The 57,671-nt window shown below is 72.2% G+C and carries 41 protein-coding genes and 1 tRNA gene (2 of these 42 only partly in view); 25 read left to right on the forward strand and 17 right to left on the reverse strand.

Features of this window, described 5'->3' with window-relative positions; genetic code table 11:
- A protein-coding gene (locus ACF09E_RS31155) for a Uma2 family endonuclease (protein WP_392208984.1) crosses the window boundary here: on the reverse strand, positions 1-243 show its 5' portion. 384 nt of this gene lie to the left of the window's left edge; the window shows 243 of its 627 coding nt (coding positions 1-243); the start codon lies at positions 241-243; its stop codon lies beyond the left edge, outside the window.
- Between the two features lie 125 nt (positions 244-368).
- Between ACF09E_RS31155 and ACF09E_RS31160 the strand changes: the two genes are divergently transcribed.
- From ACF09E_RS31160 to ACF09E_RS31195, 8 genes are all read left to right on the forward strand, one after another.
- Positions 369-2,174, forward strand: coding sequence for an ABC-F family ATP-binding cassette domain-containing protein (locus ACF09E_RS31160; RefSeq protein WP_392208986.1), 1,806 nt, complete (start codon positions 369-371; stop codon positions 2,172-2,174).
- A gap of 112 nt (positions 2,175-2,286) precedes the next feature.
- Positions 2,287-4,137 carry a PQQ-binding-like beta-propeller repeat protein gene (locus ACF09E_RS31165; protein WP_392208988.1) on the forward strand — a complete coding sequence of 617 codons (1,851 nt, stop codon included), beginning with the start codon at positions 2,287-2,289 and terminating at the stop codon, positions 4,135-4,137.
- Between the two features lie 13 nt (positions 4,138-4,150).
- Positions 4,151-6,010 (forward strand): PQQ-binding-like beta-propeller repeat protein, encoded by a 1,860-nt coding sequence (locus tag ACF09E_RS31170; protein WP_392208990.1) that lies wholly within the window; start codon positions 4,151-4,153, stop codon positions 6,008-6,010.
- A gap of 159 nt (positions 6,011-6,169) precedes the next feature.
- The gene (locus ACF09E_RS31175; protein ID WP_361846601.1) at positions 6,170-6,856 is read left to right on the forward strand and encodes a response regulator transcription factor; all 687 of its coding nucleotides are present in this window, start codon (positions 6,170-6,172) and stop codon (positions 6,854-6,856) included.
- 160 nt (positions 6,857-7,016) lie between these two features.
- Complete coding sequence (galT, locus tag ACF09E_RS31180) at positions 7,017-8,060, forward strand: galactose-1-phosphate uridylyltransferase (protein ID WP_392208991.1); 1,044 nt, start codon at positions 7,017-7,019, stop codon at positions 8,058-8,060.
- Positions 8,057-9,043: a UDP-glucose 4-epimerase GalE gene (gene galE / locus ACF09E_RS31185; RefSeq protein WP_392208993.1), complete on the forward strand. Its 987-nt coding sequence runs from the start codon at positions 8,057-8,059 to the stop codon at positions 9,041-9,043. The genes galT and galE overlap by 4 nt, the downstream gene beginning before the upstream one ends.
- Positions 9,040-10,179 (forward strand): galactokinase, encoded by a 1,140-nt coding sequence (gene galK, locus ACF09E_RS31190; RefSeq protein WP_392208995.1) that lies wholly within the window; start codon positions 9,040-9,042, stop codon positions 10,177-10,179. Before galE ends, galK begins: the two co-directional genes overlap by 4 nt.
- Before the next feature lie 301 nt (positions 10,180-10,480).
- The gene (locus ACF09E_RS31195) at positions 10,481-11,266 is read left to right on the forward strand and encodes a LuxR C-terminal-related transcriptional regulator (RefSeq protein ID WP_392208997.1); all 786 of its coding nucleotides are present in this window, start codon (positions 10,481-10,483) and stop codon (positions 11,264-11,266) included.
- Here ACF09E_RS31195 and ACF09E_RS31200 read toward each other — a convergent pair.
- Complete coding sequence (locus ACF09E_RS31200) at positions 11,225-11,722, reverse strand: MarR family winged helix-turn-helix transcriptional regulator (protein WP_392209000.1); 498 nt, start codon at positions 11,720-11,722, stop codon at positions 11,225-11,227. The two genes, ACF09E_RS31195 and ACF09E_RS31200, sit on opposite strands and share 42 nt — an antisense overlap.
- Positions 11,723-11,885: 163 nt before the next feature.
- Here ACF09E_RS31200 and ACF09E_RS31205 point away from each other — a divergent pair, with 163 nt between their 5' ends.
- Positions 11,886-12,728: a trans-aconitate 2-methyltransferase gene (locus ACF09E_RS31205; RefSeq protein WP_392209001.1), complete on the forward strand. Its 843-nt coding sequence runs from the start codon at positions 11,886-11,888 to the stop codon at positions 12,726-12,728.
- Between the two features lie 130 nt (positions 12,729-12,858).
- Here ACF09E_RS31205 and ACF09E_RS31210 read toward each other — a convergent pair whose 3' ends face one another.
- The 3 genes from ACF09E_RS31210 to ACF09E_RS31220 form a co-directional block, all read right to left on the reverse strand.
- Complete coding sequence (locus ACF09E_RS31210) at positions 12,859-14,589, reverse strand: FG-GAP repeat domain-containing protein (RefSeq protein WP_392209003.1); 1,731 nt, start codon at positions 14,587-14,589, stop codon at positions 12,859-12,861.
- 295 nt (positions 14,590-14,884) lie between these two features.
- On the reverse strand, positions 14,885-15,568 hold the full coding sequence (locus tag ACF09E_RS31215; RefSeq protein ID WP_148005190.1) for a TetR/AcrR family transcriptional regulator: 684 nt from the start codon (positions 15,566-15,568) through the stop codon (positions 14,885-14,887).
- On the reverse strand, positions 15,568-16,539 hold the full coding sequence (locus tag ACF09E_RS31220) for an acyl-CoA desaturase (RefSeq protein WP_392209159.1): 972 nt from the start codon (positions 16,537-16,539) through the stop codon (positions 15,568-15,570). The genes ACF09E_RS31215 and ACF09E_RS31220 overlap by 1 nt, the downstream gene beginning before the upstream one ends.
- Before the next feature lie 249 nt (positions 16,540-16,788).
- Here ACF09E_RS31220 and ppc point away from each other — a divergent pair, with 249 nt between their 5' ends.
- Positions 16,789-19,518 carry a phosphoenolpyruvate carboxylase gene (gene ppc, locus ACF09E_RS31225; protein ID WP_392209005.1) on the forward strand — a complete coding sequence of 910 codons (2,730 nt, stop codon included), beginning with the start codon at positions 16,789-16,791 and terminating at the stop codon, positions 19,516-19,518.
- An 88-nt stretch (positions 19,519-19,606) separates the two neighbouring features.
- Here ppc and ACF09E_RS31230 read toward each other — a convergent pair whose 3' ends face one another.
- The 7 genes from ACF09E_RS31230 to ACF09E_RS31260 form a co-directional block, all read right to left on the reverse strand.
- Positions 19,607-20,050, reverse strand: a complete 444-nt coding sequence (locus ACF09E_RS31230; RefSeq protein WP_361856657.1) for a hypothetical protein — start codon at positions 20,048-20,050, stop codon at positions 19,607-19,609.
- 42 nt (positions 20,051-20,092) lie between these two features.
- On the reverse strand, positions 20,093-20,689 hold the full coding sequence (gene pth, locus ACF09E_RS31235) for an aminoacyl-tRNA hydrolase (RefSeq protein WP_361856659.1): 597 nt from the start codon (positions 20,687-20,689) through the stop codon (positions 20,093-20,095).
- Positions 20,690-20,797: 108 nt separating this feature from the next.
- Positions 20,798-21,391 carry a 50S ribosomal protein L25/general stress protein Ctc gene (locus ACF09E_RS31240; RefSeq protein ID WP_361856661.1) on the reverse strand — a complete coding sequence of 198 codons (594 nt, stop codon included), beginning with the start codon at positions 21,389-21,391 and terminating at the stop codon, positions 20,798-20,800.
- Positions 21,392-21,644: 253 nt separating this feature from the next.
- Positions 21,645-22,619: a ribose-phosphate diphosphokinase gene (locus tag ACF09E_RS31245; protein ID WP_361856662.1), complete on the reverse strand. Its 975-nt coding sequence runs from the start codon at positions 22,617-22,619 to the stop codon at positions 21,645-21,647.
- Between the two features lie 120 nt (positions 22,620-22,739).
- Positions 22,740-24,188: a bifunctional UDP-N-acetylglucosamine diphosphorylase/glucosamine-1-phosphate N-acetyltransferase GlmU gene (glmU, locus tag ACF09E_RS31250; protein WP_392209007.1), complete on the reverse strand. Its 1,449-nt coding sequence runs from the start codon at positions 24,186-24,188 to the stop codon at positions 22,740-22,742.
- Positions 24,189-24,295: 107 nt separating this feature from the next.
- A tRNA-Gln gene (locus ACF09E_RS31255) sits at positions 24,296-24,366 on the reverse strand.
- Between the two features lie 11 nt (positions 24,367-24,377).
- Positions 24,378-25,250: a hypothetical protein gene (locus ACF09E_RS31260; RefSeq protein ID WP_392209009.1), complete on the reverse strand. Its 873-nt coding sequence runs from the start codon at positions 25,248-25,250 to the stop codon at positions 24,378-24,380.
- Positions 25,251-25,365: 115 nt separating this feature from the next.
- Between ACF09E_RS31260 and ACF09E_RS31265 the strand changes: the two genes are divergently transcribed.
- Positions 25,366-26,712, forward strand: coding sequence for a sensor histidine kinase (locus ACF09E_RS31265; protein ID WP_392209011.1), 1,347 nt, complete (start codon positions 25,366-25,368; stop codon positions 26,710-26,712).
- Here ACF09E_RS31265 and ACF09E_RS31270 read toward each other — a convergent pair.
- Both ACF09E_RS31270 and ACF09E_RS31275 read right to left on the reverse strand, forming a co-directional pair.
- Positions 26,675-27,166, reverse strand: a complete 492-nt coding sequence (locus ACF09E_RS31270) for an SUKH-3 domain-containing protein (protein ID WP_392209013.1) — start codon at positions 27,164-27,166, stop codon at positions 26,675-26,677. The two genes, ACF09E_RS31265 and ACF09E_RS31270, sit on opposite strands and share 38 nt — an antisense overlap.
- Positions 27,167-27,176: 10 nt before the next feature.
- The gene (locus ACF09E_RS31275; RefSeq protein WP_361856675.1) at positions 27,177-27,692 is read right to left on the reverse strand and encodes a YwqJ-related putative deaminase; all 516 of its coding nucleotides are present in this window, start codon (positions 27,690-27,692) and stop codon (positions 27,177-27,179) included.
- Positions 27,693-27,959: 267 nt separating this feature from the next.
- Here ACF09E_RS31275 and ACF09E_RS31280 point away from each other — a divergent pair, with 267 nt between their 5' ends.
- From ACF09E_RS31280 to ACF09E_RS31295, 4 genes are all read left to right on the forward strand, one after another.
- The gene (locus tag ACF09E_RS31280) at positions 27,960-28,958 is read left to right on the forward strand and encodes an SMI1/KNR4 family protein (RefSeq protein WP_361856678.1); all 999 of its coding nucleotides are present in this window, start codon (positions 27,960-27,962) and stop codon (positions 28,956-28,958) included.
- A 7-nt stretch (positions 28,959-28,965) separates the two neighbouring features.
- Positions 28,966-31,584 (forward strand): SUKH-4 family immunity protein, encoded by a 2,619-nt coding sequence (locus ACF09E_RS31285; RefSeq protein ID WP_392209015.1) that lies wholly within the window; start codon positions 28,966-28,968, stop codon positions 31,582-31,584.
- 158 nt (positions 31,585-31,742) lie between these two features.
- Positions 31,743-32,633: a cellulose-binding protein gene (locus tag ACF09E_RS31290; protein ID WP_392209017.1), complete on the forward strand. Its 891-nt coding sequence runs from the start codon at positions 31,743-31,745 to the stop codon at positions 32,631-32,633.
- Positions 32,634-32,717: 84 nt separating this feature from the next.
- On the forward strand, positions 32,718-35,003 hold the full coding sequence (locus ACF09E_RS31295; protein ID WP_392209019.1) for an FG-GAP repeat domain-containing protein: 2,286 nt from the start codon (positions 32,718-32,720) through the stop codon (positions 35,001-35,003).
- Positions 35,004-35,012: 9 nt separating this feature from the next.
- Here ACF09E_RS31295 and ACF09E_RS31300 read toward each other — a convergent pair whose 3' ends face one another.
- Positions 35,013-35,495, reverse strand: a complete 483-nt coding sequence (locus tag ACF09E_RS31300) for an ATP-binding protein (protein WP_392209020.1) — start codon at positions 35,493-35,495, stop codon at positions 35,013-35,015.
- A 102-nt stretch (positions 35,496-35,597) separates the two neighbouring features.
- On the opposite strand from ACF09E_RS31300, the gene ACF09E_RS31305 reads away from it, so the two are divergent.
- Positions 35,598-36,434 (forward strand): helix-turn-helix domain-containing protein, encoded by an 837-nt coding sequence (locus tag ACF09E_RS31305; protein ID WP_392209022.1) that lies wholly within the window; start codon positions 35,598-35,600, stop codon positions 36,432-36,434.
- Positions 36,431-36,709, forward strand: coding sequence for a DUF397 domain-containing protein (locus tag ACF09E_RS31310; RefSeq protein ID WP_392209024.1), 279 nt, complete (start codon positions 36,431-36,433; stop codon positions 36,707-36,709). Before ACF09E_RS31305 ends, ACF09E_RS31310 begins: the two co-directional genes overlap by 4 nt.
- On the opposite strand, the gene ACF09E_RS31315 is transcribed toward ACF09E_RS31310, so the two are convergent.
- Positions 36,592-38,157: an MFS transporter gene (locus ACF09E_RS31315; protein ID WP_392209025.1), complete on the reverse strand. Its 1,566-nt coding sequence runs from the start codon at positions 38,155-38,157 to the stop codon at positions 36,592-36,594. The genes ACF09E_RS31310 and ACF09E_RS31315 overlap by 118 nt on opposite strands.
- A gap of 425 nt (positions 38,158-38,582) precedes the next feature.
- Here ACF09E_RS31315 and ACF09E_RS31320 point away from each other — a divergent pair, with 425 nt between their 5' ends.
- The 3 genes from ACF09E_RS31320 (at position 38,583) to mfd (ending at position 45,864) form a co-directional block, all read left to right on the forward strand.
- The gene (locus ACF09E_RS31320) at positions 38,583-39,422 is read left to right on the forward strand and encodes an ABC transporter ATP-binding protein (protein WP_392209027.1); all 840 of its coding nucleotides are present in this window, start codon (positions 38,583-38,585) and stop codon (positions 39,420-39,422) included.
- Positions 39,419-41,989 (forward strand): ABC transporter permease, encoded by a 2,571-nt coding sequence (locus ACF09E_RS31325; RefSeq protein ID WP_392209029.1) that lies wholly within the window; start codon positions 39,419-39,421, stop codon positions 41,987-41,989. Before ACF09E_RS31320 ends, ACF09E_RS31325 begins: the two co-directional genes overlap by 4 nt.
- A gap of 338 nt (positions 41,990-42,327) precedes the next feature.
- On the forward strand, positions 42,328-45,864 hold the full coding sequence (gene mfd, locus ACF09E_RS31330; protein ID WP_392209031.1) for a transcription-repair coupling factor: 3,537 nt from the start codon (positions 42,328-42,330) through the stop codon (positions 45,862-45,864).
- A 190-nt stretch (positions 45,865-46,054) separates the two neighbouring features.
- On the opposite strand, the gene ACF09E_RS31335 is transcribed toward mfd, so the two are convergent.
- Positions 46,055-47,932 carry an endonuclease/exonuclease/phosphatase family protein gene (locus ACF09E_RS31335; RefSeq protein WP_392209033.1) on the reverse strand — a complete coding sequence of 626 codons (1,878 nt, stop codon included), beginning with the start codon at positions 47,930-47,932 and terminating at the stop codon, positions 46,055-46,057.
- Positions 47,933-48,051: 119 nt separating this feature from the next.
- On the opposite strand from ACF09E_RS31335, the gene ACF09E_RS31340 reads away from it, so the two are divergent.
- The 5 genes from ACF09E_RS31340 to ACF09E_RS31360 form a co-directional block, all read left to right on the forward strand.
- Positions 48,052-48,756 (forward strand): HNH endonuclease family protein, encoded by a 705-nt coding sequence (locus ACF09E_RS31340; RefSeq protein WP_392209035.1) that lies wholly within the window; start codon positions 48,052-48,054, stop codon positions 48,754-48,756.
- A 60-nt stretch (positions 48,757-48,816) separates the two neighbouring features.
- On the forward strand, positions 48,817-49,563 hold the full coding sequence (locus tag ACF09E_RS31345; protein WP_392209037.1) for an N-acetyltransferase: 747 nt from the start codon (positions 48,817-48,819) through the stop codon (positions 49,561-49,563).
- 137 nt (positions 49,564-49,700) lie between these two features.
- Positions 49,701-49,853 (forward strand): hypothetical protein, encoded by a 153-nt coding sequence (locus tag ACF09E_RS31350; RefSeq protein ID WP_392209039.1) that lies wholly within the window; start codon positions 49,701-49,703, stop codon positions 49,851-49,853.
- The gene (locus tag ACF09E_RS31355; protein ID WP_392209041.1) at positions 49,850-50,473 is read left to right on the forward strand and encodes a BMP family ABC transporter substrate-binding protein; all 624 of its coding nucleotides are present in this window, start codon (positions 49,850-49,852) and stop codon (positions 50,471-50,473) included. Before ACF09E_RS31350 ends, ACF09E_RS31355 begins: the two co-directional genes overlap by 4 nt.
- 271 nt (positions 50,474-50,744) lie before the next feature.
- Positions 50,745-57,671, forward strand: the 5' portion of a protein-coding gene (locus tag ACF09E_RS31360; protein ID WP_392209043.1) for a LamG-like jellyroll fold domain-containing protein. The gene runs 3,693 nt beyond the window's last position; the window shows 6,927 of its 10,620 coding nt (coding positions 1-6,927); its start codon is at positions 50,745-50,747; the stop codon falls past the right edge of the window.

Consider the following 57,671-nt stretch of genomic DNA (forward strand, 5'->3'; position numbering starts at 1 on the left):
CTCCGGTGGGGCGCTGGTGCGCAGCCCCGTCCGAAGCAGAAAGATCATCGCGCTGTGGAAACGACGCTGCGGACTCACGAAGACCAGGCTCCCGTCGATCAACTCGGTGTGCGGCGGGAGGCCGGGCAGCGTGTGCAGGTCATCCACCGTCCAGCCCTCGCTCGGTGGCACCGGCCATGCGGGAGCCGCCGACTGCTCGGCAGTCGGCCTGGTCGTCGGCTCGGCGGTCATGGTTCCTCCCATGGGCGGGATTCTTCGGCCTGACGTCCACGGTAGCCCTCGCATCCCGATCACGTCATCACAAAGAGTGACCGGTCGCCCCACGGTCTACTCTGGACATCGATCGATCACCCCGTACAGGAGTCAACGTGGCCGTCAACCTGGTCAATGTCGAGAACGTCAGCAAGGTGTACGGCACCCGTGCCCTGCTCGACGGCGTCTCGCTCGGCGTCTCCGAGGGGGACCGGATCGGGGTCGTGGGCCGCAACGGCGACGGCAAGACCACCCTCATCCGGATGCTGGCCAAGCTGGAGGAGGCCGACACCGGCCGCGTCACCCACAGCGGCGGGCTGCGCCTCGGCGTGCTCACCCAGCACGACTCCCTCGACCCGGAGGCCACCATCCGGCACGAGGTCATCGGCGTCATGGCCGACCACGAGTGGGCCGGCAGCGCCAAGATCCGCGACGTGCTCACCGGCCTCTTCGGCGGGCTCGACCTGCCCGGCTTCGAGAACGGCCTGGACACCGTCATCGGCCCGCTCTCCGGCGGCGAGCGCCGCCGCATCGCGCTCGCCAAGCTCCTCATCGAGGACCAGGACCTGATCGTCCTCGACGAGCCCACCAACCACCTCGACGTCGAGGGCATCTCCTGGCTCGCCCAGCACCTCCAGGCGCGCCGCTCCGCCCTCGTCTGCGTCACCCACGACCGCTGGTTCCTGGACCAGGTCTGCACCCGCATGTGGGACGTCCAGCGCGGCGCCGTCCACGAGTACGAGGGCGGCTACTCCGACTACGTCTTCGCCCGCGCCGAGCGCGAGCGCATCGCCGCCACCGAGGAGACCAAGCGGCAGAACCTGATGCGCAAGGAGCTGGCCTGGCTGCGGCGCGGCGCCCCCGCCCGCACCTCCAAGCCCCGCTACCGCATCGAGGCGGCCAACGAGCTGATCGCCGACGTGCCGCCGCCCCGCGACACCTCCGAGCTGATGAAGTTCGCCAACGCGCGACTCGGCAAGACCGTGTTCGACCTGGAGGACGTGACCGTCACCGCCGGTCCCAAGACCCTCCTGGAGCACCTCACCTGGCAGCTGGGCCCCGGCGACCGCATCGGCCTCGTCGGCGTCAACGGCGCGGGCAAGACCTCCCTCCTGCGGGCGCTCGCCGACGCCGCCGTCAGCCAGGGCGAGATCCAGCCCGCCGCGGGCTCCGTCACCGTCGGCAAGACCGTCCGGCTCGCCTACCTCTCCCAGGACGTCACCGAGCTCCCCGGCACCCTCCGCGTCCTGGAGGCCGTCCAGCAGGTCCGCGACCGGGTCGACCTCGGCAAGGGCCGCGAGATGACCGTGGGCCAGCTCTGCGAGCAGTTCGGCTTCTCCAAGGAGAAGCAGTGGACGCCCGTCGGCGACCTCTCCGGCGGCGAGCGCCGCCGCCTCCAGCTGCTGCGCCTCCTCATGGACGAGCCGAACGTCCTCTTCCTCGACGAGCCCACCAACGACCTCGACATCGAGACCCTCACCCAGCTGGAGGACCTCCTCGACGGCTGGCCGGGCTCCATGGTCGTGATCTCCCACGACCGCTTCTTCATCGAGCGCACCACCGACCGGACCCTCGCGCTGCTCGGCGACCGCACCCTGCGGATGCTGCCCCGCGGCATCGACGAGTACCTGGAGCGGCGCCGGAAGATGATCGAGTCGGCCGCCCCGGCGCCCGCCGCCGCGCCCGCCCCGAGCAAGCCGGGCCTCTCCGCCGCCGACGCGCGCGCCGCCAAGAAGGAGCTGCAGAAGGTCGAGCGGCAGCTCGACAAGCTCTCCGAGAAGGAGGGCAGGCTGCACGGGCGGATCGCCGACAACGCGACCGATTTCGAGCTCGTGGCGAAGCTCGACGCCGAGCTCCGGGAACTCGCGGGGGAGCGGGACGAATTGGAGATGCGCTGGCTCGAGCTGGCCGAGGACGCATAACGAGGGCATCACAGGCCGGTCCTCCCTTGGGTACAAGGGGCGGACCGGTCGCTTTTGCGCCGGCGCGTGGGTGGTAGAAAGAAAACCCGCTCACGTCAAGGGGGAACCGCTGATGACCCAGCCGCCCAGCAACCAGCCGCCGGGGGGCTTCGGAGCTCCCCAGGATCCGAACCAGGGCCCGCCGCACCAGGGGACGCCGCCGGTGCCGCCCGTCCCGCCGCAGGCGCCGCAGACCCCGCCGCCGCCCGCCGGCCCGCCGCCGGCCGCGCCGGGGCCGTACGGTCAGCCGACGCAGCCCGGTTACGGATACCCGCAGCAGGGCCAGGCCGGTCAGCCGGGCCCGTACGGCCAGCCGCCCCAGCAGCCCTACGGCTACCCGCAGCAGGGCCAGGCCGGTCAGCCGGGCCCGTACGGCCAGCCGCAGCAGGCCGGCCCGTACGGTCAGCAGCAGAACCCCTACGGCGGCTACCCGACCCAGCCGGGGTACCCGGGCGCCCCCACCCCGCCGCCCTCCGGCGGCGGTCTCAAGGGCCGAACCGGCCTCGTCGCCGCCGTGGCCGCAGGCGCCGTCCTGGTGGCCGCCGTCGCCACCTGGGCCGTCGTCGGCGGCGGTGACGACAAGGACCCGGTCGCCGGACCGTCGACCAGCGCGAGCGCCTCCACGGGCGCGCCCTCGCCGAGCGAGTCCGTCGACAAGGGCGACGGCTCGGGCGACGGTTCCAACGGCGACGACGACCTGAACGCCGGCCGCCAGGCGGGCGAGGCCAAGGTCAACTGGCTGCTCCAGAACAACGTCGACCTGCCCCGCAACGGCGCCGACGTCCTCGGCCCGTGGATCGTCGGCGACACCGTCGTCAAGGCGATGTACAAGGGCATCTCGGGCTACAACCTGAGCGACGGCGCCGAGAAGTGGCACGTCGACGTCCCGTTCGAGCTGTGCGCCGCGCCCGCGGAGCCCTCGGCGAACGGCGTCATGGTCTTCGCCTACGCCGAGAGCGCCAAGGACGGCGCCAAGTGCACCTCGCTCCAGCAGGTCGACCTGAAGACGGGCAAGGCGGGCTGGAAGAAGGCCGTGCCGAAGCCCAAGGGCCTCTTCGCCTTCTCGGACAACACCCTGTCCATCAGCGGCAACACCGTCACCGTCTCCGGCACCAGCAGCTCCTACGGCTTCTCGCTGGCCGACGGCCGGCAGCTCTTCACCGGTGCCACGAGCGGCTGCAAGCCCTTCGCGTACGCCGGCGGAACCAAGCTGATCGCCGCCATGGACTGCCCCTCGGGCAGCACCACGAAGAAGCTCCAGGGCGTCAGCGAGGTCGACCCGAATACGGGCAGGCCCAAGTGGACGTTCAAGCTGGAGAGCGACTGGGAGGTGGACCGGGTCTACTCGGTCGACCCGCTGGTCGTCTCCGCCACCCAGCGCGAGCAGAAGAAGTGGACCATCTTCTCGCTCAACGCCAACGGTTCGCTCCGCTCGCAGATCCAGGGCGGCAAGGACAAGTTCGCCCCCTCGTGCGGTGGCGGCTTCGTCATCTTCGGCAAGAACCTCCAGGGCTGCACGGGGGTCGCGGCCGACGCGAACACCTTCTACATGGCCACCGAGACCCAGTACGGCAACCCGAACGAGGTCGTCGCCTTCGACCTGAAGAACGGCAAGGAGAAGTGGCGCTCCAAGGCGCCCGGTGAGCAGACCATGACGCCGCTCCGCATGGAGGGCGGCCAGGTCCTGGCGTACGTGGAACCGGCGTACGACAAGGGCGGCGCGGTCGCGACGATCGCCCCCACCGGCGGCGCGCCGAAGATCCTGCTCCAGCACCCCGCGTCGACGGCCGAGATCGAGGACAACTTCTACGACGGCGGCTACGCGTACGGCGCCGGCACCTTCGTCGTGGCGAGCGGGCGTGTCTCCGCCTCGAACGACAAGGAAGAAAAGCTGGTCAAGACGATGATGGCGTTCAGCAAGTGAGGTACACGGACCGATGACGCAGCCACCCCCGCCCCCGCCGAACCAACCCCCGGACCCGCAGGGCGGCTTCGGCGCCCCGACGCCCCCGCAGCAGCAGCCGGAGCCCGGTTACGGCTACCCGCAGCAGGCGCCGCAGCCGGACCCGGGGTACGGCTACCCGCAGCAGGCACCGGACCAGGGCTACGGCTACCCGCAGGGCCCCGGGGGACAGCCCCCGGCGACGCCGCCGCAGCAGCCGTACGGCTACCCGGCGCAGCCGCCCACGCAGCCCCAGCAGGGCTACGGCGGCTACCAGCAGCCGGTGCAGCCCCCGTACGGCTACCCGCCCCAGCCGCAGCAGGGCTACGGCGGTTACCAGCAGCCGCCCACGGCCGCGGTCCCGGCCGCGGCCCCGGGCGGCCGCGGGAAGCTGTCGGCCCAGGTCCAGATCATCATCGCGGCGGTCGTCGCCGTCGTCCTGATCGTCGGCGCCGGCATCTGGTACGCCAACTCCGGTGACGGCGGCAAGGGCGACGAGTCGAAGGGCACCGGCGGCACCGCACAGGGCACCGACGGCGGCTCCGGCGACACCAAGGGGATCGGCGGCGGCGGCAAGGAGAAGCCGCCGGCGGACACCCAGGCGAAGATGACGTTCAAGGTGGAGCAGCCGGCCGTGCCGGACGTCACCGACGTCTCGGGCTCGTGGATCACCGACAAGGCGTACGTGAAGACGGGCATCGACTCGATCGTGGCGTACGACCGCGACAAGGGCACGGTCCTGTGGAAGCTGCCCCTGACCGGTCAGGTCTGCGGCAGCTCGCGCCATGTGACGGCCGACAACAAGGTGCCGGTCCTCTTCGAGGCCGAGAAGCGGGTCGCGCCGCGCTACTACCAGCAGTGCACCGAGGTCGGCCTGGTCGACCTGAACGCGGGCAAGCTGCTGTGGTCCACCTCGGTCACCGGCGGCACCGCCGGGGACCAGAAGGTCCGCTTCAGCGAGATCACGCTCAGCGGGAAGACGGTCGCGGCCGGCGGCACCGACGGCGGCGCCGCCTTCGACCTGGCCAACGGCAACCCGCGGTGGAAGCCGCAGGCCAACGACCAGAACTGCTTCGACCAGGGGTACGGCGGCGGCGAGGGCCTCGTCGCGGTCCGCAAGTGCGGTCCGTACGACGCCCAGTACGTGATGATCCAGAACCTGGACCCGGTCTCGGGCGCCCCGGTCGCGCAGTACAAGATGCCGACCGGCGTCAAGTACGCGTCCGTGGTCTCCACGAAGCCGCTGGTCGTGGCGGCCGACGTCGGCGACAGCGCCGGCGACGGCAGCGGCATCTCGGACTTCTTCTCCATCGACGAGAAGACCGGGAAGCTGAAGGCGAAGATCACCGCGGACGCCGACCAGTACGCGGGCCGCTGCCGCTCGACCCGGGTCGAGGCCTGCACGCAGGTCGTCGTCGGCAACGGCCGGCTGTACGTGCCGACCGAGCAGCACGAGGGCTCCACCGGGGAGTTCGGCGACGAGACGAACGAGCTCATCGCCTTCGACCTGGCCACCGGCCGGACGGCGCCGGAGAAGGCGGACGCGGGGGACAAGTACACCCTGGTCCCGCTCCGCATGGACGGCGGCAACATCATCGCCTACAAGGAGCCGCCGTATGACAAGGGCGGCCGGATCGTCTCCATCGACGGCGCCACGATGAAGGAGACCCTGCTCCTGGAGAACCCGGCGGACAAGACCATCCACGACGTGGAGAACAGCTTCTCCCCGGACTACGCGGAGATCCTGTACCGCGACGGCCGGGTGTTCATGTCCGACATGATGCTCTCCAAGCCGCGGGCGTCGGCCTCGCCGGGTGACAAGGAGTACCTGGCGGTGTCGTTCAGCACCCACTGAGCGCGTCGGCATCGGACGGATGCCGTGAGGTTCGCGCGGCCCGGCGCGTCGGTTCACCCCGACGCGCCGGGCCGTTTGCGCGGGGTGCCGGTGGGTGAGGAATTCGGGGTCGAGCGGGTGGCCGGCGGACGGCGGCCCGGAGGATGGGGGATGACCGGGATGGGCGTACGGCTCGTGGTGGTGGACGACCACCGCCTGCTCGCGGAGGCGCTCGCCTCGGCGCTGAAGCTGCGCGGGCACCGGGTGCTCGCGGCGGCCGCGCCGGTGGCGGGGGCGGCCGAGCTGGTGGTGGGCCGGGCGCCGGAGGTCTGCCTCCTGGGCACGGCGGCCCCGGCCGAGCCGGGCGCCTTCGACGTGGTCGTACGGATCAAGCGCGAGCGGCCGCAGGTGGCCGTGGTGGTGCTGGGCCCGGTGCCCTCGCCGCGGGGGATCGCGGCGGCGTTCGCCGCGGGGGCCTCGGGGTACGTCCGGCACGACGAGCGCATCGAGGGCGTCGAGCGGGCCCTGGTGAAGGCGAGGGCGGGGGAGGCCGCGGTGGCGCCGCAGCTGCTGCAGTCGGCCTTCGCCGAGCTGCTGCACCCCTCGGCGCAGCCCGACGACGAGGGGCAGCGGCTGCTGCGGCTGCTGACGCAGCGGGAGGTGGAGGTCCTCGTCCGGGTCGCGGAGGGGGAGGACACCCGGCTGATCGCGGAGGGCATGGGGATCGCGCCGAGCACCGCCCGTACGCACGTGCAGCGGGTGCTGATGAAGCTGGGGGTGGGGTCGCGTCTGGAGGCGGCGGCCCTGGCGGCCCGTACGGGGCTGCTCGACCGCGCGGTGCCGGTGCAGCGGGGCCCGTCCCTCTGAGGTCCGGCCCTCGGGGTCCCGGCGCGGTGGCCGTCGGCCTTCCTGCTTTCAGGTGAAGCCCGGTCCCCCCGTTCGCGGGCGGGGCCGGGCTTCACCGTTGACGGTGATGTTGGAATGTGGTTCCTTGTGCGTGGTTATGTTGGAACCGCCGGAGGGTCCCGTGAAGAAGACCGCCACCACGCTCGCCGACGGGCGCGAGCTGATCTACTACGACACCCGCGACGACGCCGTCCGCACCGCCGTCGACACCCGGCCGCTCGACCCGGTCGCCTCGGCCACCGAGCTCCGCCGCGACGCGCTCCTCGGGGACCTGGTGGCCGTCGCCTCGCACCGGCAGGGCCGCACCTACCACCCGCCCGCCGGCGAGTGCCCCCTCTGCCCCTCCGGCGACGGACGGCAGAGCGAGATCCCGGCCCCCGACTACGAGGTCGTCGTCTTCGAGAACCGCTTCCCCACCCTCGCCGGCGCCTCGGGCCGCTGCGAGGTCGTCTGCTTCACCGCCGACCACGACGCCTCCTTCGCCGACCTCACCCCCGAGCGGGCCGCCCTCGTGCTCGACGCCTGGACCGACCGCACCACCGAACTCGCCGCCCGCCCCGGCGTCGAGCAGGTGTACTGCTTCGAGAACCGCGGCGCCGAGATCGGCGTCACCCTCGCCCACCCCCACGGGCAGATCTACGCCTACCCGGCCGCCACCCCCCGCACCGCCCTCATGCAGCGCCACGCGGCCGAGCACCGGGCCCGCACCGGCGGCAACCTCTTCGACGACGTGGTCGCCCGGGAACGCGCCGACGCCGAGCGGATCGTCCTGGAGACCGGGCACTGGACCGCCTTCGTGCCGTACGCCGCCCACTGGCCGTACGAGGTCCACCTCTACCCGAACCGGCGGGTCCCCGACCTGCGCGCGCTCGGCGCGGAGGCCCGCACAGAGTTCCCACAGATCTATCTGGAACTCTTGAGGCGCTTCGACCGGATCTTCGGACCGGAGGAGCCGCCGACGCCGTACATCTCCGCCTGGCACCAGGCGCCGTTCACCGGTGCGGACCGCGAGGAGTTCGCGCTGCACCTGGAACTCTTCACCGTCCGCCGGACGTCCGGCAGGCTCAAGTACCTCGCGGGCACGGAGTCCGGCATGAGCGCGTTCAGCAACGACGTGCCGCCGGAGGCGGCGGCCCGGCGACTCAGAGAGGTGGCAGGCACGTGACCGACGCAGGGAAGAAGTACCTGGTGACCGGCGGGGCGGGATACGTGGGCAGCGTCGTCGCCGCCCACCTCCTGGAGCGGGGCCACCGGGTCACCGTCCTCGACGACCTCTCCACCGGCTTCGCCGAAGCCGTCCCGGCCGGCGCCGAGTTCGTCGAGGGCCGCGTCCAGGACGCCGCGCGGTGGCTGGACGGCTCCTATGACGCCGTCCTGCACTTCGCCGCGTTCTCCCAGGTCGGGGAGTCCGTCACGATGCCCGAGAAGTACTGGGAGAACAACGTCGGCGGCACCATGGCCCTGCTCGCCGCCCTGCGCTCCGCGGGCGTCCGCAAGCTGGTCTTCTCCTCCACCGCCGCCACCTACGGCGAACCGGCGAGCGTGCCGATCACCGAGACCGCACCCACCGCCCCCACCAGCCCGTACGGGGCGAGCAAGCTCGCCGTCGACCACATGATCGGCGGCGAGTGCGCCGCCCACGGCCTCGCCGCCGTCTCGCTGCGCTACTTCAACGTCGCGGGCGCCCACGGCCCCCTCGGCGAGCGGCACGCACCCGAGTCCCACCTCGTCCCGCTCGTCCTCCAGGTCGCCCTCGGCGACCGCGAGGCGATCTCCGTGTACGGCGACGACTACCCGACCCCCGACGGCACCTGCGTCCGCGACTACATCCACGTGGCCGACCTCGCCGAGGCCCACCTCCTCGCGCTCGACGCGATGACCGCCGGCGGGCACCTCGTCTGCAACCTCGGCAACGGCAACGGCTTCTCCGTCCGCGAGGTCGTCGAGGCCGCGCGGAAGGTCACCGGGCACCCGATCCCGGAGGTCCTCGCCCCGCGCCGGGCCGGCGACCCCGCCGTCCTCGTCGCCTCCGCCGAGGCCGCCCGCGAGCGCCTGGGCTGGACGCCGTCCCGCCCGGACCTGGCGGACGTGATCGCCGACGCGTGGGCCTTCGCCCGCGCGCGGCACGGGCAGGAGGGCCGCGCATGAGCGTCGCCGAGGACTTCGAGGCGCTGTACGGCGCCGCCCCCGACGGTGTCTGGGCCGCCCCCGGCCGGGTCAACCTGATCGGGGAGTACACCGACTTCAACGACGGCTTCGTGCTGCCGCTCGCCCTCCCGCACACCGCCGTCGCCGCCGTCTCCCGCCGCGACGACGGGATCCTGCGCCTGCACTCCGCCGACGTCGACGGCGGCATCGTCCAGCTCGCCGTCGACTCCCTCGAACCGCTCTCCGGCGGCGGCTGGGCCGCCTACCCGGCCGGCGTGGTCTGGGCGCTCCGGGCGGCCGGTCACGCCGTCACCGGCGCGGACGTCCATCTCGCCTCGACCGTGCCGACCGGCGCCGGGCTCTCCTCCTCGGCGGCCCTGGAGGTCGTCACCGCGCTGGCCCTCGACGAGCTGTTCGGACTCGGACTGTCCCGGCCCGAACTCGCCCGGCTCGCCCAGCGCGCCGAGAACGACTTCGTCGGCGTCCCCTGCGGGGTGATGGACCAGATGGCCTCGGCCTGCGCGGAGGAGGGCCACGCCCTGTACCTGGACACCCGCGACCTCTCGTACCGCCAGGTCCCCTTCGACCTGGCCCGCGAGGGGCTGCGGCTGCTGGTCGTGGACACCCGGGTGAAGCACGCGCTCGGCGACGGCGCGTACGCCGAGCGGCGCGCGGGGTGCGAAGCGGGTGCGCGGGCGCTCGGCGCCCGCGCCCTGCGCGAGGTGGGCGCCGCGCATCTGCCCGAGGCCCTCGCCCGGCTGGACGACGTGACGGTCCGCCGGTACGTGCGGCACGTCGTCACCGACAACGCCCGGGTGGAGCGGACGATCGCGCTGCTCGACGCGGGGGACCCCCGGGCCGTCGGCGCCGTCCTCACCGAGGGCCACGCCTCCCTCCGGGACGATCTGCGGGTCTCCTGCGCGGAGCTCGACCTGGTCGTCGAGACGGCGAACGCCGCCGGGGCGCTGGGCGCCCGGATGACCGGCGGCGGCTTCGGCGGCTCCGCCGTCGTCCTGGTCGACGCCGACCGGGCGGACGCGGTCGCCGCCGCCGTGGGGAAGGCCTTCGCCGAGGCCGGCCTCGCCGCCCCCGGCGTCTTCCCGGCCGTCCCCTCGGCGGGCGCCCGGCGCCTCTGACCGTCCGGGGGCACCCCTCCCGTGGTGCTCCGGCGGCCCCGCACCGGGCCGCCGGCACCCCTCGTACTCCCGTACGACTCAGGACAGTTCCGTGAATCGGCCCCCGCCGTGACGCCCCGCCCCTACGCTGAGGGGCAGCGCCGGTGGGGGCCGGTGCTGTTCAGGGGGCGAGACCCGGTCGGGTACGGCGCCGGCAGCGGGGTAAGCAGTCATCGCACGGCGGCGGCCGAGCAGTGGCGGACCCCGCCTCCGGCGCCGTGCCCGCGTCGGCTTTCCCGTTCCTCGACACTTGGGGGTGTCCGTGGCACGCATCCGTGTCCTCGTGGTGGACGACCACCGCGTCTTCGCCGAATCGCTGGCCGCCGCACTCGCGGCCGAGCCCGATGTCGACGTCGCCGCCGCGGGAAGCGGCCCGGCCGCCCTGCGCTGTCTGGAGCGCGCCGCCGCGGAGGGCCGCCGGTTCGACGTGCTGCTCGTCGACGCGGAGCTGGGCGCCGGTCCCGCGGGGGCCGTGGCCCGTGCCGTGCCGGACGACGCCGAGGGCGCCGTCGACGGGATCTCCCTGGTCGCGGCGGTGCGCAGCCTCCAGCCCGGGGTCCGCACGGTGGTCCTGGCGGAGAGGGACGACCCGCAGCGGGCGGCCCTCGCGCTCCAGGCCGGGGCCTCCGGCTGGGTCGCGAAGGACTGCTCGCTCCAGCGGCTCCTCGCGGTGGTCCGCGGGGTGCTGCGGGACGAGACGCACCTGCCGCCGGCCCTGCTCACCGGTGTCCTGCGGGAGCTCACGGCGGCCCGCAAGCACCGCACGGACAGCGAGCGGCTGGTGGAGTCGCTGACCCCGCGCGAGCGGGAGGTGCTGCGCTGCATGGTGGCCGGCCTGGGGCGCAAGGCCGTCGCCGAGCGCCTCTTCCTGTCCCCGCACACCGTCCGTACGCACATGCAGAACGTGCTGGGGAAGCTGGGCGTGCACTCGACCCTGGCGGCGGTCGCGCTGGCCCGCCGGGCGGGCGTGGGGCCGGCCCAGCTGGGCGTGGTGCCGCCGCCCGGGCTATCCGGGGATGTTGTCGAACGGGGCGGTCAGCCGGCGTAGCAGTGCGGCCAGTTCGCCGCGCTGGGTCCCGGACAGCTGGGCCAGGATGGCGCGCTCCTGGGCGAGCAGGCCGGCGAGGGCCTCGTCGGCGCGGTCGCGGCCCTCGGGGGTGAGCCGGACCAGCACGCCGCGGCGGTCGCTGGGGTCGGGGAGCCGCTCGACCAGGCCCTTCTTGGTGAGCCGGTCGATGCGGTTGGTCATGGTCCCGGAGGTCACCAGGGTCTGGGTCAGGAGCTGGCCGGGGGAGAGCTGGTACGGGGCTCCGGCGCGGCGCAGCGAGGTGAGGACGTCGAACTCCCAGGGCTCCAGCTGGTGCTCGGAGAAGGCGAGCCGACGTGCGCGGTCGAGGTGCCGGGCGAGCCGCGAGACGCGGCTGAGCACCTCGAGCGGTTCCACGTCGAGGTCGGGGCGCTCTCGGCGCCATGCTGCGACCAGTCGGTCGACCTCGTCCTCCATGACGATCAGTGTAGAGGGTCTGTTGACATAAAGTCTCTTGGGGTGGAGTTTCTCGATGTCGAGTATCTTGGAGTCGAGATATATTTCCCCGGGCTACGGGGAAGGGACCCGCCCGGAACTCCGTTCCGCTTCGGCAACTCGTGCCAGCAAGGGGGCTTCGAACATGCATTCCGTGGAATCCGCCGCACCATCCGCGCCGACCTGGGATCCACAGCAGTACCTCCGCCACTCGGGCCACCGCACACGGCCCTTCCTCGACCTCCTCACCCGAATACCGCACCTGCCCGCCCAGGACCGGTCCGCCCGAATCGCCGACATCGGGTGCGGCCCCGGAAACGTCACGGCCCTCCTGGCCGACCGCTGGGCGGACGCCCACATCACCGGTTTCGACCTCTCGCCCGACATGCTGGAACAAGCCGGGAAGGACTGGTCCGGCACCACCCGCGGCGGCGGCTGGATCGACTTCCGGTCCGCCGACGCCGCCCACTGGACCCCCTCCGAGCCCTACGACCTCATCGTCTCCAACGCCGCCCTCCAGTGGGTGCCCAACCACCCCGAGTCCTTCGCCGGCTGGATCGAGGCACTCCGGCCCGGCGGGACCTTCGCCTTCCAGGTCCCCGGCAACTTCACCTCCCCCAGCCACGCTCTGCTCGGCGAGCTCTGCGACACCCCCGAGTGGCGCGACCGGCTCGGCGACCAGGGGCGGCGCTTCGTCCACATCCTCGACGCCCCCGACTACCTCGACCGCCTCACCGGCCTCGGCTGCGAGACGGACGTCTGGGAGACGACCTACTGCCAGCTGCTCCAGGGCGAGGACCCCGTCCTGGACTGGGTCAAGGGCACCGCGCTGCGGCCCGTCCTCACCACCCTGGGCGACGACCGCGAGGCCGTCGACGCCTTCCTCGGCCAGTACCGGGACCTCCTCCGCGAGGCCTACCCGCGAGGTCCGCACGGCACGGTGTTCCCGTTCCGGCGGATCTTCGCCGTCGCCCGCAAGCCCCTCTGAGACCCCGGCCGCCGCGTGAGCCCCTCGGCGCGGACCGCCCCGGCACATGCGGACGCCCCGCACCGGAAGTCCGGTGCGGGGCGTCCGCACGAGGGCGCGGGCCCGCCGGGCCCGCGCCCGCCCGAGGTTCCTACGACATGGCGTTGTAGATCTGGAAGCCGGGGCCGATCTTGTACCGGTCGCCGAACTTGCCGGACCCGGTGTTCTGGTAGCCCCAGAGGTCGCCGCCCGAGGTCACACCGAGCAGGTCGCCCTTCCCGTCGCCGTTCAGGTCGCCGGGGGCGATGACCTTGCTGTACGTGTTCCAGCCGCGGCCGACCTCCTTCCGCGCACCGAACGGCGCGGTCGCGTTGCCCGTGCCCGGGTACACGTACAGGACGCCGTCCGTGGCGCGGGCCACGATGTCCGCGCGTCCGTCGCCGGTGTAGTCGCCCGCGCCGACGATCTTGTTGAACGAGCCCCAGCCGCCGCCGACCTTGATGCGCGAGGCGAAGCCCGTGCTCTGGCCGTTGCCCTTGTACAGGTACAGGTTGCCGGAGCGGTCGCGGGCCAGCAGGTCGCCCTTGCCGTCGCCGCTCAGGTCGCCCGGGCCGACGAGCGCGTTGTAGACGCCCCAGCCCGAACCGATGTAGACGCCGTCGACGTAGAGGCCGTTGTCGAAGAGCTGCGCGATGTCGGACGAGTTGTCCGGGTCCAGCGAGGCCAGGTGCGTGTAGTCCGCACCCCGCCAGCCACCCGTGTCGCCGAGCTGGTCGCGCGAGGTCAGCACGCCGTTGGTCCGGCTGCCGTACCAGAACATCGTGCCGGCCGAGTCCCGCGCCAGCACGCCCTCCTTGGTCGCGGCCACCGGGCTGTTGCTGGCGCCGCCGAACTGCGGGACGCCCTCCCAGCCGCCCACCGAGCTGCCCTGCACCCGGCCCGCCAGGGTGCCGTTGCCCCTGCCGGTGTAGTACCAGAAGGTGCCCTTGGTGTCGCGGGCGAGCAGCTCGCCGTTCCCGTCGCCGTTGTCGTCGCCCACCGGAACGATCGTGTTGTAGATGTTCCAGCCGCCGCCGACGGACTTGCGGGCGCCGAACGGCGTGGTCTTGTCACCCGTGCCCGGGTAGAACCACAGCGTGCCGGCGGTGTCGCGGGCGTACAGGTCGGCCCAGCCGTCGCCGTTGTTGTCGCCCATGCCGATCAGCTGGTCGTAGGTGTTCCAGCCGGAGCCGACCCGCACCCGGGCCGACAGCGGCGCGCTGCGCTTGCCCGTCCCGTAGTACAGGTACAGGGTGCCGGTGGTGTCGCGGGCCAGCACGTCCGCCAGGTTGTCGTCGTTCACGTCGCCCGGCGAGAAGAGCTTGTTGTAGATCTGCCAGCCCTTGCCCTGCCACGCGTACGACGCCGAGGTGGGCGTGGCGTCGGCGTACATGGTCAGCGCGCCCTGCTCCGAGAGCACCAGGACCTCGGGGCCGCCGCCGACCGCGTCCTGGTTGCCGATCGGGACGATGTCCTTGGGCAGCGGCAGGGTGCCCTCGTTGAAGGCACCGCCCCCGCCCTGCGCGGTCGCGGTGAAGACGGTGCCGTTCCAGCCGCGGTAGATCAGGTCGCTGACGCCGTCGCCGTCGAAGTCCGACAGCGGGTCCGGGACCCGGGACCCCGTCGCGGCGGCCGCACCGGCGCCGGCCGCACCGGCGGCGCCGGCCCGGGCCGCGCCCGGCACCGGCCGGGTCAGCGGCGGCGTGGCGACGTCGGACGCCGGCTTCTCGACGGCCGGGTGGGGCGGCGCCGGCCGGTCGGCCGACGCGGGGGTCGCGAGCAGCATGCCCGCGGAGAGGACGAGAGCGGTGCACGCCGTGAGGCGGGCACGCGTGAGGTGCACAGAACGCAAGAGATCCCCCCCAGGGATCAGAATGTCGTCGGACCGGAAACGGGCGTCCGCGACACCCCCGCACGGCAGAAAGCGCGTACGAAGGGCGAACGCCTCCGGGTGTTCGGGAGCATACCGCCCGGGGGTGACAGAGGTCGCCGGGAAAAAGCGCGGCCCCGCGCGCCGGGCCCCCGACGACCCGGAGCCCCCCGCGATCCGGGGCCCCGACGACCCGGAGCCCCCCCCCGCGATCCGGGCCCCGACGACCCGGAGCCCCCACGACCCGGGGCCCCACCCGGCCGCGCCGTCAGCTCTTCCGGTGCCCTATCAACCGCGGCTTCGGCTCCAGACCGTCCAGACCGTGCCACGCCAGATTCACCAGATGCGCCGCGACCTCGGCCTTCTTGGGCTTGCGGACGTCCAGCCACCACTGGCCCGTCAGCGCCACACTCCCCACCAGCGCCTGCGCGTACAGCGGCGCCAGCTTGGGATCGAACCCCCGGGCCTTGAACTCCAGACCCAGGATGTCCTCCACCTGCGTCGCGATGTCACTGATCAGCGACGCGAACGTGCCCGTCGACTGCGCCACCGGCGAGTCCCGCACGAGGATCCGGAAACCGTCCGTGTAGTTCTCGATGTAGTCGAGCAGCGCGAACGCCGCCTGCTCCAGGAGCTCCCGCGGATGCCCCGCCGTCAGCGCACCCGTCACCCCGTCGAGGAGCTGGCGCATCTCCCGGTCCACCACGACCGCGTACAGCCCCTCCTTGCCCCCGAAGTGCTCGTACACCACCGGCTTGGACACCCCGGCCTTCGCCGCGATCTCCTCCACCGACGTGCCCTCGAAGCCCTTCGCGGCGAACAGGGTCCGGCCGATGTCCAGCAGCTGCTCCCGGCGCTCCGCGCCCGTCATCCGCACCCGGCGGCCCCGCCGGGGCTTCTGCTCGCCGCTGCCGGTGCCACTGGTCCTGCCGTCGATCGCCACGTCCTCCATCATGCCGCGTCGACGGACACGCTCTGGCGGCGGGCTTCGATGCGCTCCTTCGCCGGCCAGCGCACGTCGTGCGCCCAGCCCGCCAGCTCGAACCAGCGGATCAGCCGCGCACTGGAGTCGACCTGCCCGCGCAGCACCCCGTGCCGCGCCGACGTCGGGTCCGCGTGGTGCAGGTTGTGCCACGACTCGCCGCAGGACAGCACCGCCAGCCACCACACGTTCCCCGAACGGTCCCGCGACTTGAACGGCCGCTTCCCCACCGCGTGACAGATCGAGTTGATCGACCACGTCACGTGGTGCAGCAGCGCGACCCGCACCAGCGAACCCCAGAAGAACGCGGTGAACGCACCCCACCAGGACATCGTCACCAGACCGCCCACCAGCGGCGGGATCGCCAGCGACAGCATCGTCCAGAAGATGAAGTCGCGCGAGATCCGCCGGATCGCCGGGTCCTTGATCAGATCCGGGGCGTACTTCGCCTGCGGCGTCCGCTCCTCGTCGAACATCCAGCCGATGTGCGCCCACCACAGCCCCTTCATCAGGGCCGGCACCGTCTCACCGAAACGCCACGGCGAGTGCGGGTCGCCCTCCGCGTCCGAGAACTTGTGGTGCTTGCGGTGATCCGCCACCCACCGCACCAGCGGACCCTCCACCGCCAGCGAACCCATGATCGCCAACGCGATCCGCAGCGGCCGCTTCGCCTTGAACGAACCGTGCGTGAAGTAGCGGTGGAAACCGATCGTGATGCCGTGGCACCCGATGAAGTACATCGCCACCAGCAGACCCAGGTCGAGCCACGACACGCCGCCCCAGCTCCAGGCCAGCGGAACCGCCGCGACCACGGCCACGAAGGGCACCGTGATGAACAGCATCAGCGTGATCTGCTCGACCGACCGCTTCTTGTCCCCGCCCAGCGTGCCGGACGGCAGGTGTTCCTGATCGGATGCGAGCAACTCAGGGCTCAAGGTCATGGGTGTCCCCCGGGGGATGAGGATGAGGATGAGAACAGCGCGGAACGGCACGAAACGAACGCGAGGCTACGCTCCCGTAACCTACGGCGTCGTAAGTATGGCAGCGCGAGGACGCGCGGCAAGGGGGCACAAGGGGACCCTGACCGCCGTCCAGCAGATGGACACCTATCCTGGGTGCGTCGGACAGCGCGGTCCGCAAGCCTCCAGAACCCCTCCAGACGTGCTCAAACACTGCAAGGAGCCGCACCTGTGAGCAGTGCCGACCAGACCCCCACCGCCAGCGCCGAGCTGCGCGCCGACATCCGCCGACTGGGCGACCTCCTCGGCGAGACCCTCGTCCGCCAGGAGGGCCACGAGATCCTCGACCTCGTCGAGCAGGTCCGCAGCCTCACCCGCGAGGACGGCGAGGCCGCCGCCGAGCTGCTCCGCGGCGTCGAACTGGAGACGGCCGCCAAGCTGGTACGCGCCTTCTCCACCTACTTCCACCTGGCCAACGTCACCGAGCAGGTGCACCGCGGCCGCGAGATGCGCGAGAAGCGCGCCGCCGAGGGCGGCCTCCTCGCCCGCACCGTCGACATGCTCAAGGACGGCGACCCCGAGCACGTCCGCGAGACGGTCAAGAACCTCAACGTCCGGCCCGTCTTCACCGCGCACCCCACCGAGGCCGCGCGCCGGTCCGTCCTCAACAAGCTCCGCCGCATCGCCGCCCTCCTGGAGACCCCGGTCATCGAGGCCGACCGGCGCCGGCTCGACCTGCGGCTCGCCGAGAACATCGACCTCATCTGGCAGACCGACGAACTCCGGGTCGTCCGGCCCGAGCCCGCCGACGAGGCCCGCAACGCCATCTACTACCTCGACGAGCTCCACGCCGGCGCCGTCGGCGACGTCCTGGAGGACCTCGCCGCCGAACTCCAGCGCGTCGGCGTCGAACTCCCCGCCGGCACCCGCCCCCTCACCTTCGGCACCTGGATCGGCGGCGACCGCGACGGCAACCCCAACGTCACCCCCCAGGTGACCAGGGACATCCTCATCCTCCAGCACGAGCACGGCATCACCGACGCCCTCGAACTCGTCGACTACCTCCGCGGACTCCTCTCCAACTCGATCCGCTACGCCGGAGCCACCCAGGAACTCCTGGACTCCCTCCAGCAGGACCTGGACCTCCTCCCGGAGATCAGCCCCCGCTACAAGCGCCTCAACGCCGAGGAGCCGTACCGCCTCAAGGCCACCTGCATCCGGCAGAAGCTGGTCAACACCCGCGAGCGCCTCGCCTCCGGCACCCCCCACCAGGACGGCCGCGACTACCTCGGCACCGCCGAACTCGTCCACGACCTCACCCTGATCCAGACCTCGCTCCGCGAGCACCGCGGCGCGCTCTTCGCCGACGGCCGGATGGACCGCACCATCCGCACCCTCTCCGCCTTCGGCCTCCAGCTCGCCACCATGGACGTCCGCGAACACGCCGACGCCCACCACCACGCCCTCGGCCAGCTCTTCGACCGCCTCGGCGAGGAGTCCTGGCGGTACGCCGACATGCCGCGCGACTACCGGCAGAAGCTCCTCGCCAAGGAACTCCGCTCGCGCCGCCCGCTCGCCCCCACCCCCGCCCCGCTCGACGCGGCCGGCGAGAAGACCCTCGGCGTCTTCCACACCGTCAAGGAAGCCTTCGAGCGCTTCGGCCCCGAGGTCATCGAGTCCTACATCATCTCGATGTGCCAGGGCGCCGACGACGTCTTCGCCGCCGCCGTCCTCGCCCGCGAAGCAGGCCTCATCGACCTCCACGCCGGCTGGGCCAAGATCGGCATCGTGCCCCTCCTGGAGACCACCGACGAGCTCAAGGCCGCCGACGTCATCCTCGACGGCATGCTCGCCGACCCCTCCTACCGCCGCCTCGTCTCGCTCCGCGGCGACGTCCAGGAGGTCATGCTCGGCTACTCGGACTCCTCCAAGTTCGGCGGCATCACCACGAGCCAGTGGGAGATCCACCGCGCCCAGCGCCGCCTCCGCGACGTGGCCCACCGCTACGGCGTACGCCTCCGCCTCTTCCACGGCCGCGGCGGCACCGTCGGCCGCGGCGGCGGCCCCTCCCACGACGCCATCCTCGCCCAGCCCTGGGGCACCCTGGAGGGCGAGATCAAGGTCACCGAGCAGGGCGAGGTCATCTCCGACAAGTACCTCATCCCCTCCCTCGCCCGCGAGAACCTCGAACTGACCGTCGCCGCCACCCTGCAGGCCTCCGCCCTGCACACCGCGCCGCGCCAGTCCGACGAGGCCCTCGCCCGCTGGGACGCGGCCATGGACACCGTCTCGGAGGCCGCCCACACCGCCTACCGCAAGCTCGTCGAGGACCCCGGCCTGCCGGCGTACTTCCTCGCCTCCACCCCCGTCGACCAGCTCGCCGACCTGCACCTGGGCTCACGGCCCTCGCGCCGCCCCGGCTCCGGCGTCTCCCTCGACGGACTCCGCGCCATCCCGTGGGTGTTCGGCTGGACCCAGTCCCGCCAGATCGTCCCCGGCTGGTTCGGCGTCGGCTCCGGCCTCAAGGCCCTCCGCGAAGCGGGCCTCGACCCGGTCCTCGGCGAGATGTACGAGCGCTGGCACTTCTTCCGCAACTTCCTCTCCAACGTCGAGATGACGCTGGCGAAGACCGACCTGCGGATCGCCCGGCACTACGTCGACACCCTCGTCCCCGACGAGCTCAAGCACGTCTTCGAGACCATCGAGGCCGAGCACGCGCTGACCGTCGCCGAGGTCCTCAAGATCACCGGCGGCGAGAAGCTCCTGGACTCCAACCCGGTCCTCCAGCAGACCTTCTCCATCCGCGACGCCTACCTGGACCCGATCTCCTACCTCCAGGTCGCCCTCCTGGCCCGCCAGCGCGGCGCCGCGGAGCGCGGCGAAGAGCCGGACCCGCTGCTCGCCCGCGCCCTGCTCCTCACCGTGAACGGCGTCGCCGCCGGCCTGCGCAACACCGGCTGACCCCGTCCCCGCACAGCCAGGTGCCCCCGTGGAGAACCCTCCACGGGGGCACCTGTGCGTGCGGGGACGGGCCGGGGCAAGCCGCCCCTCAGAGCGCGAAGAACGCCGCCACCAGCAGCGCGGCCCCCGCCCCCGCCATCGACCACGCCGTCCTCGGCAGCCGCAGCCCCCCGCCGATCAGCGGCGCCGCGAGCAGCAGCGCCCCGCCCAGCGGCAGCCACGCGTGCAGACCCCCGCCCCAGCCCGTCCGCACGCCCTCGTCCGTGCCCGGCTTCACCACCACCGGGATCGTCACGCCCTTCTCCGCCGCCACCGACCGCGCGATCGTCAGCGTCCGGCGCGGCGACGCGGGGTCCTCCGGGGCGTAGCGGCCGCTGCACAGGTCGTCGGTGCAGCCGGTCACCGTCAGCGTCCCGTGCTCCCGCCCCTTGGCGAGCAGGACGTGCTGGGCCGAGTTCCAGGAGGCCCAGGCGCCCGCGACCAGCAGGAGGAGGGCGACGAGGGCCATGGCGGCGTTACGGACGTGCGTCATGACCCGCGATCGTACAGTCGTACCGCGCGAGCCCCGCAGGGCTCAGGAGTTGTACGCCGACTGGGCCCGCTCCAGACCCTCCGCAACCAGGCACTCCACCGAGTCCGCCGCCCGGTCCACGAACCAGTCCAGGTCCTTGCGCTCCGTCGACGAGAAGTCCTTCAGCACGAAGTCCGCCACCTGCATCCGGCCCGGCGGACGCCCGATCCCGCACCGCACCCGGTGGTACTCCGCGCCCATCGCCTTCGTCATCGACTTCAGACCGTTGTGCCCGTTGTCGCCACCGCCGATCTTCAGCCGCAGCACCGAGTAGTCGATGTCCAACTCGTCATGGACCGCCACGACATGCGCCGTCGGCACCTTGTAGAAGTCCCGCAGCGCCGTCACCGGCCCGCCCGACAGGTTCATGTACGACATCGGCTTCGCCAGCACCACCCGGCGGCTCGCCGGCCCCGGCGGACCCATCCGGCCCTCGACGACCTGCGCCTGCGCCTTCCCCGCCCGCTTGAACGAGCCCCGCATCCGCTCGGCCAGCAGGTCCACCACCATGAACCCGATGTTGTGCCGGTTACCCGCGTACTCGGGCCCGGGATTGCCGAGGCCGACGATCAGCCAGGGCGCGTTCGCGTCATCCGTCATGTGCGTCGGGTCTCCTCGTCCCACTACGTCCAGGAACATCCAGATACGGAAAACGGGGTGACGGGCCGTGCGGCCCGTCACCCCGTCACGTCAGGCAGAGCCTACGGCTCAGGCCTCGGCGCCCTCGGCGGCCTCGGTCTCGGCCTCGGCGGCCGGCTCCTCGGCCTGCGCGGCCAGGACCTGGAGGACGACGGCCTCGGCGTCGGTCACCAGGGTCGAACCCTTGGGCAGCTCCAGGTCGCCGGCGAGCACGGAGGCACCGGCCTCCAGGCCCTCCACGGAGACCGTGACGGCCTCGGGGAGGTGGGTGGCCTCGGCCTCGACGGAGACGGTGCTCAGGACGTGCTCGAGCAGGTTGCCGCCGGCGGCCAGCTCACCCTCGGCCTGCACGGGGATCTCGACGGTGACCTTCTCGCCGCGCTTCACGAGGAGCAGGTCGACGTGCACGAGGAAGCCCTTGATGGCGTCGCGCTGGACGGCCTTCGGGATCGCGAGCTCGTTCTTGCCGTCGATGTCCAGGGACAGCAGGACGTTCGGCGTACGCAGGGCCAGGGCCAGGTCGTGGGCCGGCAGGGTCACGTGCGCCGGCTCGGAGCCGTGGCCGTAGACGACCGCGGGGACCTGGGCGTTGCGGCGGATCGCACGGGCCGCGCCCTTGCCGAACTCGGTACGGACGGCAGCGGCGAGCTTGACCTCGGACATGGTGCACTCCTCGTAGAAAGGTGACGAAAGTCTGGGTCACCCGGCCACGACTGGCGATGGCCTGCTACGAAGAGCGCGTCGATAACGGACCGCCGTGACCCTGTACATCCGTACGGGTACGGCCTCCCTCGCCGAGCAACTACGGCAGTCTACCGGCCCGCCGCCCCACCACCCAATTGGATCACCCGGACACGGCGGAGGGCCGCTCCCCCGAACGGGGAAACGGCCCTCACGGCTGCGGTACGGCCGAGGCTCAGTGCTCCTCGAAGAGGCTCGTCACCGAACCGTCCTCGAAGACCTCGCGCACCGCGCGCGCGATCGTCGGCGCGATCGACAGCACCGTGATCTTGTCCAGCTCCAGGGCACCCGGAACCGGCAGCGTGTCCGTGAACACGAACTCGCTGACCTTCGAGTTCTTCAGGCGGTCCGCGGCCGGACCCGACAGGATGCCGTGCGTGGCCGTCACGATGACGTCCTCGGCGCCGTGCGCGAACAGGGCGTCCGCCGCGGCGCAGATCGTGCCGCCGGTGTCGACCATGTCGTCCACCAGGACGCAGACGCGGCCCTTCACGTCGCCGACGACCTCGTGGACGGTGACCTGGTTGGCGACGTCCTTGTCGCGGCGCTTGTGCACGATCGCCAGCGGGGCGTCCAGACGGTCGCACCAGCGGTCGGCGACCCGCACGCGGCCGGCGTCCGGGGAGACGATCGTCAGCTTGGTGCGGTCGACCTTCGCGCCCACGTAGTCCGCCAGGACCGGCAGGGCCGACAGGTGGTCCACCGGACCGTCGAAGAAGCCCTGGATCTGGTCCGTGTGCAGGTCCACCGTCAGGATGCGGTCCGCACCGGAGGTCTTCAGCAGGTCCGCGACCAGACGCGCCGAGATCGGCTCGCGACCGCGGTGCTTCTTGTCCTGGCGGGCGTAACCGTACGACGGGATGATCACAGTGATACTCCGGGCCGAGGCCCGCTTGAGCGCATCGATCATGATCAGCTGTTCCATGATCCACTTGTTGATCGGAGCCGTGTGGCTCTGGATCAGGAAGCAGTCCGCGCCACGGGCCGACTCCTGGAAGCGGACGTAGATCTCACCGTTGGCGAAGTCGAACGCCTTGGTGGGAACGAGGCCGACACCCAGCTGGTGCGCGACCTCCTCGGCCAGCTCGGGGTGGGCGCGGCCGGAGAAGAGCATCAGCTTCTTCTCGCCGGTCGTCTTGATCCCGGTCACAGCACTGTCTCCTCAGACGTGTTGTCTGGCCGCCGCCACGAGCTGTCGTGCGCGTGTGCGAGCCAGCCGAATTTGTGTGCACGTATCACGGTACGCCGAGTTCGACGTACCCGTTTCCGGTCAGCTTTCGCCGGCGGAGTCCTCCGAGGCGGCCTGAGCGGCCTGCGCGGCAGCGCTGCCGGGACGCTTCCGGGCCACCCAACCCTCGATATTCCGCTGCTGGCCCCGGGCGACGGCGAGCGAACCGGCCGGCACGTCCTTCGTGATCACGGACCCCGCGGCGGTGTACGCGCCGTCCCCGATCGTGACGGGAGCCACAAACATGTTGTCCGACCCGGTCTTGCAGTGCGACCCGATCGTGGTGTGGTGCTTCACCTCGCCGTCGTAGTTCACGAACACGCTGGCCGCGCCGATGTTCGAGTACTCCCCGATCGTGGCGTCGCCCACGTACGACAGGTGCGGGACCTTCGTGCCCTCGCCGATCGTCGCGTTCTTCATCTCGACGTACGTACCGGCCTTGGACTTCCGGCCCAGGTTCGTCCCCGGACGGAGGTACGCGAACGGCCCCACCGAGGCGTTCTCGCCGATCACGGCGGAGTCGGCGACCGCGTTGTCCACGCGGGCGCCCTTCTCGACGCGGGTGTCCTTCAGGCGCGTGTTCGGGCCGACCACGGCGTCCTCGCCGATGTGCGTCGCCCCGATCAGCTGCGTGCCCGGCAGCAGGACGGCGTCGGGCTCGAAGGTCACGGTGACGTCCACGAACACCGAGGCCGGGTCGACCACGGTCACACCGGCCAGCATGGCCCGCTCGATCAGCCGCCGGTTCAGCAGCGCACGCGCCTCGGCGAGCTGCACCCGGTTGTTGATGCCCAGGATCTCGCGGTGGTCGCCGGCCACCGACGCGCCGACGCGGTGCCCCGCCTCGCGCAGGATGCTCAGCACGTCGGTGAGGTACTCCTCGCCCTGGCTGTTGTCCGTCCGGACCTTGCCGAGGGCGTCGGCGAGCAGCTGCCCGTCGAACGCGAACACCCCGGAGTTGATCTCGCGGATGGCCCGCTGCGCGTCGGAGGCGTCCTTGTGCTCGACGATCTCGGTGACGGCCCCGGTCGCCGGGTCGCGCACGATCCGCCCGTACCCGGTGGAGTCCGGGACCTCGGCGCTCAGCACGGTGACGGCGTTCCCGTCGGCGGCGTGGGTGTCGGCGAGCGCGCGGAGCGTCTCGCCGGACAGCAGCGGAGTGTCGCCGCACACGACGACCACGGTCCCCTCGGGCGCCCGGCCGAGCTCCTCCAGGGCCATCCGCACCGCGTGACCGGTGCCGTTCTGCTCCTCCTGGACGGCGGTGCGGGTCCCGGCGTAGTGCTCGTCCAGGTGCCCCTTCACCAGCTCGCGGGCGTGCCCGACGACCACGACGAGGTGCTCGGGCTCCAGTTCCCGGGCGGCGGAGACGACATGCCCGACGAGTGACCGCCCGGCGATCTCGTGGAGGACCTTGGGGGTCTTCGACTTCATGCGGGTGCCCTCACCCGCTGCGAGGACGACGACGGCGGCCGGGCGTGTGGCGCTCACGGGAATGCCCTTCGGCTTTGGGTGGTGGACGCACGAAGGATACCGGGGGGCAGGGGTGCGGACATGAGCGCGGGTCCTGACCGTGGTGGTCAGGACCCGCCGACAGGCTCCCGGAGAAGGATTCGAACCCTCATTCAATGGACCAAAACCATTTGTCCTGCCCTTAGACGATCCGGGATAGTTCGCCCTCTATGTCCGACTTCCCGTCTGGGTGGTCCGGACCGCCCCTACTATGCCGCACCAGGCCCCCTCGATGCGACGGTACAGATCGGCGCTCCCGAGGATTTGGATCACCAGGCACCCGTGGTAGCCGTCGCCGACGTTCTTGCGGTTGGTGCGGGGCGTGTGGCGTTTGAGGGTGGTCTTGTTGAACGTCGAGGCGTCGACGCCGACGAGGTCGCTCCAGTACCGCTCGGCGGCCGCCGCGTCGGCGGTCTCGTGGATCATCACGTAGTACCTCCTGCGCGCGGGTTCGACGCGGAGGAGGTCCAGCCAGGCGGTGAAGACCCGGATCATCCCGGGATCGCTGTTCACGAACGTCACGCGCTCCCGACGGGCGTGCGCCTTGTCCTTGGTGCCCTCGGCCCAGTAGAGCCCCACTCCCAGCAGGAAGAGCTCGCGCTCCGACAGCTCGCCGATCTCCGCGGCCGCCGCGTCCTTGGCGGCCCGCCGCTCCTCCTCCCGCCGTCGCAGGACCGGCTCCCATCCTCGGCGGGCGATCTCGGAGGCCTCCTCGCGAGACCGCTTCCGTTCCGGCTTCGGCAGATCCCGTACCCACAGGGAGATCGAGCTCTTCGAGCAGCCCAGTTCCAGCTGGATCCGGTCGTAGGTCATGCCCCGGAGGCGTAGCTCCCTGGCCCGGGCGCGGAAGTCGTCCTTGGCGTTGGGGCGTTTCGTCCACTCCGGTGGCGGTTCGCCTTCGAGGAGGCGGTTGAGGAGGTCGTTGTTGTCGATCCGGAGGCGGTCCCGGATCCGGCGGCGGCTGAGTCCCTCGCGGCGGAGCGCGACCGCCCGGTCCCGCAGGTCCTCGAAGTCGGCGTACTTGCTCGATTCGGCTGTCATGTGAACACCCTCGTCCGGAATGCGGACATCCGGGTCGAAAGCCCTGTCGATTCAACAGTTCGAGGGACTGGTGTGTACCGCGTTGACGCGAGGGCTCGCCCGTAGGGTGGTGGGTATGACCGTGACGGGGGCAGACCGGGGCGCCGTGGGTGTCGGGAATCGGTGGTGGTGGGGGAGGCGGCGGAGTGCCGTCCTGGATGTGGGGCTCGCTCTCGTGTCCGCGCTGGAGTGCGGACTCGAAGGGGTCGGGTTCGCCGAGAAGGCCGCGCTGCCCGTGCCCGTCGGGGTCCTGTTCGGACTGGTGATCGGGTCGGTACTGCTGGTGCGGCGGCGTTCGCCCGTCGTCGTCGTGCTCGTGTCGATCGCCGTGACGCCCGCCGAGATGGGCTTCCTGATGGGGATCGTCGGGCTGTACTCGCTCGCCGCCTCCGAGGTGCCCCGGCGGATCACCGCCCTGCTCGCGGGGATGTCCACCGTCGCCGTGTTCGTCGTGACGGCCGTGCGGATGCGGCAGGACCTCGCCCAGGCCGACGTCGGGCAGCCCGAGATCGACCCGAGCGGCTGGTACGTGCCGGTCGTCGCGGTCTTCGTGACCCTCGGGCTCAACGCCCCGCCGCTGCTCTTCGGCCTCTACATAGGGGCGCGCCGCCGGCTCATGGAGAGTCTGCGGGAGCGGGCGGACAGTCTGGAGCAGGAGTTGTCGCTGCTGGCGGACCGGGCGGAGCAGCGGGCGCAGTGGGCGCGGCAGGAGGAGCGGACGCGGATCGCGCGTGAGATGCACGACGTGGTGGCGCATCGGGTGTCGTTGATGGTGGTGCACGCGGCCGCCTTGCAGGCGGTGGCGTTGAAGGATCCGCAGAAGGCGGTGCGGAACGCGGCTCTGGTGGGGGACATGGGGCGGCAGGCGTTGACGGAGTTGCGGGAGATGTTGGGGGTGCTGAGGGAGGGGGCGGCTCCGGTGGCTCCGGTCTCCGTGCCGCTGGCGGCCGTGGGGCGGGCCGCCGCCGCTGCCGCCGAGGCCGCCGCCGAGGACGGTCCGTGTCTGGACGCGCTGGAGGGGCTGTGCGAGCAGTCACGGCTGGCGGGGACGGTGGTGGACCTGGTGGTGGTGGGGGAGGTGCGGTCCTATGCGCCGGAGGTGGAGCGGACGGCGTACCGGGTGGTGCAGGAGGCGCTGACGAACGTCCACAAGCACGCGGCGGGGGCCGATGTGGTGGTGCGGCTCGCGCACCGGGGGGCGGAGGTGGCGATGCAGGTGGAGAACGGTCCGTGTCCGGTGGACGCGGGGGTCGCGGACGTGGGGCTGCCGAGTGGGGGGAACGGGCTGGTCGGCATGCGGGAGCGGGTGCTGCGGCTGGGCGGTGTGTTCGTGTCGGGGGCGACCGACGCCGGGGGTTTCCGGGTGTCGGCGGTGCTGCCGACGGTCAGCCCGCTGTCAGGCGGGCCGGCTGTGCGCCCGTGACGAGGGTGGCGAGGGCGGTGTCGATGTCCTTGCCGAGGTACCAGTCGCCGGCGTGGTCGAGGCTGTAGACGCGGCCTTCCACGTCCATGGCGAGGATCGCCTGGTGGTCGCCCTCCTCGCCGAGGGGGGCGAGCTCGGTGTCGAGGGCGCGTCCGAGGTCGGCGAGGGTGCGGGAGAGGTGGAGTCCGGCGAGCGGGTCGAAGCGGACGGCGGCGGGCGCTATCTGGCGTCCGTGGCCGGGCGCGGTGATCCGGAGGCCGCCGAACTCGGCCCAGGCCTCGACGACGGCGGGGAAGACGCTGTGCCGGTGTCCGGCGGGGGAGAGGTGGGCGCGGAGGGTGTCCGCCCACTCCTCGGCGAGTTTGATGTCCCAGCGGCCGGGTTGCCAGCCGGCCTCGCGGAGGGCGGCGTCGACGTTGACCGGGAACCGGGTGGTGCTGAGGTGGTCGGGCATGGGGGTGGGGTCAGCCGTTCTCGACAGGCGTGGTGGGGTCGACGGTGCGGACGCCGAAGTGGGCGAGCATCGCCGTGCAGGAGCGGCAGGGTGCGGCGTAGCTGCCGTGCAGGGGGTCGCCGTCCTCGCGGATGTGCCGGGCGGTGAGCTTGGCGTGTTTGAGGGAGCGGCGGGCTTCGCCGGGGGTGAGCGGTTTGCGCTGGGCGCGCTTGGAGCGGGCGTTCTCGGCGGCGGTGAGGTGCCGGGAGAGCAGGATGGCCTCGGGGCAGCGTCCGGTGAAGCGTTCGCGCTGGCCGCTGGTGAGGGTGTCCAGGAAGTCCTGCACGAGGGCGTGCAGGGCGGGTGGCCGGTCGCCGCGTCCGGCGGTACAGGTGAGGGTCGTCTCGCCGCGGACGGAGAGGGCGGCCCCGACGGTGGGGAGGATGCCGTCGCGGCGCTGACGCAGTAACGGTGCGCGCGTGGTGTCGGCGCTGCTGCTCCAGTTGAGGCGTGGGTCACCCTGTGTGGGCGTCGGTGCTGTGTGCATGGTGCTGGTCTTCCCCTCCTGCAATCCCCCGAGTTGCGTGGACAGCCTGCCAAATAGGGAGCCATATGGGGAAGCTGGGGCGCTGAAACGCCGCTTCGGTGTGTCGGAATCATGGTCGACCTGTCATGGCGTCGTGACACGTGGTCACTGCCGGATCGGGCCGGTTCGGGGTCTTGTGGCAGCGCATAGGCTGTGCGGCATCAGTCAGGAGCAGCCAGCGGCTGCGGGTAGTAGCAGTCAGCGACGCCAGTGCAGGGGGCAACCGCCATGACGACAGGTCGGCTCGGGCAGGACACCGCGCCACCGAACGCCGCCTATGCCGGGCAGGTCGTGCACTTTCCGGATCCGGTCCGGGCCTCCCGGCATCCTCGCGGGGTGCGGGTGGACGAGTTCGGTTTCCCGGACTTCTCGCCGTACGCGCGTGCGGCGGCGGAGATCGCCGATCCGCCGGAGGGTTTCGGTGTCGACGAGCTGCGGCTCACCGACTACGTGTCGGCGAACGCGGCGATGGCGGCGACGGGTCATGAGCTGTGGGACACGATTCCCTCGGTGGCGACGCCGCACGGCTGGACCTGGCACCACGTGGCGCGGAGCCGGCGGATGGAGCTGGTGCCGGTCGAGGTGAAGGCGTTGCTGCGTCATCACGGCGGGGTGGCGACGGCCGCCGTCGACCACATGAAGCGGGGGACGCGTCCGCTGCAGGAGACCCGGCCGGCGCACTTCGGCCTGCCCAAGGGGCGGGTGTCGGTGTCGGAGCAGCAGCTTCAGGGCGTGGAGGAGGACCTCGGCTACCGGCTTCCGGGGGCGTACCGGTCGTTCCTGCGGGCGGCGGGCGGGTGCGCCCCGGTGGGGGCGGCGCTCGACGCGGAGCTGGGGCTGCTGGTCGACCAGCCGTTCTTCACGGTGCGGGAGGAGGCGGGGGTCAACGACCTCGTCTACGTCAACAAGTGCCTGCGTGATCACCTGACGAAGGACTACCTGGGGGTGGCGTTCGTCCAGGGTGGTCTGGTCGCCCTGAAGGTGCGGGGTGAGGGGGTCGGTTCGGTGTGGTTCTGCGCGTACGACGACGCCCGGGACTCCGGCGAGGCGGCGGCGGGCTGGTCGGCGGCCGAGCGGGTGGGGCGGCTGCTGCTCCCGTGCGGTGCGGACTTCGATGCGTTCCTCCAGCGGTTGGCGGGCAATCCGCCGGAGCTGGAGACGGTGGCGAACCTGATGGTGGACGGCGGCTTCGCGCGTGCGGTGCCGGTCGTCCCGGTGGGGGAGTGAGTGGGCTGTGGTGACGTTCGCGCAGGCGCAGGAGCGCGCCGAGGAGTGGATCAACGGCGACCTGCCGGGGTACCAGCACCGTGAGGTGCGGGTGCGGGAGTTCGAGCTGGGGTTCGTGGTGTGGGCGGAGGACCGCGAGGGCGGTCCGACGTCGGACGGCGGGCGTCAGCGGCTGGTGATCGCCCGGGACAGTGGTGAGGCGACGCTGTGGCCGGGGCTGCCGGTGGGTGAGGTCATCCGCCGGTACGAGGAGGAGTACGGGGCGGCGGAGGAAGTTCCGGCGCAGGCGGCGGTGCCGGCGGCGCGGATCGATCTGAACCAGACGTCGTTCCTGTTGAGTCCGCCGGAGTGGTTGCAGGACGCGGCGGACCGGATCGGGTTGCCGAAGCAGCCGAACGCGTCGCAGGAGAGCGGTGCGTCCTCGGCGTCGGCGGACGACGTGTCGGAGCCGGTGGCGGCGGCGGAGTCGGGGCCGTCGGCCTCGGTCGCCTCGTCGTCGTCGGCTTCGGAGGGCGCGGGGGTGTCCGCGGTGCCGGGTTCCGTCGCGTACGAGCCGACGGCGATGGACGGGGTTCCGGCGGAGCGTCCGGTCGCGGATGCGGCTGCGGCTGGGGATTCGGCGTCCGGGGGCCCGGGGTCCGCGGCCCCGGAGGTTCCGGCGCCGGCGGGTCCGGAGGCCGGCGTCTCCGGTGGTCCGGCTCAGGCCGGTCCGGACGCCCCGGCGGCCCCGGCCGCTCCGGTGGCGCCCGCGGCTCCGCCCGTTCCCGCTTCCGCGCCGACCCCGCCGCCGGCGTCGAGCCCGTGGGCGGACGCCAACGCGAGTGCGGGCGGGGCGGACGGTGCGGTGCCGCTGCCCGCGACCGTGTTCGCGCCGCCGCTGTCCGGCACGGACGACGAGGACACCCCGCCGCCGCAGGTGGGCGCGGACGCGCCGACCGCCCTGATGAAGGGGGGCAGCGCGCTGCCCCCGACGGCGGTGTCGCCCCGGCTGAACCCGGCCGCGCCGGCTCCCGGCCCCGCTCCGGCGGGTCCGGCCGCGCCCCCGGCGCCGCCGCAGGCCGCCGGTCCGGGCGTGCCGCCTCCGCCCGCTCCCGCTCCCGCGCCCTCGGCGCCGGGTGCCCGGGACATCGCGGACGAGGCGACCAGCAAGGCCGCGCTGCCGCCGAAGGCGAACCGCGGTCCGGCCGGGCCCCCGCCGCCGCCCGGAGCTCCCGGCGTCCCCGGCGGGTCGTCGGGCGCGGGCGCGTACATCCCGACGCAACTGGTGTCGCAGCTGGGGCCCGAGGGTCCCACGCCGCCCGCGCAGCCGGGCCCGCCCGGCCCGCCGCCGGCCCCGGCCCCGCCCGCGCCGCCGCAGCCCGTGCACCACGCGGCGACGATGCTTGCGCATCCGAACCAGGGCGGTCCCGGCGCGCCGCCGCCGCCTCCGCCGCCGCCGGGTGTGCCCGGTACGCCCGCGGGCGGCATCGAGCACGCGGCGACGATGCTGGCCCACCCGGGACCGGGCGGTCCGGTGGCGCCGCAGCCTCCGGGTCCGCCGGCTCCGCCGCCGCCGCTGCACGGCGGCCAGACCCCGCCGCCCGCGCCGGGCCCCGTGCCCGGTCCGGTTCCGGGGGCCGCGCCGCCGGCGTACGGCTATCCGCAGCCGGCGGGTCAGCCGACGGTCGGCCCCGGCTACCAGGCGGTGCTGCGCTATCGCGCGCCCGACGGTTCCGAGGCGCAGATCATCCGGCGTTCGGCGCCGGGCACCCCGCATCCGGAGTGGCAGATCCTGCACGAGCTGCGCGCGATGAACGTGCCGCCGCAGCAGGTGCTGGAGCTGCACACGGAGCTGGAGTCCTGCGAGCTGCCGGGCGGCTACTGCGCGCGGATGATCAGGGAGACCTGGCCGCAGGCGCGGATCACGAGCATCGCCCCGTACGGCCGTGATCACGCGGGCCGTCAGCAGGGCATGCGGCAACTCCTCACCCACCAGGGCGAGCTGCACCAGGTCGCGGACGGTCCGGCGCGGCCGGCGCCGGTGCGTGCGCCGCTGCCGCAGGTGCAGCCGGCGCCGCCGATCCCGCCGGAGGGCATCGCGCAGGAGCTGGCGGGGGCGTTCGGTCCGGGCATCCTCCGCTTCGACCAGCGGGCGGTGTCCCGGCAGGGCGTGCCGGAGCTGGTGGCGCGCACGCTGGTGTGGGCGGGGCTGCCCGCGGACTTCGGGCCGTTCTTCTGGGCGCAGCCCGCGGTGCCGGTGGTGCCGACGCTGGCGGAGCTGGCCGCGCAGCGGCAGGTCCAGCCGGCGCCGGACGCGAGTTCGTACCTGGTGCTCGGTTCGGACTTCGGCCGGGCGATCTGCGTCCAGTACGGGACCGCGCACATCGTGGCGGTGCCGGTGGAGGCCGGTCCGGGCGGGCAGTCGGTGCCGGCGCAGTTCGTGAACACGGGGCTGCCCGAGTTCACGCGGGCGATGGCGCTGCTCGGCCGGATGTGGCGGCTGCGGTTCGGGCTGAACCCGGAGCAGGCGGGGCGCTGGACGGTCGACTTCCAGGCGCAGCTGGCGATGCTGGACCCGGCGGCGCTGTCGTCGCCGGAGAACTGGTGGTCGGTGCTGCTGGAGCAGATGTGGGACGGCCTTCTGTAGGGGGAGGGGCCGGGGTTTCCCGCGGACGCCGCTGGACAGACTCCCTGGACAGAATGTGATGAAAGGCGCTCGACGTGTGTGCACGTTGGGCGTCTTTTGTCCGTTCTGATGCAGCATCCTGGACGTTCGGTCGGGTCACAGGGAAGGGGCGCCAGGGGATGAGTTTCGCTGTCGGACGGGGACGCGGCTATCGGCCGGAGCAGGTCGACCGCTACCTCGCCGCGCTCGCCGGGGACCGTGACGGAGCCTGGGAGCGGGCCGCGCGGCTCACCGTCCTCGCCGAGGAGGCGGAGGCCGAGGCGGCCCGGCTGCGCGCGGCCGTGGAGGCGCTCGTACCGCACCGCTACGAGAACCTCGGCGCGCGGGCGGGGGAGATCCTGGAGCTGGCCGAGCGGGAGGACGAGTCGCTCGTACGGTCCGCCGAGGCGGCGGCGCAGGCCCTCGCGGAGGCGGCGGACACGGCCGCCCGGGAGGCGGCGGAGGCGGCCCGGGCGGACGCGGAGGGCGTCCGGGAGGCGGCCGAGGGAGCGGCGGGCAAGACCCTGGCGGCGGCGCGGGCGCGGGCCGAGGAGCTGACGACGGAGGCCCGGCGCGAGGCGGACGAGCTGCTGACCGGGGCGCGGGAGGACTTCGAGGCGATCGAGCGGCGCGCGGCGGACCTCCTCGCGGAGCAGGTCGCCGAGCAGACGGCCGTACGGGAGGAGGCGGAGCGTGCGGAGGAGGCACGGACGGCCGCCCTCGACGCCCGGCACGGGGAGCTGACCGCCGCGGCGGAGGCGAGGCTCGCGGAGGCACGGCGGACCCTGGCGCAGACCGAGGAGGAGGCCCGCCACGGCCAGGAGGACGCCGAGGCCAGGGCGTCCGGGCTGCTCGCGGAGGCCCGGATGAAGGCGGAGCGCGCCGAGCGCGAGACGGAACGGGTGCTGCGGGAGCACGAGGAGGCCCGGGACGAGATCCACGGCCACATGGACCACATCCGCGACTCGTTGGCGGCCCTGACGGGCCGCGCGGGGACGACGGACGGGGACGGGGCCGGGGACGAGGGGTAGTCGGGGCCCTTCCGCCTCCCCCCAACGGCCGGGGGCCGTCTGACGTCGGATAACCTCCCCTCTCCCAGGGGAGGGAACATGAACATGCACGTCACACGCACGCGCGGCCGCCGTCTCGCGGCCGTCGCCGTCACCGTCGTCCTCGCCGCCTCGGGCGGCACGCTCACCGCGCTCCCGGCCGCGGCCGCCCCCGCGCCCGCCGCGGCGCAGGAGGGCCGGCAGGCCCCCGTGTCGTTCCCGCGCAACGCCGACGTCGTCGGCGCGGGCCCGAGCGGTTTCCTGTCCAAGACCCGCGGCGCCTCGCCGGAGTTCCGCTGGACCTGGTACGCGGACGGCTCGTCCGTCGTGCTGCCGGGGGCCACCGAGGCCGCCGCCGGCGGCGCGGACCTCGTCGTCACCGTCGACCGGTCCGCCCCGGTCGCCGGCCGGGTGGTCCGGGTCTACGACCTGGCGAAGCCCACCGCCGCTCCGGCCCCCCGGGAGGTGAGCCTCGACGCCCTCGGCGACGGCTTCTTCTTCGAGGGCGTCGCCGGCGCCACCATGCTCCTCGGGCAGTACGTGGCCGGCGGCCCGCAGAAGCAGTACGCCGTCACCCTCGACGACAACCCGCCGAAGGCCCGCGCGGTGGCCGGAGGTGCCGGAATCGACTGCGCCGACGGCCGCGACGGCTGGACCGACACCGCCTCCGTGCTCTACGAGTGCAGCCTCGACGCGACCGGGACGACGGTCAAGATCCTCGTCGACCTCGCCTCGGGCACCTCGAAGTGGTACCCCCAGCATGACGACCAGTGGGCCCGCGAGGGCGCCGTCTCCGGCACCCACGTGGCCTGGCGCGAGGCCCGGATGTCCGGCAGCCGGTCCGTCCACGGGATCGTCGCCTTCGCGCGCGACAGCACCACCGAGCGGTGGATCCCGTCGGACGACGACCTGAGCGACCCGCTGTACCTGGTCGGCGGCTGGGTGGCGTCCGGCCGGAAGGCCCACATCGAATCGTCCACCTCGGCGCCCGGCGTGCCCCGACCGACGGTGCGGCCGTTCACGGCCCAGTCCGTCGCGACCGGAGAGAAGGTCCAGCTCCTCACCGCCTTCTCGTCCGCCGTCGCGGGCCCCGACGGCAGCCTCCTCGTGCGCGGCGGCACCCCCGAGCACGGCGAGGGCCTCTACCGGGTCTCGCCGCGCTCCGACGGCGGACGTCCGGACGTCGCACTCGTCGCGTCCACCGGGCAGTCGACCGTCCTGGCCGTCACCCGTTCCACCACCCCGACGACCCTGACCGGCGAGCAGGCCGCACGCGGCTTCGACTTCGGCTGGGACCTGTCCCGGGCGGACGCCGACGTGTGGCTGACCCTGACCCGCGTCGGCGGCGGCGGCAGGACGATCAACACCCGCCTGTACGCCCAGAACCCCGCCGCCCCCGGCCTGCCGGGCCACCTCACCTGGCACTGGGACGGCAAGGACCTGGACGCCGCCGACTGGGACGCCCCGGCGCGCAACGGCACGTACGAGTGGCAGCTCACCGCCCGCCCCGACGAGGGCATCGGCCCCGACGTCGTCTCCACCGGCCGGTTCACCGTGACCCGGCCGGCGGCCCCGCACGACTTCGACGACGACGGCACGGCCGACCTCCTCGTCCGGGACACCGCCGGAGTGCTGTATCGCTTCGGCACCCGCCCCGCCGCTCCCGGCGGCTCCCTCGCGGACACCGGGGGCTCACGCGTCGGCGGCGGCTGGGGTGCCTTCGACCGGCTGGAGACCGTCGGGAACGTCGCGGGCTCCACCGCGCCCGACGTGATCGCCCGGGAGAAGAGCGGCGTCCTCTGGCTCTACCAGGGCACGGGCGACCGGGAGAAGCCGCTCGCGGCCCGCACGAGGATCGGGTCCGGCTGGCAGACGTACACCGAGCTCGCGGGCGGCAGCGACCTGACCGGCGACGGCCGCGCGGACCTCGTCGCCACGGACAAGGCGGGCGCCCTGTGGCTCTACAAGGGCACGGGCTCGGCCACCGCCCCCTTCGCGGCGCGCCAGCAGATCGGCCACGGCTGGGGCGTCTACAACCAGCTGACGGCCACCGGCAACCTCGCCGGCGGCCCGGCCGGGGACCTCGTCGCCCGTGACAAGGACGGCGTCCTCTGGCTGTACCTCGGCAAGGGCGACGGCACCTTCGCCGCCCGCACCAAGGTGGGCGCCGGGTGGGGCGGGTTCGCCGGGCTCACCGCCGTCGGCGACGCCAACGGCGACGGACGGGCCGACCTGGTCGCCTCGAACGGCGCCGAGACCTTCTACGCCGGTACGGGCGACTGGTCGGCGCCCTTCAAGCGCGGCGCCGCGGTGTCCCTCACCCAGGAGACGACCTACAACGCCGTCTTCTAGAGGGACCGTTCAGGGGAGGGCGCACTCCGCCCACACCGTCTTCCCCGGCGCGCCGACCCTGGGGTACCAGCCCCAGCGGTCCGCGAGCCGCTCCACGAGCAGCAGCCCCCGGCCCCCGTCCGCGAGTCCCTCCTCCGGACGGGGGCCGGGGCGCACCGGCATCCGCTCCCCCCGGGTGTCCCCGACCTCGACCCGCGCGACGGCCGGGACCCCGTGCAGCAGGCGCAGGAGGAGCAGGAAGTCCCGCCCCGGCACGTGCCCGTGCCGCACGGCGTTCGTCGCCAGCTCGGCGGCGACGAGGACCACGGCGTCGTGCGCCGGGGTGCCGAACGGCACACCCCACTCGTCCAGCCGCACCGCGACGAGCCGCCGGGCGAGCCGGGCGCCCCGGGCGGTCGAGGTGAAGCGGAGGGTGAAGACCTCACGGCCCAAGTAGGGCGACGCACCGGTGGGTTGGGTGGTGCAGGTGAGGCTGTCGATGTTGCTCGTCATGCCCCCTACGCTCCTCTTGGTCGCGTAGCGTGACCAGGGGTGACGTACCGACGCCACGGTCTTGTACGTGCGGTGTCGGTGCAGGTACGAGAGGTGGGCGCGATGGCGGACGAGTGGGGCGCGGTACCGGTGCCGGGGACCGGCCAGGAAATCGCGGTGGCGTTCGGGAAGACCCTGAAGACACTGCGGATGAGGGCGGGGCTGGGACGGGAGGAACTGGGCAGCCGGCTCGGCTACTCGTCATCGACCATCGCATCGTTCGAGCAGGGCCGGAGGATCCCGTCGCCGCGCACGGTCGAGCAGGCGGACGAGGTTCTGACCGCCGACGGCGTGCTGTCGGTGTGGAAGGTCCAGCTGGAGAACGCGCAGTACCCGGCGGGCTTCCCGGGCCTGGTGGAGTTGGAGAAGACGGCGATCGAACTCCTCCACTACGAGAAGTTCTTGGTCAGTGGCCTGTTGCAGACCGAGGAGTACATGCGGGCGGTGCTCGCGATGCGGCGCCCTCCCTTGGATCCGGATCTCGTGGAGCGGAGGGTGGCGTCCCGACTCCGCCGTCAGAAAGACGTCTTCGGGCGGCGCCCTGAACCCTTGAACAGTTTCGTCCTGGACGAAGTGGTGCTGCGGCAGCCGTACGGCGGCAAACAGGTCCTTCGTGCGCAGTATGAGCGACTGCTCCACATCGGGCACCAGCCGCACACCGATATCCAGGTCATGCCGATGGACCGGGAGGAGAACGCGGGGATGGGAGGACCGTTCACGATCGCCACGCGGAAGGACGGTAAGCGGTTCCTGTACTTCGAGGCGACTCATCAGATGACGCTGGTGGCCGAGCCGGAGCAGGTCACCGTCGCCGCCGTGCGCTTCGGGGTGATCCGGTCGCAGGCCCTCCCTCCCCGAGAGTCGCTCGAGTTCATCGAGAAGTTGTTGGGGGAGCTGTGAGCAGCACGGGAGCACTCTGCTGGTTCAGGGGCGGTTGCAGCGATGGTGACGGCGGCGACTGCATCGAGGTCGCTGCCCGCGCCGGAACCGTGCCCGTCCGTGACTCCGAGGCGTCGGGCTCGCCTCCGCGGAGTAGTACAACCGCCGCCTGTACGCGTCAGCCCTCCGCGCTCCGCCGCTCCCCCTCCTCCAGGACCGGGAAGCGGCGGGGCGCCAGGGTGAGCAGGACCAGGAGGGCCAGGGCCGCCGCGCCCGCCGCGCCCACGAAGACGTAGTCGACGGCCGCGTCGACCGCGCGCCGCAGGCCGTCCATCGCCCCCGCCGTCAGGGACTCGGGCGCGTCCAGCGCCCGCGCCAGGGTGTCCAGGTCGCCGCCGCCCAGGCGGGCGGCGAGCACGCCGTTCGCCACGGCGCCGAACAGGGCCGCGCCCACGCTCTGGCCGACCTGGCGGCAGAAGAGGACGGACGCGGTGGTCGTGCCCCGCTCCTCGTACGGGACGGTCGACTGCACGCCGACGATCAGCGGCAGTTGGAAGAGGCCGAGGGCCGCGCCCAGGAGCAGCATGATCAGGGCGGGCTGCCAGGGTTCCCCCGGGAACGGCAGGAACGGGAAGGCCAGGAGCAGGAGCAGGGCGAGCGAGATGCCGATGACGGCCGTCAGCCGGAAGCCGATCCGGCCGTAGACCCGGTTCGAGAACGCCGCGCTGATCGGCCAGCTCAGCGTCATCACCGAGAGCACGAACCCTGCCGCGATCGGCCCGAGACCCAGGACGGACTGCGCGTACGTCGGCAGGAAGACCGTCGGCGCGACCATGAGCAGGCCCAGCGCGCCCAGCGCGAGGTTGACGGCCGAGATCGTCCGGCGGCGCCAGACCCAGCCGGGGATGATCGGCTCGGCCGCGCGTCGCTCCACGAGGACCGTGACCACGCCGAGGACGGCCGACCCGGCGAGCAGACCGAGGGAGGGGGCCGACAGCCAGGGCCAGGCGACACCGCCCTGGACGAGGGCGGTGAGGAGCAGCGCGCCGGTCGCGAAGATCGCGAGGGCGCCCGCCCAGTCGATGCGTACGGGCGCGCGGGGAGTCGTCCGGGCCGGTTCCTTGAGGTGCCTGACGATCAGCCACAGCGCCACCGCGCCGATCGGCAGGTTGATCAGGAAGATCCAGCGCCAGTCCGCGTACCCGGCGAGGAGGCCGCCGGCGGCGGGGCCGGCCACCGAGGAGGCGGCCCACACCGAGGAGAGCTTCGCCTGGATCCTGGGGCGCTCCTTCAGCGGGTACAGGTCGGCGGCGATGGTCTGGATCGTGCCCTGGAGCGCGCCGCCGCCGAGGCCCTGGACGACGCGGAAGGCGATGAGGGAGGCCATGTTCCAGGCGGCCGCGCAGAGCAGGGAGCCGATGAGGAAGAGGACGACTCCCGCGACGAGGACGGGCTTGCGGCCGAAGGTGTCGCTGAGCTTGCCGTACACGGGCAGGGTGACGGTGACGGCGAGGAGGTAGCCGGAGAACAGCCAGGAGAAGACGGAGAGTCCGCCGAGGTCGCCGACGATCTGGGGGACGGCCGTGGAGACGATCGTGCCGTCGATGGCGGCGAGGCCCATGCCGAGCATGAGGGCGGCGACGACCGGGCCGCGGTGGCGGGGCCGTGCCGGGCCGGGTGCGGCGGTGGGCGTTCCGGCCCTGCCGGCGGGGCCGCCCGCCGGCGTCGTGGAGGACTCGGTCACCGCGCGCTTCCTTTCTTCGTACACCTAAATGTCGGTCGTCAGGGTCTCACCCGCACCCGAGGCGGTGGAACCCCCCGCGCCTTCCGGCCGAGCCGATGGCCCTCCGCCGGAGGGCCGAGCCGAGGCCCTCCACCCTGAGGGCCCGGCCGAGGGCCTCCACCTCAGGGTGGAGGCCCTCACGCCTGTCCGGACGTGGGCGGCACGGGCCGACGGGGAGGTCGGAGGCACGGCCGCCCGTCCCGGAGCGCAGGGCGGCGCGGGCGCCCACCGGGCGGCGGGGGTGCCCCGGGTGGACGCCCCTTAGGGGGATCTCCCCCATACGGCCCAGGGGTCGTTCGTCCCGGCGGAGGAGGAGAACTCCCGGCCCCGCTCCTTAACTTGAACTTACAAACCACCCACCGCTTCATGCCACCTAGGAGAGAACCGTGACCACGGCTGTGACCATCCCCAGGCACGGGGGAGACGATGAAGGTGCGGCGCGCAGCGCCTCGTCGAGGGGCGGTGGTCGGGCGGCGGGTGGGAGTACGGCCGTCGCCGCGCGGGCGCGTCAGGTCGTCAAGTCGTACGGCGCCGGGGAGACCCGCGTCGTCGCTCTCGACTCCGTAGACGTCGACATCGCCCGCGGACAGTTCACCGCCATCATGGGACCCTCGGGTTCCGGCAAATCGACCCTGATGCACTGCCTCGCCGGCCTGGACACCGTCACCAGCGGCGAGATCTTCCTCGACGAGACCGAGATCACCCGGCTCAAGGACAAGAAGCTCACGCAGCTGCGCAGGGACCGCATCGGCTTCATCTTCCAGGCGTTCAACCTGCTGCCGACCCTGAGCGCCATCGAGAACATCACGCTCCCCATGGACATCGCCGGCCGCAAGGCCGACGCCGAGTGGCTCCGCCGGGTCGTCGACACCGTCGGCCTCTCCGAGCGGCTCAGGCACCGGCCCAACGAACTCTCCGGCGGCCAGCAGCAGCGCGTCGCCGTGGCCCGCGCCCTCGCCGCCCGACCCGAGATCATCTTCGGGGACGAGCCGACCGGAAACCTCGACTCGCGGGCGGGCGCCGAGGTCCTCGGCTTCCTCCGCACCTCGGTCGACGAGTTGGGGCAGACGATCGTCATGGTCACCCACGACCCCGTCGCCGCCTCCTACGCGGACCGGGTCCTCTACCTCGCCGACGGGCGGATCGTGGACGAGATGCTCCGGCCCACCGCCGACGCCGTCCTCGACCGCATGAAGGACTTCGACGCGCGCGGGCGGACCTCATGAGCGTCCTGAAGACCTCCCTGCGCAACTTCTTCGCGCACAAGGGACGCATGGCGCTCTCCGCCGTCGCCGTCCTGCTCTCCGTCGCGTTCGTCAGCGGCACCCTCGTGTTCACCGACACCATGAACACGACGTTCGACAAGCTCTTCGCGTCGACCGCCTCCGACGTCACCGTCAGCCCCAAGGACACCGACCCCGGCGACGTGCCCCAGGGCGGCCGCCCCGAGTCCTTCCCCGCCTCGCTCGTCGAGCGGGTCCGCAAGACCGAAGGCGTCCAGGCCGCACAGGGCTCCGTCGTCTCCACCGGCGTCACCGTCGTCGACGCGAAGAACAAGAACGTCGGACCCACCAGCGGCGCGCCCACCATCGCCGTCAACTGGAGCCCGAACGAGCTCCGTTCGATGGAGATGACCTCCGGCCACGAGCCGCGCGGCCCCACCGAGGTCGTCGTCGACGGCGACACCGCCGAGAAGCACGGCCTCAAGATCGGCGACGAACTGCGGACCATCTCCGTCGTCGGCGACTTCACCGCGAAGATCTCCGGCATCGTCGACTTCAAGGTCACCAACCCGGGCGCCACCGTCGTCTACTTCGAGACGGCCGTCGCCCAGCGCGAACTCCTCGGCAAGGAAGGCCTGTTCACCCAGATCACGGCCGACGCCGAGACCGGCGTGACCGACGACGCCCTGAAGGCGAACATCGCCGCCTCCCTCGGCGCCGGGTACACCCTGCAGACCGCGGCCGAGGCCGCCGACGCGGGCCGCGAGGACGTCGCCGGCTTCCTCGACGTCATGAAGTACGCGATGCTCGGCTTCGCCGGAATCGCCTTCCTCGTCGGCATCTTCCTCATCGTCAACACCTTCTCCATGCTGGTCGCCCAGCGCACCCGCGAGATCGGCCTCATGCGGGCCATCGGCTCCAGCCGCCGGCAGGTGAACCGCTCCGTCCTCATCGAGGCGCTGCTCCTCGGGATCGTCGGCTCCGTCGCCGGAGTCGCCGCCGGTGTCGGACTCGCCGTCGGACTCATGAAGCTCATGTCCTCGATCGGCATGGAACTCTCCACCGACGACCTCACCGTCGCGTGGACGACCCCCGTCGTCGGCCTCGCCCTCGGCATCGTCGTCACCGTCCTCGCCGCCTACATCCCGGCCCGCCGCGCCGGGAAGGTCTCCCCGATGGCCGCCCTCCGCGACGCGGGCACCCCCGCCGACGGCCGGGCCGGGCGGGTCCGCGGCGCCATCGGCCTCGCCCTCACCGCCGCCGGAGCGGCCGCCCTCGTCGCGGCGGCCCGCGCCGAGGAGGCCGCACCCGGCTCCCTCTGGCTCGGCCTCGGCGTCGTCCTCTCCCTGCTCGGCTTCGTCGTCGTCGGCCCGCTCCTCGCGGGCGGGGTCGTCCGCGCCCTGGGCGTCGTCGTCCTGCGGATCTTCGGCCCGGTCGGCCGGCTCGCCGAGCGGAACGCGCTCCGCAACCCGCGCCGCACCGGCGCCACCGCCGCGGCCCTGATGATCGGCCTCGCCCTCGTCGCCGCCCTGTCGGTCGTCGGCTCCTCGATGGTCGCCTCGGCCACCGACGAACTCGACCGCTCCGTCGGCGCCGACTTCATCGTCCAGTCCGGCACCGGCCAGCCGATCGTGCCGCAGACCCTCGCGGCCCTGGAGAAGACCCCGGGCCTGGACCACGTCAGCGAGTACAAGTGGGTCGACGCCACCGTCACCGACCCGCGCGGCCGCACCACCACCGCCGACCTGGCCGCCACCGATCCGACGTACGTACGGGACCTGCGCCGGGAGACCACCGCCGGCACCCTCACCGACGCCTACCGCAAGGGCGCCATGTCCGTCGGCAGCGACTACGCCACCGAGCACGGCGTCAAGGTCGGCGACGTCCTCACCCTCGCCTTCAAGGGCGGCGAGAAGGCGAAGCTCACGGTGAAGGCGATCACCGCGGACACCGGACAGGTCGACAAGGGCGTGATGTACATCGACGTCGCCACCCTCGCCGAGTACGTCCCCGCCGACCGCATGCCGCAGAGCCTGCTCCTGCTCGCCAGCGCGAAGGACGGCCAGGAGGACGCGGCCTACCAGGCGCTCAAGGACGCGCTCGTGCCCTACCCGCAGTACAAGGTGAGCAACCAGGCCGACTACAAGGAACAGCTGAAGGACCAGGTCGGACAGCTGCTCAACATCGTGTACGGGCTCCTCGCCCTGGCGATCGTCGTCGCCGTCCTGGGCGTCGTGAACACCCTCGCCCTGTCCGTCGTCGAGCGGACCCGGGAGATCGGCCTCATGCGGGCCATCGGGCTCTCCCGCCGACAGCTGCGCCGCATGATCCGGCTGGAGTCGGTGGTGATCGCCCTGTTCGGTGCGCTCCTCGGCCTCGGCCTGGGCATGGGCTGGGGCACGGCCGCCCAGAAGCTGCTGGCCCTGGAGGGCCTCGGGGTCCTGGAGATCCCCTGGCCGACCATCGTGACGGTCTTCGTCGGCTCGGCCTTCGTGGGCCTCTTCGCGGCCCTGGTCCCGGCGTTCCGGGCGGGCCGGATGAACGTCCTGAACGCGATCGCGAGCGAGTAGCCCGGAAGGCGCTCGGACAGCGGCTCTCCGCCCGCACGGGGGTGGGGCGGGGGGCGTGCGGCCCCGGCGGACCACTCAGGTCCGCCGGGGCCGCACGGCTGCTCAGACGGTGAGTACCGGCACGTCGTAGCGGGGGATGTGCTTGTCCCGCGTCACGAGGGTGAGCCCCTCGGCGCTTCACCCTCCCGAGTGGCCCCCTTCCTTCGGGCGAGTGACAGTGGCACGTCGTAGGCTGGGGGACGCACCGGGCGGCTGTACGCGCCCGGGACCACCCCGGCCCGTCTCACGTGTCGGGCTGTTCGCGTTGCCCCGTCGTCCGAACCCGGGATGGAAGCTCCATGAGCCTGCACGGTCTGCTCGATGTCGTCGTCAAGGACGCCGCCCTCGCCGAGGCGGTGAAGGCAGCCGCCGACGGCAACCGCCCGCACGTCGACCTCGTCGGTCCGGCCGCCGCCCGCCCCTTCGCCGTCGCCGCGCTCGCCCGCGACTCGGGCCGTCCCGTACTCGCGGTCACCGCGACCGGCCGGGAGGCCGAGGACCTCGCCGCCGCGCTGCGCTCGCTCCTCGACCCGGACCGTGTCGTCGAGTACCCCTCCTGGGAGACCCTGCCGCACGAGCGGCTCTCCCCCCGCTCCGACACCGTCGGCCGCCGCCTCGCCGTCCTGCGCCGCCTCGCGCACCCGCGGGACGACGACCCGGCGGCCGGCCCGGTCAGCGTCGTCGTCGCCCCCATCCGCTCCGTGCTCCAGCCCCAGGTCAAGGGCCTCGGCGACCTGGAGCCGGTGGCCCTGCGCTCCGGGCAGACGGCCGACCTGAACGAGATCGTGGAGGGCCTGGCGGCCGCCGCGTACTCCCGGGTGGAGCTGGTCGAGAAGCGCGGCGAGTTCGCCGTGCGCGGCGGCATCCTGGACGTGTTCCCGCCGACCGAGGAGCACCCGCTCCGGGTCGAGTTCTGGGGCGACGACGTCGAGGAGATCCGCTACTTCAAGGTCGCCGACCAGCGGTCCCTGGAGGTGGCCGAGCACGGCCTGTGGGCACCGCCCTGCCGCGAGCTGCTGCTGACCGAGGACGTGCGGGAGCGGGCGGCGGCGCTCGCCGAGCTCCACCCGGAGCTGGGCGAACTCCTGAACAAGATCGCGGAGGGGATCGCCGTCGAGGGCATGGAGTCCCTCGCCCCGGTCCTCGTCGACGACATGGAGCTGCTGCTGGACGTCCTGCCCAAGGGCGCCATGGCCGTGGTCTGCGACCCGGAGCGGGTGCGGACCCGGGCCGCGGACCTGGTGGCGACGTCGCAGGAGTTCCTCCAGGCCTCCTGGGCGGCCACGGCCGGCGGCGGCGAGGCCCCCATCGACGTCGGCGCGGCCTCGCTGTGGGGAATCGCGGACGTCCGGGACCGGGCCCGCGAGCTGGGCATGTCCTGGTGGTCGGTGTCGCCGTTCGCGGCGGACGCGACGGCCGACGGCGCCGACGGCGACACCCTGACGCTCGGGATGCACGCCCCCGAGTCGTACCGCGGCGACACGGCCCGCGCGCTCGCCGACACCAAGGGCTGGCTGGCCGACGGCTGGCGCACGGTCTACGTCACGGAGGCCCACGGCCCCGCGAGCCGCACGGTCGAGGTGCTGGGCGGCGAGGGCATCGCCGCCCGCCTCGACGCGGACCTCGCGGAGATCTCCCCGTCGGTCGTGCACGTGTCGACCGGCTCCATCGACTACGGCTTCGTCGACACGGCCCTCAAGCTGGCCGTCCTCACCGAGACCGACCTGTCCGGCCAGAAGGCGGCCGGCAAGGACGGTCAGCGGATGCCGGCCAAGCGCCGCAAGACCATCGACCCGCTGACCCTGGAGGTCGGCGACTACATCGTGCACGAGCAGCACGGCGTCGGCCGGTACGTGGAGATGGTCCAGCGGACCGTGCAGGGCGCCACCCGCGAGTACCTCCTCGTCGAGTACGCGCCCGCCAAGCGCGGCCAGCCCGGCGACCGGCTGTACATCCCGACCGACCAGCTGGAGCAGGTCACCAAGTACGTCGGCGGCGAGGCGCCGACCCTGCACCGGCTCGGCGGCGCGGACTGGACGAAGACGAAGGCGCGCGCGAAGAAGGCCGTCAAGGAGATCGCGGCCGACCTCATCAAGCTGTACTCGGCGCGGATGGCGGCCCCCGGACACGCCTTCGCCCCGGACACCCCGTGGCAGCGCGAGCTGGAGGACGCCTTCCCGTACGCGGAGACGCCCGACCAGCTGTCCACCATCGCCGAGGTGAAGGACGACATGGAGAAGACGGTCCCCATGGACCGTCTGATCTGCGGCGACGTCGGCTACGGCAAGACGGAGATCGCGGTCCGGGCGGCGTTCAAGGCCGTCCAGGACGGCAAGCAGGTCGCCGTCCTCGTCCCGACGACGCTGCTGGTCCAGCAGCACTTCGGCACGTTCAGCGAGCGGTACTCCCAGTTCCCGGTGAAGGTGCGGGCGCTGTCCCGCTTCCAGACCGAGACGGAGGCGAAGGCCACCCTGGAGGGCATGCGGGAAGGCTCGGTCGACGTCGTCATCGGCACCCACCGGCTCTTCGCCTCCGAGACGAAGTTCAAGGACCTGGGCCTGGTCATCGTCGACGAGGAGCAGCGCTTCGGCGTCGAGCACAAGGAGCAGCTGAAGAAGCTCCGCGCCAACGTCGACGTGCTGACGATGTCGGCGACCCCCATCCCCCGTACGCTCGAGATGGCGGTCACCGGCATCCGCGAGATGTCGACCATCACCACCCCGCCCGAGGAGCGCCACCCGGTCCTCACCTTCGTCGGCCCGTACGAGGAGAAGCAGATCGGCGCCGCGATCCGGCGCGAACTGCTGCGCGAGGGCCAGGTCTTCTACATCCACAACCGGGTCGACTCGATCGACCGGGCGGCGGCACGGCTGCGCGAGATCGTCCCCGAGGCCCGGATCGCGACGGCCCACGGCCAGATGTCCGAGTCCGCCCTCGAACAGGTCGTCGTCGACTTCTGGGAGAAGAAGTTCGACGTCCTCGTCTCCACGACCATCGTCGAGTCGGGCATCGACATCTCCAACGCCAACACCCTGATCGTCGAGCGCGGCGACAACTTCGGCCTCTCGCAGCTGCACCAGTTGCGCGGCCGCGTCGGCCGGGGCCGGGAGCGCGGCTACGCCTACTTCCTGTACCCGCCGGAGAAGCCGCTCACCGAGACCGCGCACGAGCGGCTCGCGACGATCGCCCAGCACACCGAGATGGGCGCGGGCATGTACGTGGCGATGAAGGACCTGGAGATCCGCGGCGCGGGCAACCTGCTGGGCGGCGAGCAGTCCGGCCACATCGCGGGCGTCGGCTTCGACCTGTACGTGCGGATGGTCGGCGAGGCCGTCGCGGACTACCGGGCGCAGATGGAGGGCGGGGCGGAGGAGGAGGCCCCGCTGGAGGTGAAGATCGAGCTGCCGGTCGACGCCCACATGCCGCACGACTACGCACCGGGGGAGCGGCTCCGTCTCCAGGCCTACCGTTCGATCGCCTCGGCGAACTCGGAGGAGGACATCAGGGCGGTCCGTGAGGAACTCACCGACCGGTACGGCAAGTTGCCCGAGCCGGTCGAGAACCTGCTGCTGGTGGCGGGGCTGCGGATGCTGGCCCGCGCGTGCGGCGTCGGCGAGATCGTCCTCCAGGGCCCGAACATCCGGTTCGCCCCGGTGGAGCTCCGCGAGTCGCAGGAACTGCGGCTCAAGCGGCTCCACCCGCGGACCGTCATCAAGCCGGCCGTCCACCAGATCCTGGTGCCGCGGCCGACGACGGGCAACATCGGCGGGAAGCCGGTCGTGGGGCGCGAACTGCTGGCGTGGACCGGGGAGTTCCTGACGACGATCCTGGGGTGAGGTCCGGCCTCTCCTACGGCCGCCGCTCCTCCGGGGGGAGCCGGTCGAGCGGGGCAGGACCGGGGCGCCCCGGCGCGGCGTGCGACCGCACCGGGCCGGGACGCGCGAGGGCCCGGGCGTCGCACACGCGACACCCGGGCCCTCGCCCCGCCGGCTCAGGGGCGCTCGGCGGAGCACCCCTCGCCGCAGGTCAGAACAGCATCTCCGCCGCGGGGAAGCTGGAGCCGATCTTCGCCTTAGGGGCGTAGCCGCCGGCGCCGTTCCCCTGGTAGAAGTACAGGTCGCCGCCCTCCTCGCGGGCCACCAGGTCGGCGTTCCCGTCGCCGTTCAGGTCGCCGGGGGCGGCGAGGGCGTCGTAGACCTGCCAGCCGTTGCCGATCATCCGGCGCGCGGCGAAGGTGCCGTCGCCGTTGCCCTCGTGGAGCCAGAGGTAGCCGAGTTCGTCGATGGCGACGAGGTCGGCCGTGCCCTGCGCGGCGCCCGTTCCGTGGGCGAGGTCGGTGGCGACGACGCTCTGGTAGAGGTGCGTCTCGCCGCCGGGCTCGACGATCGGCGTGCGCGGCGCGTAGCCGTTCTCGCCGGTCCCCCGGTGCAGCCAGAACGTGCGGGCGGCGGCGTCGCGGCTGATCAGGTCCGCGATGCCGTCGCCGTCGAAGTCGCCGGGGGCGAGGAGCACGTCGTCACCCTGGAAGCCGGTGCCGGCCTGCTTCCTGGTGCCACCGGAGTACGTGCCGTCCACCGGGCTGAGCGGGTAGTGCCACAGGACGCCGGCCGTGTCGACGGCGGCGAGGGTGGTGCCCTGACGGGCGACGGCCTTCATGGCGCCCCAGCCGAAGCCGACCTTGCAGGGCTTGGCGAGGGCGGCGGTGTCTCCGGAGGCACGGCCCTCGTAGCGGTAGAGACCGCCGGCCGCGTCCCGCCAGTACACGGCGCCGGGGGTGGTGCCGTAGGCGCCGCAGTCCTTCCAGAAGGCCGCGCCGCGCAGCGGCAGGTGGTCGGAGATCCACTTGCCGGTGGTCGTCTTGGGCTCGGCGGGCACGTCGCCGACCACGCCGCGGAAGAACCGGGCGCTGAAGAAGGTGTAGTCGAGCTTCTGCACGCGCTTCTCGTGCGCCTTGTCGTACATCGTCAGCTCGCCGACGCGGCACCGCGTGAGCCCCGGCGTCCTGCAGTTGCCGTACGGGGTGACGTCGTCGAAGTCGGTCTCGTCGGCCTCGACGAAGGTGCCGTACGCCCCGTCGCCCGTGGCCGGCTCGTAGAAGCGGTTGAGCACGTCTCCCCAGGGGGAGGAGTTGAAGTCGCCGCTGAGGATGACGGGGATGCCCGCCTGCTCCCACTCGGTGGACCGGGCCACCAGCGCGTCGGCCTCCCGGGTCATCACCTGGTGCCGGGCCAGCTTGTCCTGGTACGCCGCGATCTCCGCCGCGGTCGCGCCCGGGCCGGGGTCGACGGGCCGGTTCGGGGCGCCCCACCACAGGTGGACGGAGCAGGCCCAGGTCACACGGTTCTGCACCCAGGACTTGATGCAGGGTGACTTGATGTCCTCGCCCGTGGCGCCGGGGACGGTCTGCTGGATCGCGGCCTTCGTGTCCAGGGTGAGGACCGTGGACTCGACGAAGGAGCCGCGGACGAACACGGCCATGCCGTAGCTGCGGGGCGTGCCGGCTCCGGAGGAGTCGACGCAGAGCGCCCGGCCGGCCGAGTTGTAGAGGCTGCCGGCCGGGACGGTCTCGACGTAGCGGCCGGTGTAGCCCTTGGGCTTGAGGCTCGCGTCCATGCGGTTGAACTGGTAGCTGCAGATCTCGGTGAGGAAGATGTAGTCGGCGTTCCAGACGCCGCCCGCCGTCTCGTCGACGATCGTCTTGAGACGGGCGTCGTCCTCCTCCTTGGTGGCGTTGCAGCCCTCGGTCCCGCTGCTGCCGCAGATGTTGTACGTGTACGTCCTGAGGGGCGGCGCGGTCGCGTACCCCACCGTGTCCGCCGCCGCCGGAGGCGCCGTCAGTACCGTGGCCGCGCATATGAAGGCCAGCGTGGCCAACAGGGCGCGGAAGAGCCCGAATCTTCGCAAGAGAACCCCTCCTGAGGGAGTGTCGTAGAAGGGGTGAACGTTAGTCGAACGCCTGTTCAGTTCTTCCTGTGGGTGGCCCGTCCGGGTCCCTGAAGCCGCAACGGGCCTAGAATCGGCGGATGTTCACAGAACGGACGTTTCGATCAGCCCTGACCGCCTCGGCGCTCGCGGCCGCCGCGCTCGTCGCCACCGCCTGCACGCCCGGAGCCGGACCGGCCGGCGGACCGGACTCCGCCGGCGGCGCGGGCGGCAGGCCCGCCGCCCGCGGCACCGCCCTCGCCGCCGTGGACACCCTCACCGTGAAGGGCCGGGCCCCGAAGACCGGGTACGAGCGCGAGAAGTTCGGAGCCGCCTGGGCGGACGTCGACGGCAACGGCTGCGGAACCCGCGACGACATACTCAAGCGCGACCTGAACGGCGTCCGGTTCACCGACGGCCACTGCAAGGTCGCCTCCGGCACCCTCACGGACGACCCGTACACCGGGACCACCGTCCGCTACCAACGGGGCCGCAGCAAGGTCGACATCGACCACGTCGTCGCGCTCTCCGACGCCTGGCAGAAGGGTGCGGGCACGTGGGACGCCGAGACCCGGCGCCGCTTCGCCAACGACCCGCTCAACCTGCTCGCCGTCGACGCCTCGACCAACCGCCGCAAGTCCGACGGCGACGCGGCCACCTGGCTGCCCCCGAACAAGGCGTACCGCTGCACCTACGTGGCCCGGCAGATCGCCGTCAAGAAGAAGTACCGGGTGTGGGTGACCGGCGGCGAGCGGGACGCGATGAAGCGGGTGCTCGCGGCCTGCCCGCAGCAGAAACTCCCGTAGCGCCCCCGGCCTGTGGAAAAGCCGTTGGCGCACCAAGAAGACGATCTTTAACCTGCCCGCATGGACCTGAACATATCGACCCTCGCCGAGCGCCCCGAACTGGAGGGGCCGATGTGGGGCATGCGCGACCTCTGGCCCGAGTTCATGATGTACGACCCGGTGGGCTGGGCGAACATCGGACGGATCGTGCGCGAGCTGCCGGAGTACGTGCTCGTCGCCACCGACACCGAGGGCAAGGTCGTCGCCCGAGGCTTCAGCGTCCCCTTCCGGCTCGACCTCGACGGGCGCCGCGAGCTGCCGCCGCGCGGCTGGGACGAGGTGCTGCTCTGGGCGTTCTCCGACCTGAAGCACGGCCGCGAGCCGGACACCGTCAGCGCCATCGAGATCACGGTCGACACCGGCGCGCTCGGCCGCGGCCACTCGCACCGGATGCTGGCGGCCATGCGGGACAACGCCGCGCGCCGCGGGTTCGCCGAGATCGTCGCCCCGGTCCGCCCCAACGGGAAGCACCTGGAGCCCGCCGCCCCCATGCACGAGTACGCCTTCCGCACCCGGGAGGCCGACGGGCTGCCGCACGACGCCTGGCTGCGCGTCCACGTCCGCGCGGGCGGGGTCGTCGAGTCCGTCGCCCCGGCGTCGATGACGGTCTCGGGCTCGGTCGAGCAGTGGCGCGCGTGGACCGGACTCCCCTTCGACGCCGACGGGCCGGTCGAGGTCGAGGGCGCCCTCGTGCCCGTGCACTGCGAGGCCTCGCGCGGCTACGCGGTCTACGTCGAGCCCAATGTGTGGGTGCGGCACCGCCTCTGACGCGCACGGGGCCCCGCCGGCGAGCGGGACCCCGGGGGTGATCTTCACGGCGAGGGATGTACCGTACGGCGTCCCCTGTCGTACACCCGTGCGCCCCGACCCCTCGGCGTGCGCCTCCGTGAGAGGTCTCGCGAATCGTGAACCAGGCCGTCCGCTTGGAGAAGGGCGTGGAGTCCCCGCGCCCCAAGGAACTGCCGGGCCGGCCGGCCCGGGCCGGGCTCGCGCTGGTGCCGCTGCTGAGCCTCGGCGCGGCGGCGCACCGCCCCGCGGTCCAGGGAGGCGACCGGTGAAGACCCGTCGCGCCTGGCGCGTCTCCGAGCGGGAGGCGGCCAAGAGGGAGGCCGCGGAGTCCGGGGCCGCCCGGATCCCCGGACTGCTCGCCACCGGCGCCGGCGCCCTGCGCGGCCGGGTCGGCTGGGCCCTCGCCTCGGTCCTGGTCCTCGTCGTCGGTCTCGTCGGGGCCTGGCTGTTCGCCGGCTCGGACCGGCCCGGCACCCCGCCCGACACCCGGGCCCGCGCCTACCAGGACTACGACGCCTGTCTGTTGACCGACGAGCGGGGCATCGTGAGCGGGGCGCCGGCCGCCCCCGTCTGGGAGGGGATGCAGGCGGCGTCCCTGGACAAGCGCATCCGCGTGACGTTCGTCCCGGTGATGGGCGAGAAGTCGGTGGAGAACGCCCGCCCCTTCCTCAACGGCCTCGTGCAGCGCGACTGCGAGATCGTCGTCGCCTCGGGCGCCCCGCAGGTGGCCGCCGCCGAAGCGGCGGTCGAGAAGAACCCGGAGGTCCGCTTCGTCACCGTCGGCACGGGCGCCGGAGCCTCCCACGACAACCTGGTCCGGGTGGCGCCCGGGGCGACCCTCAAGGACGACATCGCGGCGACGGTGAAGCGGCTCGCCCGCGAGGGCTGAGCGGACCCGGCTGCCCCCGGTGGGCGACTCCGGGCCGAGTTGTCCGGAAGGGTTCCGTCCTTCAGGTAAAGCGAGAGTAAAGTTCGGCACCCTGGTGTGAACTGGTGAACCGTCATCGGGCAGGCTCGCGAGGCTTTGTAAGAATCGCGTTAGTAAAGGCTGGCCCATGCGTATACGCCGGGTCCGTAGCCCTCGCCTGTTCCCACCGGGTCGCACCGGGAGACGCAGGTTGAGGGCTACGGCTCTTTCCGTACTGATCTCACTGTTCCTCATGCTCACCACCGAGTCGGCGCTCGCCGCGGGCGTCACGCTCGAACCGGTGAAGATGCCCAAGCTCTCCCTCTCGGGGCTCTGGAAGTGGGTGAGCGAGAACCCTCTCGACACCCCTGACCAGCAGGGCGGCACGGCCCGTGGCAAGAGCCACCAGGCCTCCGCCGACGCCACCAGCCTGGAGGGCAAGGCCGGGCGCAAGCCGGGCAAGGGCAAGGGCGAACTCCCGCTGTTCCAGCGGGAGACCGACGACCCCGACGAGGTGCGCACCGGCAAGGCGCCGGGCACCGCCAAGAGCTTCGACGCCCGCACCAGCAAGCGCGACGCCGAGAAGTCCACGGCCACCTCGGACTACTACGTCAACGCCGACGGTTCGACGACCGTCCGCCACTTCGCCGGCCGCACCAACTTCAAGGGCGCGGACGGCACGTGGAAGGCGATCGACACGAGCCTGACAGAGGACAAGGACGGCCGCCTCCAGCAGACGGCCAACTCCCTCGACGTCGAGTTCGCGCCGACCGCCGCCGACGAGCAGCTCGCCTCCGTCGACTTCGGCGCCGGACGCTCGCTCGCGTACGCCCTCCAGGGCGCCGCGCAGGCCGAGCCCACCGTCGCCGGGAACGGCACCGTCACCTACCCGGACGTGCTGCCGGACACCGACGTGCAGCTCGTACCGCTGGCCGAGGGCTTCAAGGAGAACGTCGTCCTGCGCTCCCCGCAGGCCGCGAACTCCTGGACCTTCCCCCTCGCGGTGAAGGGCCTCACCCCCCGCGTCGCCGAGGACGGCGACGTCGAGTTCACCGACGCGAACGGAAAGGTCACCGCGACCATCCCGCACGCGTTCATGGAGGACTCCAGGATCGACCCCCGCTCGGGCGACCCCGCCCGGTCGCGGGCCGTCACCTACGAGCTCGTCACGGTGGACGGCGAGCCGGCGCTGCGGATGACCGCGGACCGCGCCTGGCTCGACGACCCCGCCCGGGTCTACCCGGTGACCGTCGACCCGACCGTCACCGCGTCGAACTCGACGTACGCCCAGAACACCATCGGCGGCGACCACTCCACCGAGACCCAGATCAAGGTCGGCTCCTACGACTCGGGAACGAACAAGACCAACTCGTTCCTCCAGTTCTCCTCGCTGGGCACCACGCTCGCGGGCAAGCGGGTCACCGCCGCCACCCTGAACGTCTACGCGCTCTGGTCCTCCACCTGCGCCGCCCAGTCGTTCTCGGTGCACCCGATCACCCAGTCCTGGACCCCGTCCGGAGTCACCAGCTACCCCGGCCCGAGCTTCGGCCCGGCCATGGGCACGGCCACGCCCGCCCCCGGCGCCTCCTGCTCCAACAGCGGGAACTCGGCCTCGGTCGGCGTGAAGATGCCGGTCTCCCTCAACACGACGTGGTTCAACAACGTCGCCGGCGGAGCCGCGAACTACGGTCTGGCGCTCACCGCCCCGACCAACGACATGCTCCACTGGAAGAAGTTCCACTCGGACAACTCGGCGACCGCCGGCTTCCGCCCGGCCCTGGATCTGACGTACACGGCCAACACGGCGCCGCAGGTCAACGCGTCGTACCCGCCCGAGAACTTCCAGGCCAACACCCTTCAGCCGGAGCTGCTCGTCTCTGCGAGCGACGCGGACAAGGGGCCCAGCCCGCTGTCGTACACCTTCGAGGTCTACGACGGCACCACGCTCGTCAGCTCCTCCGGCGCTCTGACCAAGAGCAACTGGAAGATCCCCGCGGGCAAGCTCAAGTGGTCGAAGAACTACGACTGGCTGGTCGGGGTCAGCGACGGCACGACCGAGATCGTCTACTCGAGCAGCTTCACCACCGCCGTTCCGCAGCCGCCCGTCACCTCGGGTCTGGCCCAGAACACGGACGGGCACGAGTTCGACCCGTCGGACGGCAACTACACGACCGAGGACACCGACGCCGACGTACCCGTCATCGGACCGTCCCTGGAGATCGACCGCTCCTACAACAGCCTCGACCCCCGGATCGACGGTGCCTTCGGCGCCGGCTGGTCGACGATCGCCGACATGAAGGCGACCGAGGTCAAGGACGGCGCGGGCACGGTCACCAGCGTCGTCATCACCTACCCGGGCGGTGAGCAGGTCGCCTTCGGCCGCAACACCGACGGCACCTTCGTTCCTCCGCTGGGCCGCTACGCCCGTCTGGCGGCCGCCGTCTCGCCGGCGGTCGGCTTCACGCTGACGGACAAGGACTTCACGGAGTACGCGCTCACCCAGGCGACCGCGAAGGCCGGTACGTACGCGATCAAGGCGATCAAGGACTTCGCCGGGCGTACCGAGACGTTCGCGTACGACGCGAACAAGCGGCTGACGAAGATCACCAACGAGACGTCGAAGCGCTCCCTCACTCTCGCCTGGTCGCAGCCGGCCGGTGCCACCGTCTGGCACGTCCAGACCGTCGCCACCGACCCGTCGACCGCGGGCGATGCCGCCACGGCCCAGACCTGGCAGTACACCTACACCGGTGACCAGCTCACCAAGGTGTGCCCGCCGGCCGACTGGTCCAAGTGCACGACGTACACCTACGCCACCGGCAACCACTACCGCACCACGGTCCTCGACGCCGACCCGTTCGCCTACTGGCGCCTCGGTGAGACCTCGGGAACGATCGCGAAGGACGCGATCGACGCCAACCAGGGCCAGTACAACGGCACGTACCAGAACGTGACGCTGGGCGGGACGGGCCCCCTCGCGGGCTCCACCCAGAAGGCGGCCACCTTCAACGGCACCACCTCGTACGTCGAGATGCCGGCCGCGCCGGGCGCCACGCCCTCGTACACCTCGGTCTCCCTCTGGTTCAAGACGAGCACCGCCGGAGGCGTGCTCTTCTACTACGGCGACAAGCCCCTCAGCGACCCCGACCCGGTGGCCAACACCACGAAGAACACCCCCGCGGTGTACGTGGGCACCGACGGCAAGCTGCGCGGCTGCCTGGCGATGTCGCCCGGCTGCATGACGACGATCACGTCCACCCCCGTCGTCACCGACGGCAAGTGGCACAACGCCGTCCTGACCGGTGTCGCCAACAGCCAGACCCTGTACCTCGACGGTGCGGCGGTCGGCTCGCTCAGCGGCACCATCAACGACTGGGTGCAGCCGTACATCTCCCTCGGCGCCGGTGTGAACACCATGGGCTGGCCGGCGATGAACGCCAACGACAAGCTCGGGCACTTCAACGGCCAGATGGCCGAGGTCGCGATCTTCTCCGAGCCGCTGTCGGCCGGCGTGATCAAGACGCAGTACGACTCCGCCGTCCGTTCGGCCGGTCTGCTGCAGAAGATCACCACGCCCGGCGGCAAGACGCAGGCGTCCGTCGTCTACGACACCACCGACGACCGCGTCCTCCAGGCCACCGACGGCAACGGCGGCACCTGGAAGCTCAACCCGCCGACCATCACCGGCTCGTCCCAGGTCTACCGCTCCGCCGTCATGGGCACCGCCCCGGCCGGCTACTGGCGCCTGGACGACACCCAGGCCGCGGCGCAGGCCGCGAACCAGGTGAACACCGGCTTCGGCACGTACAACAACGTCATCCAGGGCGACGAGGGTCCCTTCGGTCCCGGTGACGCGAGCGCGTCGACCTTCGACGGCTCGACCTCCTTCGTGGAGATCCCGTACGGCCCGCTGCACGCCAAGGCCGACCGCTCGGTCGAGCTCTGGTTCAAGACGGCCGAGCCGGGCGTGATCATGAGCGACCAGGCCCGTGCCCCGAACGATCCGCTCGGCGCGGGCGCGGCGTACTCGCCGCTGCTGTACGTCGGCGCGGACGGGAAGCTGCGCGGTCACTGGTGGAGCGTCAGCGGCAGCGGCACCGCCGACTTCGGCACCACCGCCACCGTCACCGACGACAAGTGGCACCACGCGGTGCTGTCGGCGAAGGGCACGACGCAGACGCTGTACCTGGACGGTGTGAAGCAGAAGGACTTCACCGGCGCGGCCAACGACCAGTCGACGACCCGCACCTTCATCGGTGCCGGCTTCGGCAAGGGCTGGTTCAGCTCCCCGGGCGACGTCAGCTACTTCACCGGCTCCATCGCCGAGGTCGCGGTCCACTCCAAGGGCCTCACCGACGCGGACGTGGCGACGCACTGGTCCGCCTACAAGGCGTCCTCCGGCATCGCCCCGGTACGGACGGTCAAGCTGACCGACCCGACGGACAAGACGCTGACCTACGTGTACGACGCGGAGATGGGCAACCGCCTCCTCGCCGCCATCGACACCGAGGGCAAGCGGACCACGTACGGCTACGACACCGGCGGCTTCCTGCACACCATCACGGACGCCAACGGCAACCGCTCCATCACGGGCCACGACGTACGCGGCAACGCGGTCTCCCAGACCACCTGCCAGGACACCAAGGCCAACAAGTGCTCGACCGAGTACTCGACCTACTTCCCGGACGCGACCACGGTGCTGCCGCCGATGGACCTGCGCAACGACCTCGTGCTCACCGAGCGCGACGGCCGTTCCTCGGGCCCGACGGACGACACGTACAAGACGTCGTACTCCTACGACACCGGCGGCAACCTGCTCTCGGTGACCACTCCGCCGGTACCGGGACACCCCAACGGGCGGACCGCGTCCACGACCTACACCACCGCCGCCACCCCGGCGGCGGGGGGTGGCACGGCGCCCGCCGGGCTCGTCGCCATGGTGACGACGGCGGGCGGGAAGAAGACGTCGTACACGTACTTCGCCAACGGTGACCTCGCGGAGATCACCGACGCCAACGGCGGCAAGGTGAAGTTCACGTACGACAACCTCGGTCGGCAGCTCTCCAAGACCGAGATCACCGACGCCAACCCCGCGGGTCTCACGTCCTCGCAGACGTACGACAAGAACGACCAGGTCGTCACCGACACCGACCCGAAGGTCACCAACCGGGTGACGGGCGCGGTGCACCAGGCGAAGACGACCACGGCGTTCGACGCGGACGGCAACATCCTGTCCCAGACCGTGTCCGACCTGACGGGCGGCGACACGGCGCGCACCACGTCGATGACGTACGACGCGTACAACCAGATGGCGAGCAGGACGGACCCGGGCGGCGACACCACGTCGTTCGAGTACGACCGGTACGGCAACAAGGTGAAGGAGACGGATCCGACGGGGACCGTCAACACCTACACCTTCGACGCCGAACAGCGTCCGCTGACCACCAACCTGCTCAACTACACCGGCGACCCGTACAACCCGACTCCCGCGACGACCCTCGTCCAGGAGTCCCGGGCGTACGACCCGGCGGGCCGGCTGGCCTCGATCACCGACGCCATGGGCTGGGTGACGGCGTACACCTACACCGACGACGGCCTCGCCGCGAGCGTGGTCCGCAAGGACCCGCAGAACGGCAAGTCGTTCACGGAGCAGGCGAACACCTACGACGCCGAGGGCAACCTGATCGAGCAGGTCACCGACGACGGTCAGAAGCGCACCACCTTCACGGTGGACGCAGCCGACCGGACGACCTCTTCGGTGTTCGATCCGAACGGGTTCGCGCGCTCGACGAAGGTCTCCTACGACCCCGACGACAACGTGGTCTCGGAGACGGAGACGGACCCCACCACGGGCGACGTCTCCACGGTCGACACCCGGTACGACAACCTGGGCAATGTCACGGGCAACACTGATCACGACGGCACCGCAGCCCCGGTCGCGCGCTACAAACTGGACGAGACGACCGGCTTCGGCCTGGCGGACTCCTCCGGCGGCAACAGCACCGGAAGCCACGGCACCGGCATGCACTGGAACACCGACCGGGGGGGCAACGGCGCCTTCGACGGTGACGCCAACTCGTGGGCGCAGACCAACGGTCCGGTGGTGAACACCGCCGGCAGCTTCACGGTCTCGGCCTGGGTCAAGCTGACCAACACGACCGCCAACCGTACGTTCCTCGCGCAGGACGGCAAGGAGGCCTCCGGCTTCCAGCTCTACTACTCGACGGCCTACGGCTGGACCTTCAACCGGCACGCCACCGACACCTACGACCCGGCCATCGTGCGGGTCTCGTCGGGCACCGCCGCCGTCACGGCCAACACCTGGACCCACCTGGTCGGCGTCTACGACCAGGCGAGCTCCCAGATCCGGCTGTACGTGAACGGCGTCGCGAGCGGCACCCCGGCCACCTTCGCCACGCCGTGGGAGGCCACCGGTCCGCTCCAGCTCGGACGCCGCTGGTACAAGGGCGCCTACGCGGAGAACCACCTCGGCGGCCTGGACGACGTCCAGGTCTACGGCGAGGCGCTCACCGCGGCACAGGTCACGGCGCTCAAGGGCGGCACCCTGCCGGCCGCGGGCTCCTCGGTCCGCACCACCTCGTGGAAGCTCGACCAGCGCGGTCTGCCGACATCGATGACGGACACCGTGGGCAACACCACGGACTACGGCTACGACGAGGCGGGGCAGCAGACCTCCGTCACGGAGCCGGCCGTCATGGCGGAGCAGAACGGCGGGACCCCGGTCTCCGTCCGTCCCGTCTCCATGACCGGATACAACACCTTCGGCGAGGAGACCGAGGCCTCGGACCCGCTCGGCAACGTGGTGACGACGGCGTACGACGGCGAGGGCCAGGAGTCTTCGACGTCCATGCCCGACTACCTGGCGCCGGGATCCTCGACCCCGATCAAGGCCACGTCCTGGAACGAGTACAACAAGCTCGGCCAGGTCACCGCGGAGATCGACCCGCTCGGCAACCGCACCACCTACACCTACACGCAGCTCGGCGACCTGGCCTCGGTCACGGAACCCGGCGGCGGCACCACCAAGTACACCTACGACACCAACGGAGACCAGCTCTCGGCCACCCGGCCGAACGGCGCCCGACAGGAGACCACCTGGGACTACCTGGAGCGGCCGGTCACGAGCACGGACATCGTGCGGCAGCCGACCCAGCGGGCC

It is taken from the genome of Streptomyces sp. NPDC014891 (assembly GCF_043081085.1).
GTDB lineage: Bacteria > Actinomycetota > Actinomycetes > Streptomycetales > Streptomycetaceae > Streptomyces.

Excerpts from the sequence above, each read along its gene's own strand:
- ACF09E_RS31170 (WP_392208990.1), top strand. The coding sequence starts at position 4,151 with ATGACGCAGCCACCCCCGCCCCCGCCGAACCAACCCCCGGACCCGCAG.
- ACF09E_RS31295 (WP_392209019.1), top strand. The coding sequence starts at position 32,718 with ATGCACGTCACACGCACGCGCGGCCGCCGTCTCGCGGCCGTCGCCGTC.
- pth (WP_361856659.1), bottom strand. The coding sequence starts at position 20,689 with ATGACGGATGACGCGAACGCGCCCTGGCTGATCGTCGGCCTCGGCAAT.
- ACF09E_RS31300 (WP_392209020.1), bottom strand. The coding sequence starts at position 35,495 with ATGACGAGCAACATCGACAGCCTCACCTGCACCACCCAACCCACCGGT.
- ACF09E_RS31270 (WP_392209013.1), bottom strand. The coding sequence starts at position 27,166 with ATGCCCGACCACCTCAGCACCACCCGGTTCCCGGTCAACGTCGACGCC.
- ACF09E_RS31325 (WP_392209029.1), top strand. The coding sequence starts at position 39,419 with ATGAGCGTCCTGAAGACCTCCCTGCGCAACTTCTTCGCGCACAAGGGA.
- ACF09E_RS31230 (WP_361856657.1), bottom strand. The coding sequence starts at position 20,050 with ATGACGCACGTCCGTAACGCCGCCATGGCCCTCGTCGCCCTCCTCCTG.
- ACF09E_RS31205 (WP_392209001.1), top strand. The coding sequence starts at position 11,886 with ATGCATTCCGTGGAATCCGCCGCACCATCCGCGCCGACCTGGGATCCA.
- ACF09E_RS31260 (WP_392209009.1), bottom strand. The coding sequence starts at position 25,250 with ATGACAGCCGAATCGAGCAAGTACGCCGACTTCGAGGACCTGCGGGAC.
- ACF09E_RS31175 (WP_361846601.1), top strand. The coding sequence starts at position 6,170 with ATGGGCGTACGGCTCGTGGTGGTGGACGACCACCGCCTGCTCGCGGAG.
- ACF09E_RS31305 (WP_392209022.1), top strand. The coding sequence starts at position 35,598 with ATGGCGGACGAGTGGGGCGCGGTACCGGTGCCGGGGACCGGCCAGGAA.
- ACF09E_RS31340 (WP_392209035.1), top strand. The coding sequence starts at position 48,052 with ATGTTCACAGAACGGACGTTTCGATCAGCCCTGACCGCCTCGGCGCTC.
- ACF09E_RS31265 (WP_392209011.1), top strand. The coding sequence starts at position 25,366 with ATGACCGTGACGGGGGCAGACCGGGGCGCCGTGGGTGTCGGGAATCGG.
- ACF09E_RS31280 (WP_361856678.1), top strand. The coding sequence starts at position 27,960 with ATGACGACAGGTCGGCTCGGGCAGGACACCGCGCCACCGAACGCCGCC.
- ACF09E_RS31345 (WP_392209037.1), top strand. The coding sequence starts at position 48,817 with ATGGACCTGAACATATCGACCCTCGCCGAGCGCCCCGAACTGGAGGGG.
- mfd (WP_392209031.1), top strand. The coding sequence starts at position 42,328 with ATGAGCCTGCACGGTCTGCTCGATGTCGTCGTCAAGGACGCCGCCCTC.
- ACF09E_RS31275 (WP_361856675.1), bottom strand. The coding sequence starts at position 27,692 with ATGCACACAGCACCGACGCCCACACAGGGTGACCCACGCCTCAACTGG.
- ACF09E_RS31220 (WP_392209159.1), bottom strand. The coding sequence starts at position 16,539 with ATGACCTTGAGCCCTGAGTTGCTCGCATCCGATCAGGAACACCTGCCG.
- ACF09E_RS31215 (WP_148005190.1), bottom strand. The coding sequence starts at position 15,568 with ATGGAGGACGTGGCGATCGACGGCAGGACCAGTGGCACCGGCAGCGGC.
- ACF09E_RS31200 (WP_392209000.1), bottom strand. The coding sequence starts at position 11,722 with ATGGAGGACGAGGTCGACCGACTGGTCGCAGCATGGCGCCGAGAGCGC.
- ACF09E_RS31290 (WP_392209017.1), top strand. The coding sequence starts at position 31,743 with ATGAGTTTCGCTGTCGGACGGGGACGCGGCTATCGGCCGGAGCAGGTC.
- galK (WP_392208995.1), top strand. The coding sequence starts at position 9,040 with ATGAGCGTCGCCGAGGACTTCGAGGCGCTGTACGGCGCCGCCCCCGAC.
- ACF09E_RS31240 (WP_361856661.1), bottom strand. The coding sequence starts at position 21,391 with ATGTCCGAGGTCAAGCTCGCCGCTGCCGTCCGTACCGAGTTCGGCAAG.
- ACF09E_RS31165 (WP_392208988.1), top strand. The coding sequence starts at position 2,287 with ATGACCCAGCCGCCCAGCAACCAGCCGCCGGGGGGCTTCGGAGCTCCC.